We start from the raw sequence: 57,531 nt of genomic DNA, 5'->3' as shown, positions 1-57,531 counted from the left end.
GCCTCGGACCGAACGGCTTCTCGACGAAGCGGTGCAGCAGCCAGGCCAGCACCAGCATCGAGGCGATCGTCAGGATGAACGTCAGCCCCGCAGAGACGTACATCTCCTTGTGGAGCGCGTGAATCACCACCCAGCCGAGGTGCTCGTGGACCAGGTAGAAGGGGTACGTCAGGGCTCCGGCCACGGTCAGCCAGGGCCAGTTCGCCCAGTTTAGCCAGCCCAGCGCGATCGCCGCCACGGCCACGAAGCCGAACGTCACGATGGCCACGATCACCAGCTGGGAGCGGTTGGCGAAGGCGTCCGGGCTCGGGGCGCGCCACAGGCTCTGGACCACGATGTGCTGCCCGATCAGCCAGCTCACGCCGACGATGCCCCAGGCGTACGGGTCGCGCCGGTCGCGGTGGACGAGGTAGAGGCCGACGCCGCCGATGAACATCGGCGCGTACTCGGGCATGACGAAGATGTCGAGCAGCGGCTGATCGGCGCCCTGCGCGATCGCCGCCAGTACCGTCCAGCCCGCACAGAACATGATCACCCGCTGCCGGGTCGCACCCGGGAGTACGACAAACAGCGCGAACAGTACGTAGAAGCGAACCTCGGCCCACAGAGTCCAGCAAACACCGAGCGTACGGTCCACTCCCATCGGATACTGAAGCATCGTCAGGTTGACCAGCGTCTCGCTGGGCGACAGTGCCTTGTAGGCGACCATGGGCAGCGCGAACACGGCGGTGACGATCAGGATCGCGGCCCAGTACGCGGGCATCAGCCGGGAGACGCGGGAGGCGAAGAACGACTTCAGGGGCCGGCCCCAGCCGCTCATGCAGATCACGAACCCGCTGATGACGAAGAACACCTGGACGCCGAGACAGCCGTACGAGAACCACGCGTGAAGGGTGGGGAACTGATGTTTGGGCGAGCTGCCCCAGGCGGTGGTGACATCACCGCCCCGGCCGCCGTAGTGGTAGGCGGCCACCATCAGCGCGGCTATGAGTCGCAGTCCGTCGAGGGCGCGCAGTCGCGTTTCGCGGGGTTTCGTCCGTTCCGGCAGCGGAGCCGTCTCGGGTGCCGGTCGGACGGTCATGCTGGTCACGAAAATCCCCTCGACGGGTTAGCTCCTGTGGGTGACCACAGCACATTAGTCCGAATCACAGGTATGACTTGGTTGACGGGCCAGGGATTACCCCCCTGGTTGCCGGGAGTTCACCTTGCGGTAGTTTTCACTTTCTAATTTTTTCCTCCATCCCCTCACGGATGCGCAAACAGTTTCAAGATCCCCCCAACAGCCGATACGCGGCAGCAAACACAAAGCATTGGCTTGGCAACACAACAGGAGTGCCATGACGAGGGTCCAGAACAGAAGATCACGTGCGCGTGGGGGGGAGCTGGACGACTGCTTGCGTGCGTGCGCTGTACACAGCGGCAAACTCGTCGGAAGCATCGACCGGCGCCGCATCGATCTCTCGGAGCAGCTGCGGAAGCTGTTGGTCGTGTGGGGAACCACACCCGCCGCTGCCGCGCCCGCCCCGGCCGGCGGGGCCACCGCGCTGCTCAAGCGTGCGGTCAAGGGCACCACGGCCCCGGCCTCCGGGCTCGGCCAGGAACTGCTCGACGCCCTGCTCGCCGTGGCCAACCAGGCGCTGAAGTGCGGCTACGACGACGAGCTGAACCTCGCTCTGGTGATCAGCGACACCGTCCTCGCCCACCGCAAGAACTCCCGCGCCGGCTGGCGACTGCGCGCCCGTCTCCTGGAGGCCCTCGGCGAGGAGGCCGAGGCGGTGGAGGCGTACGAGAAGTACCTCACCCTCACCGACGAGGACGGCTTCGGCGTCACCGCGAAGATCGCCGGACTGCGGGTGGCCGGCGACCGCGAGCGCGAGTTGCTGGAGCTGCTGAAGCGTCAGGTCCCGCGCGCCGGGGAGTTCGCCCCCGGCAACGCGACCGACGTCTGGGCCGAGGGCCTCGCCCTGCACGCCGCCGGTGACTGGGCCGAAGCCGAACCCCGGATGGTCGGTGCGCTGGTCGCGCTGGCCGCCGACGACGCCCCCGTCGCCGACCGGCAGGATCTGCTGAGCCAGTACCTGGACCTGCGCATCGGCCTCGACACCGATGTCACCGCCCTCACCGAGGCCCTCGCCCTCTACGCCGAGCAGCGCCGCAGCCGTATGCGCGGTCCTGTGGCCGACCCCACCATCGGCGGGGTGAAGTGGATCAGCCTCGGCGAGTTCCGCAACCGGATCGCCGGCAAGTCCATCTGCCTGATCGCCAACTCCGGCCGGGTCGGCGCCAGTTCGATGGGCGCCGAGATCGACGCGTACGACCTGGTGGTGCGCTTCAACTCGTACCGGATCGACCCGAAGCACACCGGCAGCCGTACGGACATCCACGCCACGATCCACAAGCACGGCTTCAACTGGGAGAAGCGGGTCGACACCCGGCTCGTCTTCGGCGGTATCTCCGGCGACTGGAAGTGGTCGCTGCGCAACCGGCTGGTGCCCGGCGGCCAGGAGTTCCTCGGCGACGAGTCGCTGCGCTGGCCGGTGCGCAACATCGGCAGACTCGGCAGCGACGTCTGGCCGGGCATCCCGACCACCGGCTTCAACATGCTGTACCTGCTGGACTTCCTGGACGTCAGCCCCACGCTCGACCTGATCGGCTTCGACTTCTACGAGAGCGGCGCCTACCGCGTCCAGGAAGCGATGAAGCTCGCCATCACGTCCGTGCACGAGTACACCAGCGAGAAGGATTGGGTCATGCAGCGGGCCCAGAGCGTGACCGACATGAGGATATCCCTGCGATGACGACGACTTCCCTGACCGGGGCCCCCGCACAGGCCACGCACTCCGCGACCGACATCACCGGCAAGCGGCGCATCGCCTTCGCGTCCTACGTCGACGAGAACTACCTGCCCGGCTTTCTCGTCCTGCTGCGCAGCCTCGCGCTGACCAACCCGAGCGTGTGTGAGGACTTCGTCGTCCTCTACGACGATCTGCGGCCCGGCTCGATCGCCAAGATCCGCGCCCTGCACCCGCGCATCGTGCTGCGCCGCGTCAACGACACGCACTACGACTCGTACCAGAAGGGCGACCAGGACAACTACCTGGTCCGCAAGGCGTACTTCATCCTCGACGTCTTCCGGATGCGTGAGTACGACACCGTCATCACGCTCGACACGGACATGGTCGTCCTCGGTGACCTGGGCGAGCTGCTGAAGCTGCGCGAGGGCCTGGCGGCCGTGTCGCAGTTCTTCTACGGGCAGCACAAGCTCAACTCGGGTCTGCTGGTCATCCAGCGCGAGTACCTGAGCGACGCGTTCTGCGCCAGGCTCGACGCGACCGGACGCAGCGGCGACTACGAACTCGACAAGCACGACCAGGGCATCCTGAACGCCGTGCTCGACGGCGACTTCATCCGCCTCGACGCCCGCTACAACTTCGTCAAGCGGCGGCTCTCCGGCGACCTGCCGGTGCCCGAGGACACGGCGATCCTGCACTTCACCGGCCGCCACAAGCCGTGGCAGGGCGGCGAGGCCGGGTACAGCCTCGCCGAGGAGAAGTGGCGCGAGTTCGAGCTGGGCGACGCCGACTTCCACGCTGCCTACCTCGCCTCCTCGGGCGGCCTCCACCACGACCTGGTCGTGCACTACGGCACCCCGCACGTCGCCCGCACCGGCGATGTCGAGACCGCCCGCAAGGTGGCCGCCGCGCATGTCGCGAACGGCAACTACCAGGACGCCGTCGACCTGCTCAGCAGCGTCCGCATCCCCCTCGACGAGGCCTGGCCGCACGAGGTGCTCGGCCACGCCCTGATGAGCGTCTCCCGGTACGACGAGGCCAAGGCACAGCTGCTGATGGCGACGGCCGCCCCCAACCGGGCCGCCACCGCCTACTCACGGCTCGCCCAGATGGCCTGGGTGCACGGCGACAACGCCTCGGCCCTGAAGTACGCGACGAGCGGCATGTCCGTCGACATCACCCACCGCCCCAGCCGTCTGTGGGCGCAGCGCGCGGCGGCCGTCCCGGCGCAGGAGCAGGGCACCGCCGAGGACCAGCTCGCGCACGTCGCCTTCTACATGGACCGGCAGGGCAACGCGGGCGACAAGCTGCTCCCGGAGAGCGTCCGCAGCGCCTTCGGGCCGGACACCACCTCCCGCCGCTGGCACTCGGTGCACGCCCACCGGCTGTTCGACGAGTCCGCGCTGGAGCGCGTCAACGCCCGCCGCGGCCTGGTCATCGGCGGCGGCGGCCTGTTCATCCCGGACACCATGCCGAACGGCAACAGTGCCTGGCAGTGGAACGTCCCGGACGACCTGATGCGCCGTATCGACGTTCCGATCGCGGTCTACGCCGTGGGCTTCAACGCCTTCGACGGCCAGTCCTATCGGGCGGGCCGCTTCCGGGACTCGCTGCGCCTCCTCGTCGAGAAGTCGTCCTTCTTCGGGCTGCGCAACCACGGCTCGATCGAGAAGGTGCGCGGCATGCTGCCGTCCCACCTGCACGACAAGGTGCGCTTCCAGCCGTGCCCGACCACGGTGACGCGCCAGCTCGTCCCGGGCTGGCAGGACCCGGTGAAGCGCGACGACACCATCCTGATCAACGCCGCCTACGACCGTGCGGGTCTGCGCTTCGGCCACGACTACAGCTACTTCCTGGCCCAGATGGCCCAGGCGGTACGGGACTTGGGCGAGCAGGGCGACGTGCAGTGCGTGGCGCACTCGCTCGACGACGAGAAGATCGTCTTCGATCTGCGGCGCGAGCACGGCATCTCGATGCCCGTCATTCCGATGTACGACTTCGAGAACGACGAGATCAGGGACCTCTACGCCCGCACCAAGCTGGTGATCGGTATGCGCGGCCACGCGGGCATGATCCCGTTCGGCTGTGGCACGCCCATCATCAGCCTGATCTCGCACCCGAAGATGGCGTACTTCCTGCGCGACATCGAGCGGCCCGAGTGGGGCGTGTCCGTGCACGACCGCCATCTCGCCGCCCGTCTGGTGGAACGCTCCAAGGACCTGCTCCGCGACCATGCGGCCACCGTCGCCGACGTACACGGCCGGCAGCAGGAACTGTGGAAGGTCACCGAGGCGAACGCGGCGGATCTGCGCGCGATCCTCGGCGGTTGAGCCACGCCGAAACCGGTCGCCGCTGTTCCTGAACCCGGTGGGCCTGGAAGGGAATTCCCTTCCGGGCCCACCCGTTCTGTCTCAGTCGTTCGGCGTGAACAGCAGATTCCGCGTCTTGGCCGGCCGAGGCGCGTACCAGGGCACGAGCTTTCCGTCGGCCTCGGTGACCCAGTTGCAGTCGTAGCCCAGGGGGTTGAACTCGGAGAGGAGCCCGTCCATCTCGGCGTCCCGCAGCGCTTCCAGCATCACGGTCGGCCGGTCGCGCTTGAGCACCTGCCGGGCTCCCTCGAGGACCGACATCTCATGGCCCTCGACGTCGATCTTGATGAGGTCCAGCTTGGTATCGGCGAACACCTCGTCCAGGGGCAGCAGCCGGATCCGCTTCAGCTCGGCGTCCGAGGCGGCCGCCTCCAGGGTCGAGCCCGTGGACAGCAGGTTTCCCGAGAAGCGGACGCTGATCTCGGCCCATCCCGCCTGGCTGGAGACGCCCGCCTGATAGAGCTTGACGTTCTGGACGCCGTTCGAGCGGACGTTCACCGAGAGGCGGGCGTGGATCTGGTCCACCGGCTCGAAGGCATGGATCTTCGCCTTCGGACTGGCGAGGGCGGCGATCATCGAGAAATAGCCGACATGCGCTCCGACGTCGGCGATCGTCGTGCTCTTGGCGGCCAGCCGGGACCAGGTGGCGAGGCTGCCGGGCTCGTAGCCGAACTTTCCGTTCCACAAGGTGTCGAGGGCGACCGCGTCGTCGTTCACGCAGAACATGACGAATGGTGGGCAATAAGGAGAGTTGATCTCTGCGTAGCCCCTATAGGGGTGCTTCTTGCGGTGGTTGACGATGATGTCGCTCGTGGAGACCGGCCGAACAGATGGTGCGTGGGCCAGCATGCGGGCATTCGCTTCATCGAGCTGGGATATACGCATTCCGCGATCGTAGGGCGGTCCTCAGGGTCTGTGGCAGGCTTCCCGAACATATGTAGTGGGCGCGGCCGCTACTTGACTTTGCAGTCACGTAGCGGCCGCGCCCACTTGCGCAGAGGCACCGGACCTCAGCGGCGTACCGCCTTCTTCAGCGCCCGTGCCCGGCGCACCACGCGCCGTGCCGTCGAGTTGCGCGGCAGGAAGGACAGCCGCTCGGGGATGCCGCCGGGCAGCCCGAGCGAGGTGAGCCGCTTGCGCTTGAAGTAGCGCTGGGTGCGCGGGCCGAAGTGTGCGGAGAGGTAGCGCTCCGCGGCCGGGCGCAGGCTCGGGTAGATCTGCGGCTGCATCGTGAACCCTATGGCGGTGACCAGGGCGCCCAGCGTGTCGGACGCGACGGTGTCCTCGCCCTTGCGGCCCTCCAGGTCCGGCAGCACCGCGTCCGCCAGCACGGCCGGCACGCGGTTGCTGTTCTGGTACGGCGTGAGCCGGTCGAGGAGCGGCTCGGTGCCGATGCGGGCGACCGGGAGGTCGTAGAACGCGGAGGCGGTGAACAGCGCCGTCGAGAAGCAGCCGACGACCAGTCCGGGCCGGGCCTTCTCGAACAGCACCTCGGCGAGGACGGGCGTGTCCAGGACGGTGAGGTCGACGCCGAGCTTCTCGGCCTCGGTCTCCAGGATCCGGCTGTAGCGGGCCGGGGCCGTGGGGTGCGGCTTGAACACGATCGAGCGGTGCCCGCGCTCCACGGCTCCGCGCATCATCCGCACGTGCAGCTCCTCTTCCTCCTTGGGGGAGAGGATGTTCAGCGCGGACAGGTACTGGCCGAGCAGCAGCGCCGCGTTGTCCGGCAGGACCGGCAACTCCGGTACGGCGCCGCCGAGTCCGCTGAGCACCTTCAGGAACGCGGGCGTCGGCACGATGTGTGCCGGGACGTCGAACTCGGTCAGCAACATCGGCGTCAGACCGGGCACCAGGTCCAGGTGCAGCAGTCGCCGTACCCGGGTGCCGACCAGCGGGTCCAGCTTGTTGCGGGTGGGGCCGTAGCTCATCAGGCCGTCGGCGTAGACGTCGATCGGGGCGCCGGTGAACAGCTGGGCCAGCGTGAGCGCCGGGCTGACCTGGATGGACTCCAGGACCAGTTCCACCCGGTCGTCGCCCAGGTCCCACAGCAGCCGCAGGTACCGCTCGAACAACGGGATGTCGTCCGGGCGCGGCACCCAGGCGCCGGGGTGGAAGGGCTTGATGGCCTCGTTGAAGGTCAGCACGCCGTCGAAGTGGTCGCGCAGCGACTCGAAGCCCGGCATCTCGTCGACCGCGGGTGTGGTCTCCGGCGTCGTGGAGTTGTTGAACACCAGCAGCAGCCGGCGGTCCGCCTCGGCGAAGCAGTCCGAGTCGATCGCGGCGGCGAGGGTGGCCGCTCCGTACAGCGTCGAGGCGCAGAAGATCTGGGTCGTACGGGACATCAGGCGGCCGCCTTCGCAGTGGAGACCCGGCGCCGCAACCGCCGCAGCTTGCTGGCCCGGCGCAGGTCCATGGTGTCGAGCACATCGACGAGCTGGTCCTGCGGCATGCGCTTGATCGCCGCCGCGGACCGGATCCGCAGCTGCTTGGCCACCTCCGGCTCGAACTTGTCGATCTCGGAGAGGTGGTGGGCGATGATCGCGCAGTACGTCCGAACCGCCTTCGGCAGCAGCAGCTCGGCGTCCCGGTCGGTCGCCGTCTCTTCAACCACCTGGTCGAAGGCGCGGATGAAGTCGAGTTGACGGACATCCCCAATTTGAGTGAGAGAGGAAGCGACCCCGCGCCGGTAGAAGACGCCGAGCAGACCGACGACGGCGAACGACTCCGCCTCGCGGTGCAGCTTCCAGATCCACGGCCGGTCCTCGGCGGTGCGCAGACCGTCCGTGAAGTGCAGCAACCCCTTGTCCAGCAGACGGCGGTGGTACGCGCCGGCCCAGGCGTAGGCGTAGTCCACGGAGGTCGAGCGGTCGACGGGGAGGATCGCGTCGCGGGGGTTGAGTACCTCGTTACGGCGGCCGTACGGGTGTCTGTGGACGGTACGGGCGCGGGCGGTGGCCTGGACGTGGTCGGTGCGGATGAAGTCGCAGCCCAGCTGCTCGATGGCGGCCACCAGGTCGGAGAGGTAGCCCGGCGCGAGCCAGTCGTCGCCGTCGAGGAAGGTCAGGTACTCGCCGGTCGCCGCGTCGAGGCCCGTGTTTCGCGCGGTGGCCAGCCCCCCGTTCTCCTCGTGGCGGAGGTAGCGCACCTGAGCGACATCCGAGAGCTCCTCGGCCGCTCGTTCGAGAATCGCGGGGGTTTCGTCTTTGGATTTGTCGTCAACAAGGATGAACTCGAAGTCGCGCCTGGCGTTCACGCGAAGGCTTCTGAGCATGTCGGGGGCGTATTGCTGCACGTTGTAGAACGGCACGATCACGGAAAGCTTTGGCACGTGCGGAAGCCTAGGGGGCCCTCCGGCGGCAGAACTTTCTGGTGATCGTACTACAGGTGAACTCAGTGTGTCGGAACGGTGCATGCCGAGTACTTCCGCAGGTTTGACGGGCCAGTTCGGTTGTCGTGGTGTTGTTGTTAACCTTCTGTTGAGTCGCGGTTGGGCTATACCTAGGAAATGCTTCCTAGCGTCTTGGATGTGCCAGCAAGTACAAGCAGACTCCCGCGGATCGCCGTACTCGCGGACTCCGACACCCGCTGGAAGTGGGGTGCCCTGACCGCGGGTCGCATCGCTCCGGGCCCGTCAATGGAAACCGGAGCACAAGGCGACACGCAAGTTGCCCCTGCCCTGAGCGGATTTCTGCTACGCGGCCGGGCCACTCCAACCGCCCGCCAGCTGGCGGAGGTCGGTGTCACGGTCGACTCCCTGCGGGAGGTGACAGCCGTCGAATTCCTGCGCGCCATGGCGCAGGAGGAGTACGACATCGTCGTGCTCTCCCTCGTCGGCGGCGGTGTCCAGGCGATGCTGCACGGCCTGGCGCGGGTCTGGGAGGGCCGCCCGAAGCGTCCCGTCGTCGTCACCGGCTATGTCGGCGTCGTCTACGAGAAGCTCGCCGACGGCCTGCTGCTGCGGCACGGCGCGGACCTCGTCCTCGCCAACTCCCGCCAGGACGCGGACCGTTTCCGGGGTGTGTACGACGGTGTGGGCGCCGACTCCTCGTCGGTCACCGAAGTCGCCCTGCCGTTCCTGGGCGGAGCCGCCTACACCGGTGAACACGAGCCGTACACCGTGGTGTTCGCGGCCCAGCCCTCGGTCCCCGAGAGCCGCAAGGACCGTACGTACCTGCTGGACCGGCTGATTCAGCACGCCCGCAAGCACCCCGAGCGCGAGGTGCTGCTCAAGCTGCGCTCCAAGCCGGGCGAGCACACCACACACATCGAGGAACTGCCCTACCAGAAGCTGGCGCAGAAGAGCGATCTGCCCGCCAACTTCCGCCTGGTGTACGGGCACATGGGCGAGGTCCTGGACCGCACCGACCTGATGGTCACGATCAGCTCCACGGCGGCGCTGGAGGCCCTGCACCGACGCATCCCCACGGTGATCCTCTCCGACCTGGGTGTGCGCGAGATGCTCGGCAACCACCACTTCGTGGGCTCCGGCTGCCTCGCCTCCTGGGACCAGCTCGACGAGGGACACCGGCCCACGCCCGACGAGGAGTGGGTGTCCCGGCAGGGCGTCGCGGCGGACGGCACGTACGAGAACGCGTTCGACGCCGGCCGCGAGCGGATCGCCAAGCTGCTCGCCTCGCCCGAACTGCCGCCCCTCACCCCGTACTACACACCGGCGACCGCGCCCGGCTATCTGCCCGGCATCCTCGCCCGCCACCACCTCGGCCCGGACGGCAGCGTGCTGCCTGGGGCACCCTCGGTCGACAAGGAGCCGGGCCCTGTTCGGCAGGTCGTCCGCCGGGCCGCCCGCGGTGCCTACCGGCACGGGGTGCAGCGGGTAGCGCCTGTTATTCGGCGGATGGGAGAGCTGTGAGCGACCCGATTCAGAGCCAAGGAGTTCAGCCCATGTCCAACCCGGAAGCGGGTCAAGGCGCCCCGGTGCGCCGTGTGCTCGCGGTGATCCCCGCGCGCGGCGGCTCCAAGGGCGTGCCCGCGAAGAACCTCGCCCCCGTCGGGGGCGTGCCGCTGGTGGCCCGTGCGGTGCGCGAGTGCCGTGCCGCGCGGCTGGTGACGGACGTCGTGGTCTCGACGGACGACCAGGCGATCGCGGCCGCGGCCCGGCAGGCGGGCGCGGAGGTCGTGCTGCGCCCGGCCGCCATCGCCGGCGACCTGGCGACCTCCGAGGCCGCCGTCCTGCACGCCATGGACGCCCACGAGGCGCTGCACGGCGCCACGGTGGACGTGGTGATGCTGGTGCAGTGCACCAGCCCGTTCATCGCCCGGGAGGACGTGGACGGGGTCGCGGCGGCGATCGTCGAGAACGGCGCGGACACCGCGGTGACCGTGGCGGCGTTCCACGGGTTCGTCTGGCGCGACGGCGACGAGGACGCCGCGGACGGCGGCCACGGCGTCAACCACGACAAGTCGTTCCGCCCGCGTCGCCAGGACCGCCCCCAGGACTTCCTGGAGACCGGCGCCGCCTACGCGATGGACTCGGCCGGCTTCCGCAAGCACCAGCACCGCTTCTTCGGCCGCACCGAGCTGGTCCGCACGGACCCCGCCCGCGTGCTGGAGATCGACGACCACCACGAGCTGGCCCGCGCCCGCGCGCTGGCGCCGCTCTTCGACGCGAACCGCCCCGGTTCGCTGCCGACCGCCGCCGACATCGACGCGGTCGTCCTGGACTTCGACGGCACCCAGACGGACGACAGGGTGCTGATCGACTCCGACGGAAAGGAGGTCGTCTCCGTGCACCGCGGAGACGGCCTCGGTATCGCGGCCCTGCGCAAGTCGGGCCTGAAGATGCTGATCCTGTCCACGGAGCAGAACCCGGTCGTCGCCGCCCGCGCACGGAAGCTGCAGATTCCCGTGCTGCACGGCATCGACCGGAAAGACCTCGCACTGAAGCAGTGGTGCGAGGAGCAGGGCATCGCGCCTGAGCGCGTGCTCTACGTCGGCAACGACGTCAACGACCTCCCGTGCTTCGCCCTCGTGGGCTGGCCCGTGGCGGTCGCGAGCGCCCACGACGTCGTGCGCGGCGCCGCACGCGCGGTTACCACCGTCCCCGGTGGCGACGGCGCGATCCGAGAGATCGCCAGCTGGATCCTCGGCCCCTCTCTCGACTCCCTCACCAAGTAAGGAAAGCCATGAGCACCAACACCCGCATCCGTTCGTTCGGTTCGCGTGAAGTCGGCCCCGGTAAGCCCGTCTACGTCTGCGGCGAGATCGGCATCAACCACAACGGTGAGCTGGAGAACGCCTTCAAGCTGATCGACGTGGCCGCCGAGGCCGGCTGTGACGCGGTCAAGTTCCAGAAGCGCACGCCGGAGATCTGCACCCCGCGCGACCAGTGGGACATCGAGCGCGACACCCCCTGGGGCCGGATGACCTACATCGACTACCGCCACCGCGTGGAGTTCGGTGAGGACGAGTACCGCCAGATCGACGACTACTGCAAGTCCAAGAACATCGCCTGGTTCGCCTCCCCGTGGGACACCGAGGCCGTCGCCTTCCTGGAGAAGTTCGACATCCCCGCCCACAAGGTCGCCTCCGCGTCCCTCACCGACGACGAGCTGCTGAAGGCGCTGCGTGCCACCGGCCGCGCGGTGATCCTCTCCACCGGCATGTCGACCCCGAAGCAGATCCGCCACGCGGTCGAGGTGCTCGGCTCGGACAACATCCTGATGTGCCACGCCACGTCGACCTACCCGGCGAAGGCCGAGGAGCTCAACCTCCGCGTGATCAACACGCTGGAGAAGGAGTTCCCGAACGTCCCGATCGGCTACTCCGGCCACGAGACCGGCCTCCAGACCACCCTCGCCGCGGTCGCCCTGGGCGCCACCTTCGTCGAGCGTCACATCACCCTCGACCGCGCCATGTGGGGCTCCGACCAGGCCGCCTCCGTCGAGCCGCAGGGCCTGGTCCGCCTGGTCCGCGACATCCGTACCATCGAGGCCTCCCTCGGTGACGGTGTCAAGAAGGTCTACGAGTCCGAACTCGGCCCGATGAAGAAGCTGCGCCGCATCAGCGGCGTCGTCGCCGAGGCCGAGATCGCCGCCGCCGCGGGCGAGCCGGTCCAGGTCTGATCCACAGCAGACAGCGGTTCGGGGCGGACGCCGGCGGGCGTCCGCCCCTTCCGCCCCGAAACGCTTTTTTGAGTTCCCAGCGCGCAGACAGCGCCTTACGACGGGACGGTCGTACGCCGATGAGCCCCCGTGCCGGGTCAGCCGGCCTGAAGACTCTCGCTTTCGTGGAGAGTCCGGTACAGCTCCTGAACGTGCTGGAGTGGGCGCACGCCCAGAGCCCGCACACCCAGGAAGCCTCCGGCGGGGGGCTCACCCTCGTGGTGCTGTCCCCGATCGATCCGATGACCCGCGGCCAGCTGCGCCGGATGGCCGAGCTGGCCCGCCAGGAGGGCCACGAAGTGCGATGGGAGGAGGCACGGGGCGGCGCTATGGCGCCATTCCAGACCATCGGCGGCCTGACGGGCATGCTCCGCCGGGCCGACCGGGTCGTCCTCGGCGACCCCTTCTCCCGGTACGTACAGCTGCTGCTGACCATCACCAAGGCACGTGACCTGGTGGTCGTCGACGACGGCACGGCGACGATGGAGTTCGTCGCCCAACTGGCCCGCGGTGAGCGCCTGGTGCGCTGGCACCGCAAGGGCGGCCGGCCCGGGCCCCGGGACCTGGTCTTCGCCCCGGTGTCGTCCTCGGCCCGCCGCCGGCTCACGCCCAGCGAGAAGCGCCGGGTGCAGATCTTCTCCTCCATGCCGATGGAGGAGACCCCGGCCGGAGTGACGGTCACCGCCAACACCTTCGCCTGGACCCGCTTCCGCTTCGGCCCGCCCCGTATCACCAGGGGCTCGGACATGGTCGGCACCTCGCTGGTGGAGACCGGCGTGGTGGACGGCGACCGCTATCTGGAGGCCGTCCGCTCGCTCGCCAAGGCCCACGGCGCCACCCGTTACTTCGCCCACCGTCGGGAGAGCACCGAGAAGCTCCACCGGCTGGCGGTCGAGACGGGCCTGGAGATCGTCCGCCCGGATCTTCCCCTGGAGCTCATCGCCCGCCGGGGTCCGATCGGACGGACCATCCTCAGCTTCCCGTCGACGGTCGTGCACACGCTGCCGCTCGCCCTGTCCGGCACGGAGGTCCGGGTCGCCGTGTGCGACATCGACCCCGCATGGCTGACGGAGACCGCCTCGCCGCGTGCGCAGGGGTTCCTGTCGGGGGTGACGGGGACGGCACGGGACGTGCACCGGCTGTCGGCGGTCACGGCTGTGTGAGCTACGCCGGCCTGCGGGCCAGCAGGAACGCGCGGGGGCGGGTTTCGTCCTCGTGCGGTTCGCGTACGACCCGTGCGCGGATGTCGAGGCCCGCCTTGGCCAGCTGGTCGGACACCGTGTCCGGGGTGCGCCAGTAGTAGTCGAGCGCGATCTCCTGCCCGAAGCGTTCGGTGAGGCGTTCGTGGCCGTCGTCGTCGCCGGTCTGGAAGGCGAGCAGCACATGCCCGCCGGGGATCAGGACGCGGTGGAACTCCGCGAACGTCGTCGGCAGGTGATCGTCGGGGATGTGGATGACCGAGTAGAGCGCGGCGATACCGCCCAGCGTCTCGTCCGGAAGGTCGAGCGACGTCATCGAACCGACGTGGAAACGGAGTTCGGGGTACGTGCGGGTGGCCAGGCTCACCATCCGCGGTGAGATGTCGATGCCGAACACCGGCAGGCCGAGGGCGTGCAGGCGCGCGGTCACGGCACCGGGACCGCTGCCGAGGTCGGCGACGGGGTGCGGCGCGGTGGCCTGCACCAGCTCCGCGAAGCCGGTGAGCAGGGACCGGTCCAGGGGGAGGTCGGCCAGATGGTCGGCATGGCGGTCGCTGTACGGGCCGACTATGGCGTCGTACGAGGTCCGGGTCGCGTGCAGGAAGTCGGGGGTTTCGGGGTTCACGGGGCGCACGCTAGTGGGGGCGGGTGGGGTCGGGGGCTCGGTTTGGCTGACCGCTGCTTGAGCGGTGCCGGCTGTTTCCCGGCCGCCCGCTTCTTGGTCGGGGGCGTGGCTGGTGGGGCGGGGTCGGGGCGCGGTCGTGGGGCGGCCGTACGTCGGTCGAATGGCGGTCGCGGCGGTGTGGGGTCGTGGTCGGGGGAGCGTGGGGTGGTGGCCGATGCCCCAGGTCATGCGGCGCCTGTGATTCCGGGGGCCGCCGTTCCGACAGGTGAACAGAACCGACGGGGCCGCGGCAGGCGTGGTATCCGTTGAGAGTGGGTACGTGCTCATTTCATGATCCACTCGATCAGAAGTTTGGCGAGTTTACCCATCTCAGTAGTCAGCCATGCGTCTGGCGGCCAGATTTTCTTCCCCTAACGGGTTGAACTTTTGTTGATCGTGGGTCAGTTGGCCACCCGGGCGTTCTACCCTTCAGAGGGTGAAGCAACTGATGTCACTGGAGTCCGAGGCCGATCTCCCCGGGGAAGCCGTGCTTCCCGGCACGCTGCCCGAGGCGCTGCGTGCCGAACTCGTCGCCTTCCGGCGCGACTTGCACATGCACCCGGAGCTCGGCAACCAGGAGTTCCGCACCACCGCGGCCATCAAGGCACGGCTCGAGAAGGCCGGCCTCGCCCCGCGTGTGCTGGCCATCGGGACCGGGCTCGTCTGTGACATCGGGGACTGGGACGGCGTACGGCCCATGCTCGCGCTGCGCGCCGACATCGATGCGCTGCCCATTCCGGACACGAAGAGTGAGTGCTCGTACCGGTCGACCGTGCCGGATCGGGCGCATGCGTGCGGGCACGACGTGCATACGACCGTCGTGCTGGGCGCGGGGCTCGTGCTCGCCGAGCTGCACCGGGAGGGGAAGCTGCCGCGGCCCGTGCGGCTGCTCTTCCAGCCCGCCGAGGAGGTGCTGCCCGGTGGTGCCGCCGATGCCATCGAGTGCGGTGTGCTGGACGGAGTGGGGCGGATCATCGCCGTGCACTGCGATCCGCGGGTGGATGCCGGGAAGATCGGGGTGCGGGCCGGGGCCATCACGTCGGCCTGCGATCGGCTGGAGATCGCCCTGGACGGGCCGGGTGGGCATACCGCTCGGCCTCATCTGACGACGGATTTGGTGACTGCTGCGGCTCGGGTCGTCACTGACGTGCCTGCTCTTGTCTCGCGACGGGTCGACTCGCGCAGTGGGCTCGCCGTGACCTGGGGGCGGGTCGAGGCCGGGCATGCTCCGAACGTCATTCCGCAGCATGCCGAACTGTCCGGGACCGTGCGGTGCCTGGACATCGAGGCCTGGCGGCAGGCCCCGGACATCGTGCATGCCGCGATCGACGAGATCGCCAATCTGTACCGGGCCAAGTCCGAGATCAACTACGTGCGTGGTGTTCCGCCGGTCGTCAATGATTCGGCTGTTGCCGAGTTGCTGCGGGACGCCATGGTCGCGCGGCGTGGTGTCGAGGCCGTCGAGGACACCGAGCAGAGTCTCGGGGGCGAGGACTTCTCCTGGTACCTGGAGCATGTAGCGGGCGCCATGGCCCGGCTCGGGGTGCGGACGCCCGGGGAGCGGACCGTGCGGGATCTGCATCAGGGGGACTTCGACGCCGACGAGTCGGCGATCACGGTGGGGGTGGAGCTGTTCACCGCTGCCGCGCTCATCGACGGTGGCGTCTAGGCCGGTCAGGTGCTGTCTACTGCGGTTCGGCAGCGCCCCGAAGGGGCGCGGGGAACTGCGCGATCAGCCACGATGGCGCCGCAGCGGACCGACGACATATCGCGGCACGTCCAGCGGAGCGCTTCGCTGCGGATACCGCTTCGCTCCGGTTGCGGCCCGGGCGGAGCGGGGGCAGCCTGAGCGCATGGCGTTCACGTCCGGGCGTCATCACGCTGGAGGCATCCCCGGTACACGGAGCGTGCGGACCAATGGGGTGCGGTGTCCCAAGAACACCTTTCGATCCGGTGGTTCACAAGGACGTAACCGGCCATCGGCACGAATGGATAACGGCCACGCGAAACCCCGTTCCCAGGAGTGTCTACGCGCGTTACTGTGCGCCGAACTCAGCACCCACTGCGGGGCTTGGAGAATGGGGAACTTCACGATGCGTCGGATATCCAAACTGACCCGCGTCGCGGTGGGGGTCGCGTCGCTCGCACTCGCCGCGACTGCCTGCGGTGGCACCAGCAGTGACAGCGGTGACGAGGCCAAGGAGGACCTGGGCCTTGCCATCGCGTACGACATCGGCGGCAAGGGCGACCAGTCCTTCAACGACGCCGCGTACGCCGGTCTTCAGAAGGCCCAGAAGGAGTTCGGCTACAAGACCGACGACGTCGAGCCCACCGAGGGTGAGACGGATGCCGACAAGGAGCAGCGGCTGGCCTCGCTGGCCAAGCAGGGCTACAACCCGGTGATCGGGATTGGCTTCGCCTACGGTCCCGCGATGGAGGCCGTCGCCTCGAAGTACCCGGACACCACCTTCGGCATCGTCGACTCGGTCGTCGAGGGCGACAACGTCGCCTCCCTCGTCTTCGCCGAGGAGCAGGCCTCCTACCTCGCCGGTGTCGCCGCCGCGAAGGCTACGAAGACCAACACGGTCGGCTTTGTGGGTGGAGTTGATATTCCGCTGATCCACAAGTTCGAGGCCGGCTACAAGCAGGGCGTCGCGGAGACCAACCCGAAGGTCAAGGTCGTCTCGCAGTATCTGACCCAGACCGCGGAGGAGGGTGGCTTCTCCAGCCCCGACAAGGGCAAGGCCGCTGCTGAGGGCCAGATCGAGAAGAACGCCGACGTCGTCTACCAGGCGGCCGGTCTGTCCGGGCAGGGTGTGATCGAGGCCGCCGCGAAGGCCAAGGTCTGGGCGATCGGTGTTGACTCCGATCAGTACAAGCAGGCTGCGCTGGCCACGTACAAGAACTACATCCTGACCTCCGCTCTGAAGGACGTCGGCGGTGCGGTGTACGCCCTGGCCAAGTCCGTCGAGGACGACAAGCCGCTGAGCGGCACCCAGACCTTCGACCTGAAGGTGAACGGCGTCGGCCTCGCCGAGAGCAACCCGGAGTTCGCCAAGATCGCGGGTCTGTCGGATGCTGTGGCCAAGGCCAAGGCGGGGATCATCGACGGGTCCATCAAGGTCAAGACCGAGTAGTTGCGCGGTTGCGTTCGTGGGAAGCGGGTGGCTGCCGTCGGGGCGGCCGCCCGCTTCTTTTTGTGCCGGGTGCCTCCCGGTGGGGGTGCGCGTTGCGCCTTTCGGTTTGTGGGGGGTCGGGGACGTGGTGGGGGTGTCCGTCCTCGGAACGGCGCGGAATCGGTCTCTCACCAACTCGCCCGTGTTGACGCGCCAACCACTGCGGGCGGACACCCCCACCACGTCCCCTTCTCGCCGCGGACGACTGCGGGCGGACATCCCCACCACGTCCCCTTCTCGCCGTGGACGACTGCGGGCCGTCGCGCCCTGCCGCCCAGCTGTGGGTAGTCGTGGCGCAGGGCGGCGCCCACCCAGCAGGCGGTCGGCTGGCTTCGCCCGGCAGGTGGTCGGCTTGCTTCGCCCAGTTGTGGGCCGCCTGCCCTGCCGCCCAGCTGCGGGCATGCGTGCCGCCTGGGGCGGCACGGGTGGGCGCAGGCGGCAACCCGTTAGCGCCGGGCTGCGCGACCCACCCCCGGCCGGCACCGATCCGCGGCACCCGATCAGCGCCGGGCTCCGCTACCCCCGCCGCGCCGCACGGCTTGGGCACGGGCGGATAACAAGGTGGACAGAAGGGGTTTTCAGGCTGGTCTACGCGCGTTAATCTGCGGCGAAGCCAGCGCCGAAGCCGATCCGTGCGGCGCTTTGTACGACAGGAGCACCACACATGCGCCGGGTTTCCCGCCTCGCGGTCGCAGGCGCAGCGACCGCCTCCCTCGCCCTTGCTCTCTCCGCCTGTGGCGGCACGTCTACGTCTGCCTCGTCCGAGTCGGACGGTGACAAGGGCCTCGCCATTGCCTACGACGTCGGCGGCAAGGGCGATCAGTCCTTCAACGACGCCGCGTTCGCCGGGCTGGAGCAGGCGAAGAAGGAGTTCGGGTACGAGACGGACGACGTTGAGCCGACGGATGGTGAGACGGACGCCGACAAGGCGCAGCGGCTGGCCTCGCTGGCGAAGCAGGGCTACAACCCCGTGATCGGTGTCGGCTACGCGTACGCGCCGGCCGTCAAGGAGGTCGCGGAGAAGTACCCGGACACCACCTTCGGCATCGTCGACGACTCCCAGGTGGAGGCCGACAACGTGGCCGATCTGGTCTTCTCTGAGGAAGAGGCCTCGTATCTCGCCGGTGTCGCGGCCGCGAAGACTACGAAGACCAACACCGTGGGCTTTGTGGGTGGTGTGGATATTCCGCTGATCCACAAGTTCCAGGCCGGCTTCGAGCAGGGGGTCAAGGACACCGACTCGAAGGTCAAGGTGCTGTCGCAGTATCTGACGCAGACCGCGGAGGAGGGTGGCTTCTCCAGTCCCGACAAGGGCAAGTCGGCCGCCGAGGGGCAGATCGAGAAGAAGGCCGATGTCGTTTATGCGGCTGCCGGTCTTTCGGGTCAGGGTGTCATCGAGGCCGCCGCCGCCAACAAGGTGTGGGCGATCGGTGTCGACTCCGATCAGTACAAGCAGGCTGCGCTGGCCACGTACAAGGACTCCATCCTCACCTCGGCCACGAAGGACGTCGCCAAGGCGGTCTACAACCTGGCGAAGTCGGTCGAGGACGGTAAGCCCGAGACCGGTATCGTTCGTGGCGATCTGAAGAGCGGCGAGGTCGGTCTGGCGAACTCCAACCCGAAGTTCGCTGACGACGCGGCCCTCCAGGAAGCCATCGAGACGGCCAAGGAGAAGATCATCAGCGGCGAGATCAAGGTCAGGTCCAGCTGAATATCGAGACCCTGAGCAGCGTGTAACCGCGGGGTTACGTCCGCTCAACGGGGTACGGGGAGGCTTCTCCTCGTACCCCGTTGTCAGCGATGCGTCGCCCCTTTGTATGCCGTAGGGGCGCTACGCGCGTAGACGACCCCCGTCCCCAGGAGTGTGCGCCATCAACGCGTCCAGCAGCCCTCCGGCCGGAGCGGCGGTCCACGGTCAGGTGACCGCCGTCGAGCTCGCCGGGATCACTAAGCGTTTCCCGGGCGTCGTGGCCAACCACGACATCCACCTCACTGTCCGCAAGGGCACCGTTCACGCACTGGTCGGTGAGAACGGTGCCGGCAAGTCGACCTTGATGAAGATCCTCTACGGCATGCAGAAGCCGGACGAGGGCACCATCGCCGTCGCCGGCGAGCAGGTCAGCTTCGGCAGCCCTGCCGACGCCATCGTGCGTGGCATCGGCATGGTCCATCAGCACTTCATGCTCGCCGACAATCTGACGGTCCTCGAGAACGTGGTGCTGGGCAGCGAGAAGCTGTACGGCATCGGGGGGCGGGCTCGGAAGAAGATCAAGGAGATTTCCGAGCGGTACGGGCTGGGGGTGCGGCCCGATGTGCTTGTTGAGGAGCTTGGTGTTGCCTCTCGGCAGCGGGTGGAGATTCTCAAGGTTCTCTATCGGGGTGCGACCACTCTGATTCTGGATGAGCCGACTGCTGTGCTTGTGCCGCAGGAAGTCGACGCTCTCTTCGACAACCTGCGCGAGCTGCGGGCCGAGGGGCTGTCCGTCATCTTCATCTCGCACAAGCTTGGCGAGGTGCTGTCGGTCGCTGACGAGATCACCGTCATTCGGCGGGGTACGACCGTGGGGACCGCTGTGCCTGCCGAGACCACCTTGCGCCAGCTCGCCGAGATGATGGTCGGCAGTGAGCTGCCCACGCCGGAGACCGCCGAGTCGACCGTTACCGATCGTCCGGTCATCGGCGTCGAGAAGCTGCGGCTGGAGGCGTTCGGGGGCAAGGCTCTGCTCGATGACATCACCTTCACCATTCATGCCGGTGAGGTGCTCGGTATCGCCGGTGTCGAGGGGAACGGGCAGACCGAGCTGGTCGATGCCCTGATCGGGCTCAAGGCCGCCGACTCGGGCACCATCACGCTGGCCGAGGAGGAGATCACCTCCTGGACCACCCGTAAGCGCCGTGAGCAGGGGATCGGTTATATCCCCGAGGACCGCCATCGCCATGGACTGCTGCTTGAGGCTCCCCTTTGGGAGAACCGCATCCTCGGGCACGTGACTGAGAAGCCCAACGCCAAGGGCGTCTGGCTCGATCCGAAGTCTGCGCAGGACGATACGCGGAAGATCGTGGAGGCGTACGACGTCCGCACCCCCGGCATCGACGTCACCGCCGCCTCCCTGTCCGGCGGTAACCAGCAGAAGCTGATCGTCGGCCGCGAGATGACCCACAAGCCGCGCTTTCTCATCGCCGCCCACCCCACTCGGGGTGTGGACGTCGGCGCGCAGGCCGCCATCTGGGACCACATCCGCGAGGCGCGGCGGGAGGGGCTTGCCGTGCTGTTGATCTCCGCCGATCTGGATGAGCTGATCGGCCTGTCCGACACCCTTCGTGTGATCTACAACGGCAAGCTCGTTGCTGACGCCGACCCCGCCACCATCACCCCGGAGGAGCTCGGCTCGGCCATGACCGGTGCGGCCACCGGTCATCTGGAGCACGAGGAAACCCCCGAAGACAGCCCTGAGCCCGGCGAAGACGAGGCCCGCTGAAATGAAGAAGTTCGATAGGGAGCGTGTGCTCCTCGCGGTGGCCGGGCCGGTCATCGCGCTCGCCGTGGCCTTCGCCCTGAGCTCGATCGTGCTGATTGCGTCGGGCAAGAATCCGGTCGAGCCGTTCTCGATCATGTTCGAGCAGCTCGGGTTCTCCGACATCCAGGTGTTGATCATCAACCAGGCCTCGATGTACTACATCGCGGCGCTCGCGGTGGCCATCGGCTTCCGGATGAACCTGTTCAACATCGGCGTCGACGGCCAGTACCAGCTCGCCGCCATGATGGCCGCCGTCGTCGGCGCCCACGCCAATCTGCCGGCCGTACTCCAGGTTCCGCTGCTGCTCCTGACGGCTGTGTGTACCGGCGCCTTCTGGTCCGGCATCGCCGGTGTCCTCAAGGTCACCCGGGGTGTGAGTGAAGTCGTCGCGACGATCATGCTCAATGCGATCGCCACGTCGGTTATCGCCTATCTGTGGCTGCCGAACGTCTTCGGCGTCAAGGTCGGCAACAACAACACCACCGGCGAGATGCACGAGTCCGGCTGGGTGCCGGGCATCGACATGGGCGACGCGGGCGAGATCTACGGCCTGGTGTTCCTCGCCGTGATCCTCGGCATCGGCTTCTGGATCACCCTCAACCGCACCCGGTTCGGCTTCGACCTGCGCGCCTCCGGCGCCTCGGAGAGCGCCGCCGCGGCCAGCGGTGTCGACCCCAAGCGCATGGTGCTCACCGCCATGCTGCTCTCCGGCGGCCTCGCCGGACTCGCGGGTCTGCCGATCCTGATGGGCGACGCACATACGTACAACCTGAACTTCCCGACCGGCATTGGCTTCCTCGGGATCGGCATCGCCCTGCTCGGCCGCAACAGCCCGGTCGGGATCGCGTTCGCCGCCCTGCTGTGGGCCTGGCTCGACAAGGCATCGCCCGAGCTGGACTTCCACGACTACGACAAGGAGATCGCGGTCATCATGCAGGGTCTGATCGTGCTCTCTGTCGTCGTTTCGTATGAGGCCGTGCGTGAGTGGGGTCTGCGTCGTCAGCAGCGTCGCGTCGGCGCGGAACTGGCCGCCGGTCATGTCCTCGGCGCCGACACCAACACCACGAAGGAGGTGGCTGGCCGATGACCACCGCGACCGACGTCAACCAGCCCACGCTGCAGCCCGCGGCGCCGACCGGCCGCCGCCTGTCGCTGCCCGTCCTGCTGCTGGTCATCGCCGGAGCCCTGGCGCTGACCTCGATCGTCCGCATCATCACCGGCGCCGACGGCATCACCAACGTCAGCCAGATGTCCACCGCGCTCCAGCTCGCCGTGCCGATCGGCCTGGCCGGTCTGGGAGGTCTGTGGGCCGAGCGGGCAGGTGTGGTGAACATCGGCCTTGAAGGCATGATGATTCTCGGCACCTGGTTCGGTGCCTGGGCCGGATTCCAGTGGGGCCCCTGGACCGGCGTTCTCGTCGGCATCATCGGTGGCTGTGTCGGCGGTCTGCTGCACGCCGTCGTCACCGTCACCTTCAACGTCAACCACATCGTCTCCGGTGTGGCCATCAACATCCTGGCCCTCGGCGCCACCCGCTATCTCGCACCCCTCGCCTTCGAGGGGCACGAGGGCGGCTCGGCCAAGCAGTCCCCTGCGGTGGACTCGCTCGGCCACTTCACGGTGCCCGGACTGTCGGACTGGCTCAGGGATCTCAACGGTCATGGCTGGTTCTTCATTTCGGACATCGCGGGCCTGCTCGGCGGTCTGATCACCAACGTCTCCTGGCTGACCCTGATCGCCGTCGCCCTGATCCCCGCCACCTGGTGGATCCTGTGGCGTACGGCCTTCGGGCTTCGGCTGCGGTCCTGCGGTGAGAACCCGGTTGCGGCGGAGTCGCTGGGCGTGAATGTGTACAAGTACAAGTACATCGCCGTGATCATCTCGGGTGGTCTGGCGGGGCTCGGCGGTGTCTTCCTGTCGATCGTCGCCAATCCCTTCTATCTGGAGGGGCAGGTCAGCGGCCGCGGTTACATCGGTCTCGCCGCGATGATCTTCGGCAACTGGATGCCGGGCGGACTCGCCATCGGCGCGGGCCTGTTCGGCTACACCGACAGCCTCAACCTGCGCGGCGGCTCCGAGAACGTCCACGCGCTGCTGCTGCTCGGCGCGCTGCTGCTGGCCATCGGTGCCATCTGGCTGGCGTTCCGGAAGAAGTACACGTCGTCCGCGATCACCCTGCTCATCGGCGCCCTGGTGTTCACCTGGTACGCCGGCACCAACGAGGTCCCCAACCAGGTCGTCTCCGCCACGCCGTACGTCATCACGCTGATCGTCCTCGCCCTGTCGGCCCAGCGCCTGCGGATGCCGAAGGCGGACGGCATGCCGTACCGGAAGGGACAAGGCAAGTGACCGTCGACTGGGGTGCCTTGCGGGCGGTGGCGAGGGACGCCATGTCCCATGCCTACGCCCCCTACTCGCGCTACCCGGTCGGGGTCGCGGCCCTGGTCGACGACGGTCGCACGGTCTCCGGCTGCAACGTCGAGAACGCCTCGTACGGGGTCGGGCTGTGCGCCGAGTGCGGCCTGGTCTCGGAGTTGCAGCGCACCGGCGGCGGCCGGCTGACGCACTTCACCTGCGTCGACGGCAAGGGCGACATCCTCGTCCCGTGCGGCCGCTGCCGACAGCTGCTGTACGAGTTCGGCGGACCGGATCTGCTGCTGGAGACCCCGGCGGGAATCCTGCCGCTGTCGGAGATGCTGCCGCAGGCCTTCGGGCCGGGGCACCTCAGGAAGTAACTCCCGTGCGGCCCCTCTGAATCGCCTCGGAGGGGCCGCGCACTTTTTCAGTACGCCGGAAGGAAAGCCATGGCTGTTTTGTTGTCGGACGCCATCTCCGTCATCCGCACCAAGCGGGACCGCGGTGAACTCAGCGACGCACAGATCGACTGGGTCATCGACGCGTACACCCGCGGGGAGGTCGCCGACGAGCAGATGTCCGCGCTGGCGATGGCCATCCTGCTCAACGGCATGAACCGCCGGGAGATCGCCCGCTGGACGGCCGCGATGATCGCCTCCGGCGAGCGCATGGAGTTCTCGTCCCTGTCCCGCCCGACGGCCGACAAGCACTCGACGGGCGGGGTGGGTGACAAGATCACGCTGCCGCTCGCTCCGCTGGTGGCGGCGTGTGGTGCGGCTGTCCCGCAGTTGTCGGGGCGGGGGCTCGGTCACACGGGTGGCACGCTGGACAAGCTGGAGTCGATTCCCGGCTGGCGGGCTCTGCTGTCGAACGACGAGATGCTGTCCGTACTGGACGGTGTCGGCGCGGTGATCTGCGCGGCGGGCGACGGTCTGGCCCCCGCGGACAAGAAGCTGTACGCCCTGCGGGATGTGACGGGGACGGTCGAGGCCATCCCGCTGATCGCCTCCTCGATCATGTCGAAGAAGATCGCGGAGGGCACCGGCTCGCTGGTCCTGGACGTCAAGGTCGGCACGGGCGCCTTCATGAAGACCATCGAGGACGCGCGGGAGTTGGCGTCGACGATGGTGGGCCTCGGCACCGACCACGGTGTGAAGACGGTCGCGCTGCTGACCGACATGTCGACACCGCTGGGTCTTACGGCGGGCAACGCCCTGGAAGTCCGGGAGTCGGTGGAGGTGCTGGCGGGTGGCGGCCCTTCTGACGTGGTGGAACTGACCATCTCCCTGGCCAGGGAGATGCTGGACGCGGCTGGTGTGAAGGACGCCGACCCGGCCAAGGCCCTGGCCGACGGTTCCGCGATGGACGTCTGGCGCCGCATGATCGCGGCCCAGGGCGGCGACCCGGACGCGGAGCTGCCCACCTCGAAGGAACAGCATGTGATCAAGGCCCCGTCGGCGGGCGTCCTCACCCGCCTCGACGCCTACGACATCGGCGTCGCCGCCTGGCGCCTGGGCGCCGGGCGTGCCCGCAAGGAGGACCCGGTGCAGGCGGGCGCGGGCGTGGAGATGCACGCGAAGCCGGGGGACACGGTGACCGCGGGCCAGCCGCTGCTGACCCTGCACACGGACACGCCGGAGCGGTTCGCGTATGCGCTGGAGGCGGTCGAGGGGGCGTACGACATCGGGGCGGCGGGGACGGACTTCAAGGCGTCGCCGGTGGTGCTGGAACGTATTGCCTGACGCGTCTGACGTGCCCGAAAGGGGCCGGGCCCTCGCGCTCCGGCCCCTTCTCGCATACCAGAGGGCTTAGCCGAGCAGGGCCGCGATCACCACCAGCACCGGCACCGAGAGCACCGTCGACACCAGGATCGAGTCGCGTGCCAGCCGCTCGCCCACCCGGTATCTCGACGCGTAGGTGAAGAGGTTCTGCGCGGCCGGGAGCGCCGACGTCACCACCACGTCGAGGAGTTGGGCGCCCTGGAGGCCGAAGACACCGGCCGCCAGGGCCCAGGCCGCTGCGGGCTGGCCCACCGACTTCAACGCCACCGACAGCAGGACCAACTGCCGGTCCGGGCCCCGGCCGGGCATCGTGCTGCCGCACAGGGAGATGCCGAAGGCGAGCAGGACGGCGGGGACCGACATGTTGCCGATCAGAGTCACCGGATCCATGACGGGTGCCGGGACATGGAGGCCCGTCGCCGAGACCGCGACACCGGCCAGTGAGCCCAGGGCGATCGGGTTGCGCAGCGGTGTCAGGAGCCTCATCCACAGGGGATCCTTGCCTTCCCGGGCCGAGAGGTCCAGGACCGTCAGCGCGACCGGCGTCAGCAGCAGGAGCTGGAACAGCAGCACCGGCGCCACCAGCGAGGCGTCGCCCAGGACGTACACCGCGATCGGAATGCCGAGGTTGCCCGAGTTGACGTAGCTGGAGCACAGGGCGCCGATCGTCGTACGGCCCAGATCCCAGCCACGTACGGCGCCCACCACGATGAAGACGCCCGCTGCCGCTGCCGTGCTCAGCGCGGTCACCAGCAGGCGGCTGGAGAAGATCACCGACAGGTCGGCCTGCGCGAGGGTGGTGAACAGCAGGGCCGGGGACGCCACATGGAACGCGAGCTTGGTCAGGACCTCGCGGCCCTGGTCGCCCAGGTATCCGCGCAGGCCGATGACGTACCCCACGCCGATGACCGCCGCGATGACCGCGAAGCCGGTCAGTACTCCCTGCACGGGTCCTCCTCAAAGGTGAGAAGGACGTGCCGTATCCAGGGCGGTGCTGATGCGTGGGGCATACAGCAAACCCTCCTGGGCAGAAGGGCCGCAGGTCAATGTGATCCCGGTCGGTGGACTCCGGCCGGGACTCCGCCGCGATGAGTTCTGCCCGCCCGTCCGGTCTACCGCTCGTGGACGCCATGACACCCGCTGTACTCGTGCTGGCCGGCCCCGTCACCCGGGATGAGGTGACAGGGCTGGGCGACGACGTGCGGGCGCTGCTCCAGACCACGGGGGCGGGAGTCGTGGTCTGCGATGTCGGGGGGCTCGGGCCGCCGGGGCTCGGCGCCATCGACCTGCTCGCACGGCTCGAGCTTGCCGCCCGGCGGGCCGGGGGCCGGATCCGGCTCCGCGATCCCGACCCCGCGCTACACGCCCTCCTCGACCTGGTCGGTCTCCGCTTCGAGATGGAGGGGCAGCCCGAACAGCGGGAACCAGCGCTCGGTGTCCAGGAAGCAGTGGAACCCGGTGATCCGGCCGTCTGAGATCTCCAGGACCTGCACCGCCCAGGGAGTGAAGCCGCCCGCCTCCGGGTCCGGCTTGTACTGGGCGAAGCCCGGCAGGCCGTTGACCTGGACCGGCACCAGGTGCGAGCCGGCGCAGGGCGCGCCGAGCGTCGTCATGAAGCCGGTGATGTCCTCGTGCCCGGTCAGCCACAGGTCGAACGGCGGCATCGTCATGATCGCGTCCTCGTGCAGCAACGCCGTCAGGGCCGTCATGTCATAGCCCTCGAACGCCGCGACATAGCGCTCCAGGAGCTTCTGCTGCTCCTCGTCCAGCGGGTCGGACACCACTGCCTCGGTGGCCTTGCTGTGGTCCTGCTCGGCGAGGGTGGCGCGGGCGCGCTGGAGGGCGCTGTTCACCGACGCGACCGTGGTGCCGAGCAGTTCGGCGGTCTCGCTCGCCTTCCAGGCCAGGACCTCGCGCAGGATCAGCACCGCGCGCTGCTTGGGCGGGAGCTGTTGGAGGGCGGCCATGAAGGCGAGCCGTACGGATTCCTTGGCGACCGCAGCCTCTGCCGGGTCGGCGGTGGTGGGGAGCACGCGGGCGTCCGGCATCGGCTCCAGCCAGGTGTTGTCCGGGCGGGGGGAGAGGGCGGCCTGGGCGAGGGGGGTGGAGTCGGTGAGGTCCATCGGCCTGGCGCGTTTGTTGCCTGCCGTGAGCATGTCCAGGCAGACGTTCGTCGCGATCCGGTAGAGCCAGGAGCGGAGGCTGGATCGGCCTTCGAACTTTTCGTAGCTGCGCCAGGCTCGGACGAGGGTGTCCTGGACCGCGTCCTCCGCCTCGAAGCTGGAGCCGAGCATGCGGTAGCAGTACCCGGTCAGTTCGACTCGGTGTGCTTCGAGCTTGTCGTCGAGGTCTGTTGTCGTTGCCGTGCTGTCGGTCATCGATCGTCCACCCACCCCTGTGGCCGTTCCCTGTGTCGTACGCCTCATTGCGTCCAGCACTTGGAAGCTACCGCAGCCCACTGACAATGGCGTGCGGAGTGGGGGAACGTGCAGGTCAGGGGTTTCCTCGCCCCCGCCGCCCCTACCCGTCCCGTCCTCAGGGGGCTCCGCCCCCTGGACCCCCGCTCCTCAAACGCCGGAGGGGCTGACTTACTCAGCCCGTCCGGCGTTTGAGGACGAGGCCGTTCAGGCCGAAGCGGGGTCTGGGGGCGCAGCCCCCAGGGACGGGACGGAAACCCCTCGCCGCACCCGCGCCTCAGTGCACCGCCACCGGCCCCCGCCGCGCAGCGACCCGCGCCGCCCTCGACCCGAACACCGTGATCGTCACGACGCCCAGCACCGCCAGGAGCCCGACGCCCACCGTCCCGGCCCAGCCGCCCGTGTGGAAGGCGACCGCGCCGGCGGTGCTGCCCGCGCTGGAGCCGACGTAGTAGGCCGACTGGTACAGGGCCGAGGCCTGCGCCCGCCCCGTCGTCGCCGTCTTGCTGACCGCCGACGACGCGACCGCGTGGCCCGCGAAGAAGCCGGCCGTGATGAGGACCAGGCCGAGGAGGACCAGGGGGAGTGAGTCGGCGATGGACAGGAGCAGGCCCGTTGCCGTCGTGCCGCCGGCCAGGTACAGCGCGCCCCTGCGGCCCAGGCGGCCGACCAGCCGGCCCGCCGTGGACGCCGACACCGTGCCGACCAGGTAGACCAGGAAGATCGAGCCGATGATGCCCTGGGGCAGGCTGAACGGCTCCTCCGTCAGGCGGTAGCCGATCACCGTGTACACGCCGCCGAAGATGGTCATGAACAGGGCGCCGATCGCGTACAGGCGGCGCAGCAGCGGGTTGGAGAGGTGGTCGCGGACCGTGCGGACCAGGACGCCGGGGCGCAGCGAGCCCGGCCTGAAGTGGGTCGGGGACGGAAGCAGCAGACGGAACGCCACCGCACAGGTCACCGCGATCATGCCGATGACCCCCACCGCGACCCGCCAGCCCCACTCCTGCGCGACCCAGCCGGTGATGACCCGGCCGCTCATCCCGCCGACGCTGTTGCCCGCGACGAACAGGCCGATGGCGGTCACCAGCGCCTTGGGGCGGACCTCCTCCGCCAGGTACGCCGTCGCGGAGGCCGGAAGCCCTGCCAAGGCCGCGCCCTGCAACGCCCGCAGCGCGACCAGCGCGGGCAGCGACGGGGCGAACGGGACCAGCATCCCGACGGTCACCGCCACCGCCAGCGACGCCGTCATCACCGTACGACGGCCGTAACGCTCGGACAGCGCGCTCATCGGAAGGACGAACAGCGCCAGGCCACCCGTCGCCGCCGCCACCGTCCAGCTCGCGTCGCTCGCGCTCACGCCGAACTCGCCGGAGATCAGGGGGAGGAGCGCCTGGGTGGAGTAGAGGAGGGCGAAGGTCGCCACGCCTGCGAGGAACAGGGCGAAGCTCATCCGGCGGTAGCCGGGACCGCCCGGGGCCATACGGGAATCGGTGAGGAAGGGAACGGCGGAGTCGGCGCCCACGGTGGTGGACGCCTCGGTACTGGCAGGCATGCTTCGAAGGTAAAGAGCCTGCCTTCATCCGTCCAATGCATGGAATCGGCATAATCGTTCCCATGGTGCATCAGCAGAGGTCGCAGGCTCGCCTGTCACCGTCCAGTGACACAGAAGACATGACAGGCATGGTGATGTCACTCGCCCCCCGCCTCGCCTATTTCGCCGGCGTCGCGCGGACCGAGCATGTGACACGGGCCGCACAGGAGATGAACGTCCCGCAGTCCACCCTCTCCCGTGCCATGGTCCGGCTCGAACAGGATCTGGGCGTCGATCTGTTCGCCCGCCGCGGCCGGACGGTGTCGCTGACTCCCGCCGGGCGCACCTTCCTCACCTCCGTCGAGCGTGCCCTCGCCGAGATCGAGCGCGCCGCCGACGAGGTGCGCGCCGACGCCGATCCGGCAGCGGGCAAGGTCGCCTTCGGGTTTCTGCACACCATGGGGTGGGAGACGGTTCCCGGCCTCATCAGCGCCTTCCGCGCCGATCATCCGCGGGTCCGCTTCAGCCTCGTCCAGAACTACGGCGAGGCGATGATCGAGCGGCTGCGGGCGGGGGAGTTGGACCTCTGTCTGACCTCGCCCGTCCCGGACGCGCCCGACCTCGTCGCCCGCCGCCTCGACGAGCAGAGGCTGCGCCTCGTCGTCCCGGCCGACCACCGCCTCGCCGCCCGCAAGCGCATCCGCCTCGCCGAGGCCGCCGACGAGGTCTTCGTGACCCTCGAACCCGGCTACGGGCTCCGCCGTATCACCGACGACGTGTGCAAGGAGGCCGGGTTCAAGCCGCGCATCGCCTTCGAGGGGGAGGAGGCGGAGACCCTGCGGGGTCTGGTCGCGGCCGGGCTGGGAGTGGCACTCCTTCCACCGCCTGGCGTGGCCCGGCCGGGCGTCGTCGAACTGACGGTCACCGCCCCGCGCGCGGTACGCGAGATCGGCGTCGCATGGCTCGACGGCCACCCCGACACTCCCCCGGTGGCCGCCTTCAAGAAGTTCCTACTCTCAAAGCGGGGCAACCTACTCCCAACCTAGGGATTCCCACCTAGGGGCGCGGGGAACTGCGCGACAAGCCACCCACGGCCCGCAGTCCGAAGACAACACGCACCCCCGCGGCGCTACCGCCGCAAAGACCGCCCAAAGCCGGAGGCAAGCGGCATACGCAACCCCAGCGGCGGCGGAGCAGCAAACGCGTCCTCCACCGGCCGGGAAAACGCATGCCCGAACAGCGCCCCCATGACGAAGTCCTCCGCGAGGGAGAGGACTTCGTCGCGGTGCTGCTGCAACCCGTGGCGGTCGGAGTGGACTTCGAAGCGGCAGACGTTCCGGTTGGACTTCTTCGCGCGCGACGCGAGCCGGAAGGACAGCTCGGGGTCGGTGCGCTCGTCGTTCGTGCCGTGCACGATCATCACCCGGCGCCCGGTGAGCTGCTTCACGGGTTCGGGTGGCGCGGCCACGTCCTCCTCGGGCAGCCACGGGCCCAGCGCCAGCACGGAGTTGACGGCGTCGTGCCCGCCCGCGCGCAGCGCCGCCCGGCCGCCCATGTCGACGCCGGCGAGGCAGACGGGGACGTCTCCGTAGCGTCGTACGACCTCACTGGCCGCCCAGGACGCGTCACGGGCGAGATGGGCCTCGCTGCCGTTCCAGCCGCGGTAGCGGTAGTGCACGACGTGTGTCACCAGCCCCTGGACGCGGCCCGCGCGGGTCAGACGGCGGCCCAACGCCCGTACGGACGCGGCCGCCAGCATCGGGGACGGCCTGCGGCCGGAGATCTCGTCGCCGCCGGGGAGCAGCAGCACCGCTCCGCTGACCGCCGTCTGCTCCGGGCCGAGCGCCCTCCCCAGCCGGGCCGTGCGAACCGGCGTCGCTTGCTGTGCCATGACAGAACAGTGTCAGAAGTACCGGTGTACGCCACCCTTCGGCACGGTCACCGTTGCGTATCGACGGATTCCTACAACAGGCGCTCTACGCGCGTAGGAGTTAGAGTGCGTAAATGACGAGCGAGACTGCCCCGATGGGAAACACTCCGAGCTCGGACCAGATCCGCCGGGCACCCAAGGTTCTGCTGCACGACCACCTCGACGGCGGGCTGCGCCCCGGCACGATCGTCGACCTCGCCCGTGAGTCGGGCTATTCCCAGCTCCCCGAGACCGACCCCGGCAAGCTCGGCGACTGGTTCCGGGAGGCGGCCGACTCCGGGTCGCTGGAGCGGTACTTGGAGACCTTCTCCCACACCGTCGGCGTCATGCAGACCCGCGAGGCGCTCGTCCGGGTCGCCGCCGAGTGCGCGGAGGACTTGGCCGAGGACGGCGTCGTCTACGCGGAGGTGCGGTACGCGCCCGAGCAGCACCTCGAAGGCGGGCTCACCCTCGAAGAGGTCGTCGAGGCCGTCAACGAGGGCTTCCGGGAAGGTGAGCGGATCGCCCGTGCGAACGGGCAGCGCATCCGTGTGGGTGCCCTGCTCACCGCCATGCGGCACGCCGCCCGTGCCCTGGAGATCGCCGAACTCGCCAACCGGTACCGGGACTTGGGCGTCGTCGGCTTTGACATCGCGGGCGCCGAGGCCGGCTTCCCGCCCACCCGGCACCTCGACGCCTTCGAGTACCTCAAGCGCGAGAACAACCACTTCACCATCCATGCCGGCGAGGCCTTCGGACTGCCGTCCATCTGGCAGGCGCTCCAGTGGTGCGGCGCCGACCGGCTCGGGCACGGGGTGCGCATCATCGACGACATCCAGGTGCAGGCCGACGGCTCGGTGAAACTCGGGCGGCTCGCCTCGTACGTACGCGACAAGCGCATCCCGCTCGAGCTGTGCCCCAGCTCCAACCTCCAGACGGGCGCGGCCGCCTCGTACGCCGAGCACCCGATCGGGCTGCTTCGGCGCCTGCACTTCCGGGCCACCGTGAATACCGACAATCGGTTGATGTCCCACACCAGTATGAGCCGGGAATTCGAGCACCTTGTCGAGGCGTTCGGTTACACGCTCGACGACATGCAGTGGTTCTCGGTCAATGCTATGAAGTCAGCATTCATTCCTTTCGATGAACGACTGGCGATGATCAATGACGTCGTGAAACCCGGATATGCCGAGCTGAAGTCCGAATGGCTGTTTCGGCAGACCGCTTCCACCAGCGGTTCCACGGCATCCGAGGACTGATCGGCTCCATCGGGGCACGCGAAATTCGGACGGCATTCACAACCTGTCCGCATTTCGGTATTTGCAGTTGGCGGCATGGAATGTTTACGGTCGTGAACATATCCCCGTCGACCCATTCAAGGACGCATTCACGATGAAGCAGTCTGCTGCCAAGACCCTCGGTGTCGCCGCCCTCGGTGCCGCCTTCGCCGCGGCCGGTGCCGGCTCCGCGAACGCCGCCCCGGCCGTCGTCCCGGACGCCGGCTCGGTGCTGGAGACCGCCCGCATGGCCGGCACGGCGCTCCCGGCGGAGCAGGTCACCCAGGCGCTGCCGGCCGGCGAGAAGGAGAAGCCCGCGAACGAGACGGCCATGCTCATGCCCGTCCCCTCTCCCGCCTTCGCCGGGTGGGCCGTGGCCACCGGCCTCACTGCCCCCGTCACCGGGCTGCTCGGCGGGCTGCCGGTCCAGGCCGTGCCCGTCATGGCCGTGCCGGTCGGCTGAACGACGCCCTCGCAGCGCGCCGATGGGGCGCACCCCTTGTTTCGGGGTGTGCCCCATCGGCGTTGTCGCGCACGGGACTTACCAGGACGTGCGCGCCTTGTCCTCCGAGGGCAGGAAGATCCACAGGCCTATGTAGAGCAGGAACTGCGGGCCCGGCAGCAGGCAGGAGAGCAGGAAGATCACACGCATCGTGGTCGCGGAGGTGCCGAAGCGCCGTGCCAGCGCGGCACACACTCCGCCGATCATGCGGCCGTTGGTGGGGCGGGCAAGGGCGGTCATTACGGCTCCTTCGTGAGCGTCGGTGCGAGGCCCCGGTCTCCGGCGGCCTCATCTGACGTCAACGCTACGGAGACGAAGAGGGCAAAGCGTCGCTCTACGGTGCGATCCCGACCCTGGGAATCGTCGGGGTCCGACCCTGAGCCGACTCCTCCTGGCGGACGGTCGTACGCCACTTGCGCTCGGTCCTGCGGCGGAGCGCGTAGCGGCCGGCGGGGACCAGCGCCAGATGCGCGAGGGCCACGCCCACCGTGTTCAGCAGCAGCGAGTCGATGTCCACGACCTGACCCGGCACACCCGTCTGCAACAGCTCGATGCCGAGCGAGATCAGGGCGCCCGCGGCGACCGTACGGACCAGGGAGCCGAGCGGGGAGGCGAGGATCCTGCCATGGGCCAGCGGCAGCAGTACGCCCAGCGGAGCGAGCAGCCCCAGCCCCTCGCCGATGCGCCGGGCCGCCTCCGGCCAGCCGAGCGCCAGGTCGGCCCTGATACCGGCGAACGGACGCAGGTTGGCGGGCATCACCCAGGGCACGTCCAGGGGACGCAACGTGAGCCAGGCGACGAACGCGAGATGTGCGACAAGGAGGACACCTCCTGCCACACGGATGCGAATCGCGGCGCCGCCGCCGATGGAGCCTTCACGCTGCACGCCCCCCTAGACGCGGCCCTCGGCACGATCGGTTCCGGAATGTCGAAACACAGGGGGGTGAGGCATACGCCACAGTGCTCCGACCGGCCTCAGCCGTCCGTGACCCCCGCCGACGGCGGTGCCTCCGTGCCCGGCCTGGAGCGGACCTCGTCCGTGCATTCGTAGCGCTGCGGGGACTCGGCGTCCGGGCCGCCGAGGATCACCGAGCCGTCGCCCTCGGCCGCGGCCGAGTCGGAGAACGTGCAGACGATCTGGGCGAGGGCGTAGGAGGTGAGGTCCTCGGGACGGGTGCTCAGGCGCAGTGCGTCGTCGGGGTCGCCGGAGCGCGGGGCGTCGACGGTCATGCCGCCGCGTACGTCCGTGGTGTACCCGGCCTCCTTCTCGGCGGCCGACGGCGTCGCCGCCAGCTCGTCCAGGAGTCCCTGCGCCACCAGCACCCGCCGCTCGGAGCCCGCCGCGCCGTCCGGCACGGGCACCTCCCGGTCGACCGTCACCAGCGACGACCGGCACAGCAGGAAGACCTGCACCGGCAGCCCGCGCGCGGCCTGCTTCGAGACGTCCGGCTCGGCCAGCGAACACTGCACACGCGAGGGCGCGGGCCCGAAGTCGGTCGGCACCTCGGTGGCCCGGATCCCGCACCCGGCCAGCAGCACGGCGAGCACGGGAACGGCCGCCCATCGGCGTACGGTCATCAGGCGTCCCCCTCAGCACGCTTGCTGCTCTTCTCGTCGCTCTCCGGCGCCGTCAGCTCCGACCCGTCCCGCGGCAGCGACAGCGTGAACACCGCGCCGCCCTTGGGGGAGTTGGCGGCGGTGATCTCGCCGCCGTGGATGTGCGCGTTCTCCAGGGCGATGGACAGGCCGAGCCCGCTGCCCTCGGAGCGCGGCCGGGACGCGCTCGCCTTGTAGAAGCGGTCGAAGACGTGCGGCAGGACGTCCTCGGGGATGCCGGGCCCGTGGTCGTGCACCTCGATGACGATGTCCTCGACCGCCTCGCGCACCGACACCCGCACCGGCGACCCGCCGTGCTTGAGCGCGTTGCCGATGAGATTCGCCAGGATGACGTCCAGGCGGCGCGGGTCGATCCGGGCGTGGATGCCGCGCTCGGCGTTCAGCTCCACCGCGTCCAGCCAGGCCCGCGCGTCGACGCAGGCGGTGATCTGGTCCGCGAGGTCGACGTCGTCCAGGACCAGCCGCGCGGTGCCCGCGTCGAAGCGGGTGACCTCCATCAGATTCTCGACCAGGTCGTTCAGCCGCCGGGTCTCGCTGACGACGAGCCGTACGGCGGGCTCGATCATCGGGTCCATGGACCCGGTCTCCGCCTCCAGCTCCTCCTCCAGGATCTCCGTCACGGCGGTGATCGCGGTCAGTGGCGTACGGAGTTCATGGCTCATGTCCGCGACGAACCGCCGGGACGAGTCCTCCCGCGCGGCCATGTCGTCGACCCGCTTCTCCAGCGCCGCGGCCGCGTCGTTGAACGTCCTCGACAGATCCGCCAGTTCATCGGTCCCGGACACCCTGAGCCGGGTGTCCAGCTTGCCCTCGCCGAGCCGCCGGGCGGCGACACCGAGCCGGTGCACGGGCTTGAGTACGGTCGTGGCGGCGGCCTGCGCGAGCAGCGCGGAGCCGATCAGCGCCAGCCCGGTGGCGATCCCCAGCGACCAGGCAAGGGAGTTGAGGTCCTTCGCCTCCGGCTCCAGCGACTTGAGCATGTAGCCGGTCGGCCCGCCGCCGATCACCTTCGTGCCGGCCACCAGATACGGGGTGTCGTGGTCGACTATGCGTTGCCAGTACAGGTGGTACGCGTACTGGTTGTTCGCGTTGACCTCCTGCTCCTTGTTCACCGCCGTACGGAGCGACTTCGGTACGTCCTGAAGCGCGAAGCCGTCCAGCGCGCCGGAGTTGCCGTACACCGTCCGGCCGCTGTCGTCCTGGGCGACGAGCAGCACGCTGAAGCGCTGGCTGCTGCCCGCCATCTGGCCCGCGATGTGCTGGAGTTCGTCCTGGGAGGGGTGCTCGGGCAGGGCGCCGGCGCGGTTCTGCATCTCCTGCTGGAAGTCGGCCAGCACGGCGTCCTGTGTGCGGGTGAGCACGGCCTCGCGGTTGAGCCAGTACGCGATCGCGGAAGCGGACACGGCAGCGGTGAGCGCGACCAGACCGAAGACGACGACCAGCCGCAGCCGCAGACTGGTGAAGCGCAGCCGCGCCATCTGTCCCACCCGAGCCGCGGCCCAGCCGCGGAAGCCACCTTGCGCTGGTGTCACTGAGGAGAGTCCAGCCGGTATCCGACCCCGCGCACCGTCCGGATCAGCGTCGGGGACGACGGCACGTCCTCGACCTTGGCGCGCAGCCGCTGCACACAGGCGTCCACCAGCCGCGAGTCGCCGAGGTAGTCGTGCTCCCACACCAGCCGCAGCAGCTGCTGCCGCGACAGTGCCTGGCCGGGCCGTCGGCTCAGCTCCAGCAGCAGCCGCAGCTCGGTCGGGGTGAGCTGGAGATCCTCGCCGTTCTTCGTCACGGTCATCGCCGCGCGGTCGATGACGAGGCTGCCGAACGTCGCCGCGTCGTTCGCCTCCCGTTCCCCGCGCCGCAGCACGGCCCGGATCCGGGCGTCGAGCACCCGACCCTGCACGGGCTTGACGACATAGTCATCCGCACCGGACTCGAGACCGACCACCACATCGATGTCGTCGCTGCGCGCGGTCAGCAGAATGATCGGCAGCTGGTCCGTGCGCCGGATGCGCCGGCACACCTCGAACCCGTCGATGCCGGGCAGCATCACGTCCAGCACGATCAGGTCCGGCCGTTGCTCGCGCAAGAGCTTCAGACCGTCCTCACCGGTGGCAGCGGTGGCAACCCGATGTCCCTGGCGCGTCAGTGACAGCTCCAGGGCCGTACGGATGGCGTCGTCGTCCTCGATCAGCAACAGGGAAGGCACGGGCTCATTCTGGCCCATGCCGGGGCGGGGTTTCGACACTTGTACGGCTCCGTGCACGTAGCGCTGTTTTCCGTGATCGGACTGTGAGGTGACTGAGGGGGACCCCTGTGACAGGTCTGTGACAGTCGACGGACACGGCCATGAAGTCGGCTCGGCAAGCTTTTGGGCACAGGCAAGGAAGCGAGGCCGAACCAGGCCGAGCGAGACCGAACACCGGGAAGTCCACGACGGGGGGCGCGAGATGAACACGCTGCACAGCACGAGCGCAAGCGCAGTTGTCACGCGTCTGCACGACGTCACCCGGGGTTCCGAGAAGTCCGGTGCCGTGAACGGGCGGGGGTGCGTTCGCGGCACCGGGCGTCAGCACACCGGCTATATGACGGTGGTTGACGGTTTCACGGGGGAACCGCACGGGGGAACCGCGTACAGGGAGGACACGGGGGAGCGTCGCTCGCTGTCGGAGGTGGAGTTCACCGCCTACGTCCAGGAGCGCCGCGCCTCCCTGTACGCAACCGCCTACCACCTCACCGGCGACCGCTTCGAGGCCGAGGACCTGCTCCAGAGCGCGCTGTTCTCGACGTACAAGGCATGGGACCGGATCAGTGACAAGGCGGCGGTCGGCGGATACCTCCGCCGCACCATGACCAACCTGCACATCAGCGCCTGGCGGCGCCGCAAGCTGAACGAGTACCCGACCGAGGAGCTGCCGGAGACGCCCAGCGACACGGACGCGATGCGCGGCACCGAACTGCGCGCGGTCCTGTGGCAGGCGCTGGCCCGGCTGCCCGAACTCCAGCGGACGATGCTGGTCCTCCGTTACTACGAGGGCCGCACCGACCCGGAGATCGCGGAGATCCTCGACATCAGTGTCGGCACGGTGAAGTCCAGCATCTGGCGGTCACTCCGCCGGCTGCGCGAGGACGACGTCCTCAGCTTCGGCCGTGACGAGGAGGAGTCCTTCGGGGAGCTTGTCGCCTGAAGGTCTGGGGGGACGCACGGGGGGAAGTACGGGGGAGCAGTTCGGGGGGAGCTGCACCGGGGGGACCAACGGGGTCACGGGGGACAACGGGGGTTGTACCACGGGGGAAGCACAAAGGGAGCGGGACTGGAGGGCCGGGGGGTCCGTCCAGTCCCGTTCTTGTGTGTGTACGACGCCTAGGCCGCCGTACGCGCCCCGGCGCATCGCCCGGCCGCCGCTGCGGCCAGTCGCCCCATCGCCTCGTCACGATCACAGGCATAGGCGCCCAGCGCGGTCTGCCGGGCCACGATGGACCGCTCGGCGCGCATCAGCCGCCAGCCGCGCCGCAGCAGGAACGGCACGGACTTGCGCCCCTCCTTCAGGTCCCGAAGGAAACGGCGGCGGAAGGTCCTCACCGGTCCGCGGCTCAGACACAGCGCGTCGGCCAGGACGCCCAGCTCACGGCAGCGCGTGACGATCTCGGCGGCGAAGATGCCCTCCGCGATGAACAGCGGCGTGCGCCCGATGTCGACGCTCTCCTCGCCGGCGCGGGCGCTGAGGGAGATGTCGTACAGCGGGACGTTCGTACGGCCCGTGCGGCACAGCTCCACGATGGCGGCAACGGCCGAGTCCGCGTCCCACGAGTCGGGATGGTCCCAGTCGATGTCGGAGCTCCCGAGAACCTGCGGCAGCGTCGGGTCGTCGCCCTCCTTGTAGAAGTCGTCGAGCCGCAGCACCGGAAGACCGGAGCGGGCGGCGAGGAGGGACTTGCCGGAGCCGGAGGGGCCGCAGAGCAGCACGACTCGCGTCGGTATGGGTGGGTGGGAGCTCACGGGAGACCAGTGTGCGGCATTCACCTGGTGTTCATCGACCCCGCGGACCGGCTTTGCAGTGTGCGTCACACTTCGACCACCCTTTGCGCCGATGTAGTTGCTCCGCGCCACGTTGGGGTGGTCGGGGTCGACCAGGAGTACGCCCAGGGCCTCCGTCCGGTTGTCCAGCGCCCCCGTATGCAGCCGCTCGGCCGGGCCCGCTCGCCGTGAGTGCTGCGCGTGCCACTCGGCGGAGCCGTCTTCCGGGAACGCCGCCACAGCGGGCGCCGGCGGAGTCCAGCCGTGCCTTCTGCGGGACGACCTCCGCATGGACATCCGGCCCATGCTGGCTGGTCCGGACGCGATCCCCGCGGCCGTCGCCCGGCACATCTCCGCCTTCACCGAGGGCGCTCTGTGAGCCCCTTGCGCGCCGCTTACAAGCCCGGGACAGACGACCGCCAGGGGCCGCTCGTGGTCCTGGAGGGTGTCTCAGGGGTCGGGAAGTCGACGCTAGCCTGCCTGCTGGCGAATTCCGCAGTTCGCGTTCTACCTCTCCGGCCTCTTGCACGCCTCCGACGCCGTACGGCAGCACCTCGGTACGGGGTCGGTGGTCGCGGACCGGTACGCCTCCTCGGTGATGGCCTGCCACGCTGCCGTCAAACGCATCGCATTGGACCAGGTCCGCGAGTTGATCGCCCCGTTCCGGCCCTACCTTGTGGCGCCGGACGCCACCTTCTATCTCGTCAGCTCCGACAACTCGTTGAAGGAGCGGATGGGCATCAAGACGGACGTGAAGCAGGACGACACCGACCTGTTCGACGTCCCCGGCCGCCTTGACCGGCTCAGGGAGAACTTCCTGTCCGTCGCCGAGACCGACCCGAGCGCGGTCGTGCTCCCCACCGACGGCCGCAGCCCGGACGACCTGGCCGACATCATCGTCACGAACCTGGAGGGCAGGCGTGCTCAACCCGATCGACACCGACACCGACACCGTCATCCGTGACGGCCGCGTCGCCGGCGCGTTCCCCGGCGAGATCCACGAGGGTGTGGCCTGGTGGGTCGCGGCCTGCTTCGTCGTTGTGAGCCGGTCCCAGGAGATGGCCGTGGCCCACGACGGCCACCCCGCAACGGCCGAGTTCCACCGGCGCTTCTGCCTCGGGGCCATCAACGCCGAGCACTTCGGCTGCCAGGTCTCCAGCCTCGGAACGGCCGACGAAACCCAGCTCCTGGACGCGATGAAGCACCTTGGGGGCGTCCCTGGAGCCCTGCTGACCACGACCGACGAGGCCTACCGGCAGACCGTTACCATCCGCCTTTACGACTGCGGCGGCCAGCCGGTCACCGAGGGCACTGGTCTGTCCAGGCTGCGGGAGATGATCGCCTCCGACCGGGTTCCCATCCCGGTGAACGACCAGGCCAAGGGCCACGTCGCCGAGCGCCGCGATCTGGTGGAGTCGCCGTGATCGACGCGGCCGAGGTCATCCGAAGCGGTACCAGCATCCTGTTCGTCACCCTGGATTCCCTGCGCTACGACGTCGCCCGCGCGACCCTGCACGCCGGTCAGACCCCGCACCTGGCGAAGATCCTGCCGAGCGGGGTGTGGGAGGAACGCCGCACTCCCGGCACCTTCACCCTCCCCGCGCATATCGCGTTCTTCTCCGGCTTCCTGCCCAAGTTGCCGCAGCCCGTGCAGCCGCCGCGGCGGTGGGAGTGCCGCCCGCCCGCGTTCAAGATCGTCGATGCGGGCACGTTCGTCTTCGATGCGCCGAACCTCCTCACCGGGCTCGCCCAGCACGGCTACCGCACCGCGTGCGTCGGCGGCGTGACCTACTTCTCACGGGAGACACAGCTCGGATCGGTGCTGCCCGATATGTTCTACGAGGACCACTGGCGGCCCGAGTTCTGCTCCCCGGAGCCCGACTCCACCCGCCACCAGGCCGACCATGCCCTGACCGTCGCCGAGCAGTACGCCGACCGGCCGCTGTTCCTGTTCGTCAATGTCTCTGCCACCCATGTCCCCCACGGCCACTATGTGGGGGACAGCAACGACACGTGGCAATCCCAGGCCGCCGCCCTCGCGTACGCGGACGAACACCTCGGCCGCCTGGTCGACGGGCTCACCGCCAAGAAGAGATGGCTGATCATCATGTGCGCCGACCACGGCGACGCCTTTGGCGAGGACGGCTACCACGGCCGTGGCATCGCTCACCCCACCGTGCTCAACGTGCCGTTCGCGGCGTCGTTGTCAGAGTAGGCGGCTACGCTCCCGGGCCATGACCGACACATCCCAGCGGGGGGCGATGTGCGACGCCTCCGTCATCGTGGCCCGAGACGCGGACGGCATGGTCGCTGTCCTGACCGCTGAATTCCCCCGGCACGGCGGCGAGTACGTGTTCCTGCCCGGGGGGCGCCAGGAGGATGGCGAGACACCGGAAGAGTGCGCGCGGCGCGAGCTGCGCGAGGAAGCCGGCGTCACCGCCCAGACCTGGCGCCACCTCGGCTCGTACGCCATCACCCTGAACTCCGCCGCCCGCATCCATCTTTTCCTTGCCGAAGCTCTCACCTTGGGTCCGCAGCAACTCACGCCCAGCGAAGCGGACTTCAAGCTGATGTGGTGGCCGATGCCTGACGCGATCCGGGCCGCCACCGAGGGACGCTTCCTGCTGCCGGGAGGCCCGCTGGCGCTGTTGCTGGCCGAGCAGGTCACCGTAGGAGGAAGACGAGCGCCAAGTGAGGGACCCGCGACCGACGGCTGAGCCGGCAGGCACCACCCGCCTTCTGAGGCCGCGACGCAGCCTGCGACCAGCGACAAACAGACGACGGGCCTGCGTCCTCCCTGCGTCCGGGGCCGCTGGGAGGCTGAGCGCGGGCTCACGGCAGAGAGCCGCGCTCTCCCTGGACGGAGGGGAAGCGCGGCTCTCCGGTTTCGGAGGCCCGTCGTCAGTACGACGAGCCGGACGCCCCCAGCGACCCCGTCGGGTGCCAGACCGTCTTCGTCTCCAGGAACGCTGTCAGACGGTCCGTGCCCGGCGTCTCCGTGTAATCCACAGGCTGTGGACGCAGGACGCGCTTGAGGTTGTCGGCGGCCGCGATCTCCAGTTCCTTCGCCAGGATGTCGTCGGCGCCCGCGAGGTCGATCGCGTTGACGTCCTGGTGCGCGGCCAGGGGCGTCGCGATCTCCGCCGTACGGCCGGTGAGGACGTTGACGACACCGCCCGGCAGGTCCGAGGTGGCCAGCACCTCGCCCAGCGACAGCGCCGGCAGCGGGGAGTTCTCGCTCGCCACCACGACCGCCGTGTTGCCGGTGGCGATCACCGGGGCGACCACCGAGACCAGGCCAAGGAAGGAGGAATCCTGCGGGGCCAGGACCGCGACCACGCCCGTCGGCTCGGGAGAGGACAGGTTGAAGAAGGGGCCCGCGACCGGGTTGCCGCCGCCGACCACCTGGGCGATCTTGTCGGTCCAGCCCGCGTACCAGACCCAGCGGTCGATCGTCGCGTCGACGACCACGGCCGCCTTGGACTTCGACAGGCCCTCGGCGTCGGCCACTTCACGCGTGAACTGGTCGCGGCGGCCCTCCAGCATCTCGGCGATGCGGTAGAGGACCTGGCCGCGGTTGTAGGCCGTGGCGCCGGACCAGGCGCCGAACGCCTTGCGGGCCGCGACCACCGCGTCACGGGCGTCCTTGCGGGAGGAGAGCGGTGCGTTGGCGAGCCACTTGCCCTTCGAGTCCGTCACCTCGTACACCCGGCCGCTCTCGGAACGCGGGAACTTCCCGCCGACGTACAGCTTGTAGGTCTTGAGCACGTTGAGTCGGTCAGACATCGAGGTACGCCTCCAGGCCGTGGCGACCGCCCTCGCGGCCGAAGCCCGACTCCTTGTAGCCGCCGAAGGGCGAGGTCGGGTCGAACTTGTTGAACGTGTTGGACCAGATCACGCCCGCGCGCAGCTTGCCCGCCACGGCGAGGATCCGCGACCCCTTCTCGGTCCAGATGCCCGCCGACAGGCCGTACGGAGTGTTGTTGGCCTTGGCGACCGCCTCGTCCGGGGTGCGGAAGGTGAGGACGGACAGCACCGGGCCGAAGATCTCGTCCCGGGCGACGGTGTGGGCCTGGGTGACGTTCGTGAAGAGCGTCGGCGCGAACCAGTAGCCGGAGGAGGGGATGTCGCACGGCGCGGACCAGCGCTCGGCGCCCTCGGCCTCGCCCTGCTCGACGAGCGAGGTGATGCGCGAGAGCTGTTCGGCGGAGTTGATGGCGCCGATGTCCGTGTTCTTGTCCAGCGGGTCGCCGAGACGCAGCGTCGACAGCCGGCGCTTCAGCGAGTCCAGCAGCTCGTCCTGGATCGACTCCTGCACCAGCAGCCGGCTGCCCGCGCAGCACACCTGGCCCTGGTTGAAGAAGATCCCGTTGACGATCCCTTCCACGGCCTGGTCGATCGGGGCGTCGTCGAAGACGATGTTCGCGCCCTTGCCGCCGAGTTCGAGGGTGAGCTTCTTCGTCGAGCCGGCGACCGTGCGGGCGATCTCCTTGCCGACGGCGGTGGAGCCGGTGAACGCCACCTTGTTCACGTCCGGGTGGGCCACCAGGGACGCGCCCGTGTCGCCGTACCCCGGAAGGATGTTGACGACGCCCTTGGGCAGGCCGGCCTGGCGGCAGATGTCCGCGAAGAACAGGGCGGAGAGGGGGGTGGTCTCGGCGGGCTTCAACACCACCGTGTTGCCCGTCGCGAGCGCCGGGGCGATCTTCCAGGCCAGCATCAGAAGCGGGAAGTTCCAGGGGATGACCTGGCCGGCGACGCCCAGCGGCCGCGGGTCCGTGCCGAAGCCGGCGTGACCGAGCTTGTCCGCCCAGCCCGCGTAGTAGAAGAAGTGCGCCGCTACGAGGGGCAGGTCGGCGTCCCTCGTCTCCTTGATGGGCTTGCCGTTGTCCAGGGTTTCGAGGACGGCGAGCTCGCGGGCGCGCTCCTGGATGATGCGGGCGATGCGGAAGAGATACTTCGCCCGCTCGGAGCCGGGCAGCGCCGACCACTTCTCGAAGGCCTTGCGGGCGGCCTTCACCGCGCGGTCGACGTCCTCGGCACCGGCCTGGGCGATCTCGGAGAGGACTTCCTCGGTGGACGGCGAGACCGTCTTGAAGACCTTGCCGTCGGCCGCCTCCACGAACTCGCCGTCGATGAACAGGCCGTAGGACGGGGCGATGTCGACGATCGAGCGGGACTCGGGCGCCGGCGCGTATTCAAATGCGGATGCGGATGTGGATGCCATGGTGATCAGTCCACCGTCACGTAGTCGGGACCGGAGTAGCGGCCGGTGGCCAGCTTCTGACGCTGCATCAGCAGGTCGTTCAGGAGCGAGGACGCGCCGAAGCGGAACCAGTGGTTGTCCAGCCAGTCCTCGCCGGCGGTCTCGTTGACCACAACGAGGAACTTGATCGCGTCCTTGGACGTCCGGATGCCGCCGGCCGGCTTCACGCCCACCTGCACGCCGGTCTGGGCACGGAAGTCGCGCACGGCCTCCAGCATGAGGAGCGTGTTCGCGGGAGTGGCGTTGACGGCGACCTTGCCGGTCGAGGTCTTGATGAAGTCGGCGCCGGCAAGCATGCCGAGCCAGCTCGCGCGGCGGATGTTGTCGTACGTCGACAGCTCGCCGGTCTCGAAGATGACCTTCAGTCGGGCGCTCGCCCCGCAGGCCTCCTTCACAGCGACGATCTCCTCGTACACCTTCATGTAGTTGCCCGCGAGGAAGGCCCCGCGGTCGATGACCATGTCGATCTCGTCGGCGCCGGCGGCGACGGCCTCGCGCACGTCGGCCAGCTTGACGCTCAGCGCCGCACGGCCGGCCGGGAAGGCGGTGGCGACCGAGGCGACCTTGACCGAGGAGCCGGCGACGGCCTCCTTCGCGGTGGCCACCATGTCCGGGTAGACACAGACCGCGGCCGTGGCGGGGGTCGTACGGTCGGTCGGGTCGGGGCGGACCGCCTTGGCGCCGAGCGCCCGGACCTTGCCCGGGGTGTCCGCGCCTTCCAGCGTCGTCAGGTCGACCATCGAGATGGCGAGGTCGATGGCGTACGCCTTCGCGGTCGTCTTGATGGAACGGGTGCCGAGCGAGGCGGCACGCGCCTCCAGGCCGACCGCGTCGACGCCGGGCAGCCCGTGGAGGAACCGGCGCAGCGTGCTCTCGGAGGCCGCCACGTCCGTGAGGGTGTGTGCAGTGGTGGGCATGGTCACCAGACGAGCATATCTACGCGCGTAGCGGCTGTACAGCCCGAGTGGACGGTTCTTGATGGCGCCGGGCGGTGATCCCACCTAAGGGGCGCGGGGAACTGCGCGACAAGCCACAACGAACCCGCACCCGCGTACGGACAGATCTCCCACGGCGCCTGGGCGCATAGAACCCCCAGCACCACGCTGAGGCAGAATCAGGGGTATGACGACCCCGGACCCCCAGCCAACCGCCGCAGACTCCAAGGACCGCGTCTTCCGGTCCTCCGGCGGCATCGCCGGCGGCGTACTCCTGCTGGCCCTCGTCGCCTGGCTCGGCATCGACGCCCTGGTCCAGGGCAACGGCCGCACCCCCTGGCTGGCGCTCGCGACGATGATCCTCGTCGTGCCGCTGATCGTCGCCTTCACCGTGCGCCCCGCCGTGTACGTGAACGAGGACCGGCTGCGCATCCGCAACCCCTTCCGCGTGATCGTGCTGCCCTGGGGGCAGATCGCCTCGCTGCGCTCCGGCTACTCGAACGAGGTCGTCGACCGGTCCGGCACCAAGTTCCAGCTCTGGGCCATCCCGGTCTCACTGCGCGCCCGCAAGAGGGCGGCCCGGCACGAGGCCCGGGCGATGGCACGCGGCGAGGACTCCACCCGAGGCATCGCGCGGAGCGGTTCCGCGCCGGACGGCCCGACCCGTGCGGCGAGCGACCAGGCCATGGACGACCTGCGCGAGCTGCTGGAGGCACGGGAGACGGCGGAGAGCGCACAGGGCGAGGCCGCCGTGCGCTGGGCGTACGAGATCGTGGGTCCCGCGGCGGCCGGGGCCGTGCTGCTGGCGATTCTGCTGGCGGTGGGCTGACCTCTCGGCCTCGGGTTCACAGGTTTGTTCGACATGCTCTGCGTCCACGTGGTCCGAGCGTCTGGGTGATCCGAGTGTCTGGGAGACGATGAGCACGACGAGTCACGGGCAGCCGCTCCCGCTGCCCGCCGCCGCCCTGCCCGATGGCTGTCCCGACTGGGACGGTGAGCAGGCGCGCCGCTGGACGCAGGCGTTTCCGCCGCGCTGGGTTCCCGTGCGGCCGGGGGAGCGGTCGGTTCCGGCGACGGTTGTGGCCGGTGTGCTGGTCGCCGGCTCGCCGGCCGTGTGGGCGGACCTGCGTTCGTGGGTCGCCGCGCTGGTGGCGCTGCATCTCGTCTGGGTGCTGGTGCGGCCCGAGGTCGTACGGTTCTCCGCGCCCGTTCTGATCGTGCTCGTCCTCGTCCCGCAGTCGGGACTGCCGTACGGCGTGGCTGTGCCGGTCGTCCTGGCCGTCGTACTGACCTGGCCGGCCGCGCTGCTGCGGATGGCCCGGCGGACGCGGCAGCGGCAGGCGGCCCGCGCCGCGGCCGGGGGAGTCACGGCAGTGCTGCCGGATACCGGCGGGCGGCTGAAGCGGGGGCGGTTCCTCGCCGGGGCCGGGCTCGTGCTGCTCGTCCTCGGTGCCGTACCGGCCGGTCTCGGCGGGCTCATCGACCTGGCCGACGACCGGCAGGCCGTCCCCGCCCTCGGCTGGTACGTGGCCGGGCTCGGCGCCACCGTGCTGCTCTCCGGAGTGCTGGGCCGGAGACGGGCCGCTCGTCTGCGCGGAGGGCCGGTGCCGGTGCTGCGGGTGCTGGTGCGGGAGAACGCGGAGGTGGACGCGGAGGTCTTCGCGGCCGACGACGTGATGGCACTGCGGCCGCTGTTCACCGTCGCCGTATCGGAAATGGACGACGATTCCGACGATGACGATGACGATGACGATGACGATGACGACGAGGAAGACCTGGAGGAAATCCTCGAACGGCTCGGGAGCGACCAGCCCGGCCCCCTCCGCGAAGCCGTCCTCCACGGCCTGCCCTACGACGGCGCCGAAGTCGCCCTCGTCAGCGCCGCCGAGGAGCCCGGTGAGCCGCCCGTGACGGAGTGGTCCACCGGGCCCGTGCGGCTCGTGACGCACGGTGCGATACGGCGCCGGCTCGCAAAGGAGAAGCGCACGGAGGCGTACGCCGAGCGGGGGCGGGCCGCCGCCGCGGCCGTCGGTGCGGGCACGGGGACCGGGGCCGTACGGCGATGGCGCGCGGGCAGCCTCGATGTACTGGTCGTCTCCATGGTCGTGATGTGGGGTTACTACGGCATCCACGGTGAGAGTGGTGCGTTCCGGTACGTCATCGGCGGCGTTCTCGGCCTCATCGGCGCCCTCCTGCTGCCGCCCATGCTCGCCTGGCGTATCACCGCCGACGCCGAGGGGCTGTGGATCAACGGACTCAGGAGGACGCACCACATCGGCTGGGACCACATCCGGGTCGTCCGGTGCAAGGGCACCGAGCTGACCGTGGACAGCTACCGGACCGCCTTCCCGCAGTGGACCGTGCGCACGCCCCGTTGGCCGTGGCTGGAGCGGAGGATCGGGCTGGTCCATCCGTACGAACGGACGGCCGCCGAGATCACCGCCATGTGGCAGGACCCCGCGCTGCGGCCGACCGGCGTGAGCGGGGCACGGCAGCGGGGGCTGCCGCTGTGGCCGCTCGCCGCGGTGCTGGGCGCGGGGTGGGCGGCGGCGTTGGTGCTGCTGCCCTGAACGGCCGTTGAAGAGTGCCCACTTGGCCCCCCAAGTGACCCTATGGGAGCGGTTCCGACCGGTATTGGCAACGTTGTCCTGCCCGCTCAGCGAGCGCTTTCTCTGTGTCTGTCCTAGGGGTTACCTAGGGGATACTTCAACATGAAGCGTGCGACCGGCAGTTGCTTTTGTCCGTTCGCGTTCACAGCCGTCTCAGTAGATTTGCTACTGCCGTCCATAGCGCCGTACCTGCGGATTTTCACGTCTCGTGACAGAGCGCCGCAGGTTTCACTTTTCGACGGGCGGTGGGGGTGGGGAGATGGATCGGTCCGGCGGGGCGGCAAGACCTGCCGTCGCGATCGTGGGAATGAGATGTCAGATCGACATCAATGGAGAGGGTGGTTTCGGCTGGCGGCTTGTGGCGCCCAACGGGCGCTCGGTCGCGGTGTCATTGACCTCGCATGATTCGCACGCGCGGTGCAGGGACGCGTTCGTCCGGCTGTGCGCGCGGCACGCCGAGACGGGCGGTGGAATCCAGCACAGCACGGAGGGTGGCTGGGTGTGGGTGATCTGGGACCGGGCCGGCAAACATCTGGCCGGCTCCGCGCGCACCTACGAACGCCACGCCACCTGCCGGTCCTCCTACGACCGGTTTCGCGCGATGCTGCCCGAACTGGGCCACGCGGGACCGGAGTTATGGGGCGAGACGTGAGCAGCCGGATGTAACGGAAGTTGCCCCCAGGGAACCTCTCGTTCACCCATCGGGATGGGCATGTCAATCGATGGCACGGAGTGTCTGAAACGTGCCTTCGCTGAGAAGAACCAGACAGCCGCAGCCCGTGACCGTGACGGCGGGCGTCGGCGACACCGACGTACCGAGACGGCTGTACGCCGATCCCGCGCTGCCCGACCGCGTGTTCCGTACGGTGCTGCGGTCCGGCGGCGGCTTTGTGCTGGCCGTGATGCTGCTGGTGGGCGGCTTTCTGCTGTACCGGGCGTGGCTGGCGCTGGAGGACGCCGGCTGGTCGTTCCTGACGACCTCCGAATGGGCGCCGGGCGGCGGGAAGTTCGGTATCGCGGCCGTGCTCGTCGGCACCGTTCTGATCGCGGCCATCGCGGTCCTCGTGGCCGTGCCGCTGGCCACGGGCGCGGCGCTGTACATCTCCGAGTACGCCTCGCCGCGCCTGCGGCAGACGCTGATCAGTGTGGTCGACCTGATGGCCGCCGTGCCGTCCGTCGTCTACGGCCTGTGGGGGGTGTTCTTCCTCCAGGACAAGGTGCTGCCCACCGCCCGCTGGATCTCCGCCTACTTCGGCTGGATCCCGGTCTTCGACGTGCGGGGCGCCGACCCGAACGACCCGCTCGCCCCCGAGAGCATCTACACGTCCTCGACGTTCATCGCGGGACTGGTCGTCGGCATGATGATCGCGCCGATCATCTGCTCGATCATGCGCGAGGTCTTCTCCCAGGCCCCCGCCGGTGAACGCGAGGGCGCCTATGCGCTCGGCGCGACCCGCTGGGGCATGATCCGCAGCGTCGTCATCCCGTTCGGCAAGGGCGGCATGATCGGCGGCACGATGCTCGGCCTCGGCCGTGCGCTCGGCGAGACCATCGCGATCTTCATGATCATTTCGCTGACCTTCGACATCCAGTGGCATGTCCTCCAGTCCGGCACCAGCTCGGTCTCCTCGCTGATCGCCCTGCGCTACGGCGAGGCCACCCAGTTCGGCATGTCCGCGCTGATGGCCGCGGGCTTCGCGCTGTTCCTCATGACGCTGGTCGTCAACTTCGCCGCCTCGTCCATCGTGGCCCGCTCCCGCTCGGGTGCGGCGAGCGACGCGTGACGTACGGCCTCCTCGGCCGTCCCTCTCTTCCGCTTTCGCGGCCGACCCCCACGCGGCCCGCATCCCTTACGCACACAGGAATGAGCGACCATGACCGTTGCCCCTGAAGCGCCCGGCGCGCGTCAGGCGACCGGCCGTCCGCGCACCACGCTGCCGGGTACACCACGCGGCACCGAACCGGGCGGAGAACGCCGCCGCGCCCTCGTCCAGCTGCGCGGCACCGACGTGTACGCCATGCTCGGCGCCGCCGCCTCCGCGCTGTCGCTGACCTGGCTGCTGTTCGGCTGGTTCCTGCCCTTCAACGGCGCGGTCGGCTTCGTCGTGATGGCGTACGGGATCTTCCTGCTGATCTACGCCCTGCTGGTCTCCTTCGACGAGGACGGACCCGCGATCGTCGACCGCATCGCGGCGGCCGTGGTGCGGTCGATGGGCGTGCTGCTCGTGGTGATCCTCGCGTTCGTGGTGTTCTACGCGCTGGTCGAGGGCCGCAAGGCGCTGGTCCACCTCAACTTCTTCACCGAGGACATGGAGCTGGCGGGCCCGCTGGAGCCGCTCAGTGTGGGCGGAGCGCTGCATGCCGCGGCCGGCACTCTGATCATGATCGTGATCGCGTTGGTGATCACCGTGCCCGCCGGGCTCATCTGCGCGGTGTTCCTCACCGAAGTGCCGGGTCCCTTCGCCCGGTTCGTACGCACCATCGTCGAGGCGATGACAGCGTTGCCGTCGATCGTCGCGGGCCTGTTCATCTACGCGACCGCGATCGTGGGCCTGGGCCTGGACCAGTCAGGCCTCGCCGCGTCCCTCGCCCTCTCGGTGATGATGCTGCCGATCATCATCCGGGCCGCCGACGTCGTCATCCGGCTGGTGCCCGGCACACTGCGCGAGGCGGCGTACGCGATGGGGACGAGCCGCTGGCGCACGGTCTGGCACGTCGTCCTGCCGACCTGCCGCTCCGGCCTCACCACCTCCGTCATCCTCGGCACCGCGCGCGGTATCGGCGAGACCTCGCCGGTGCTGCTGACCGCGGGCTTCACCAACGAGCTCAACCTCGACCCACTGCACGGCCCGATGGTCTCCCTGCCGCTCGCCACCTTCGAGTTCGTCAAGTCGCCCGAGCCCACGATGATCTCCCGCGGCTTCGGTACGGCGGCTCTGCTCATGGCGCTGGTGCTGATGCTGTTCATCGCCGCCCGCATCCTCGGCGGTCGCGGCCCGGGCCAGTTGACGCGCCGTCAGGAGCACCGCCGTGTGCTCGCCTCGAAGCGTGACGCGCGTCGCTTCGCCGAACGCTCGGCTCCTTCTCTTCCCGCCCCGCACCCCACCATCCGTACGCAACCCGGGAGTTCGCAGTGAAACCCGCCACTCGTTTCCGTCTGGCGGCCATCGTGCTGTCATTGCTGTGCGCCTTGTCGGCCGTCCAGACACCCCCTGCCGCAGCTGCCTCCTACGCCAAGATCACCGGCTCGGGCTCGACCTGGAGCGCCAACGCCGTCCAACAGTGGGTCCGTAACGTCAAGGCCAACTACGGCATGACGGTCAACTTCACGGCCAACGGCTCCTCGCAGGGCCGTGAGCAGTTCAAGAACAACACCGTCGACTTCGCGGTCTCCGAGATCCCCTACGGCCTCAAGGAGCAGGGCATCACGGACCAGCCGCCGCGGCGCGGCTACGCCTACATGCCGATCGTGGCCGGTGGTACGGCGTTCATGTACAACCTCAAGATCAACGGCAAGATGGTCACCAACCTGCGCCTCTCCGGTGCCACCATCGCCAAGATCTTCACCGGGAAGATTACCCGCTGGAACGACGCCGCGATCGCCGGCGACAACCCGGGCCTGACCATGCCGGCCCGGGCCATCGTCCCCGTGGTCCGCTCCGACGGCTCCGGCACCAGCGCCCAGTTCACCACCTGGATGTCCAAGGAGCAGGGCGGCATCTGGAGCGACTACTGCGGCCGCACCGGGCGCGGCAGCGGCAACTGCGGACAGACCTCCAACTACCCGCTGCTCAGCGGCTCCGCGATGGTCTCCAAGTCCGGCTCGCTCGGCGTCTCCGGCCATGTGCGCCAGCCCTCCGGCGAGGGCGCGATCACCTACGTCGAGTACTCCTACGCCAAGAACACCGGCTTCCCCGTCGCCAAGGTGCTCAACAAGGACAACTACTACGTCGAGCCCACCGCGGCCAGCGTGGCGGTGGCCCTCACCAAGGCCGGGATCAACCAGAACAAGCGGTCCGTCAACTACCTGACGCAGATCCTCGACGGGGTCTACAGGAATGCCGACTCCCGCACCTACCCGCTGTCCAGCTACAGCTACATGATCCTGCCGACGAAGGAGGAGTCCGGCTTCACCAAGGCCAAGGGCAACTCGCTCGGCACGTTCGCCCGTTACTTCCTCTGCGACGGCCAGCAGCAGGCGGACCGGCTGGGCTACTCGCCGCTGCCGAAGAACCTCGTCCAGGCGGGCTTCGACCAGATCCGCAAGGTGCCGGGCGCACCCACGGGTTCCATCAACATCAACGACTGCCGCAACCCCACCTTCTCGGGCGGCACCAACACGCTCGTCAAGAACGCGCCGTTCCCCAAGGACTGCGACAAGAAGGGGCCGACGCAGTGCGGCGACGGCACGGGCGGCGCCAAGGATCCCACCACGGTGAAGCCGGGCGCGAACGGCGGCTCCAGCTCCGGCGGGGCCGGCTCCGGCGGCACCGGCGGGTCCGGGGGCTCCGGCGGTACGGGCGGCGGCACCGGCGGAACCGACACCGACGGCGACGGCAAGCCCGACTCCACGGAGAGCGCCGCCGCGACCGACGGTTCCACCGGGGGCGTCATCGACCCGGACACCGGTGAGCTGATCAGCGACGGGGCGGGCACGGGCGACACGTCCGTTGCCGCGAATCCCGTGAGCCTCGCCTCCGACAGTGCGCTCGGGATGCGCAGCGCCCTGATGGCCCTGTCGGCCGTACTGCTCGTCGCGGTGGTCATCGGACCGCCGCTCACCGCGCGGGTGCTGGCGGCACGTACGCGCCGTAAAGGGGAGTTGTGATGAGAGGGCTGACGATACGGATGCCCCGCGGGCGCCGGGGTCGGGTGACCGCGGGCGTCGGATGTCTGCTCACCGCCGTGCTGATCGCGTTGCTGCCGCTGCCGGCGGGGGCGGACCAGGCGCAGGCCGCCGCGGCCGACGACTCCTCGGTGACCAAGAGCGGCGCCAAGGGGAAGTACGACGACTTCTCCGGCCTGAAGGTCACCGTCCATCAGACGGAGGGGCTGCGGGGGCAGGGTGTTCGGGTCACTTGGACGGGCGGGAAGCCCGCACCGGAAAAGGCCCAGAACTTCCTTCAGATTATGCAGTGCTGGGGTGACGATGCGCAGGCCGGGCCGTCGCGGACTCAGTGCGAGTACGGCGCGGACGCCAACGCGCAACCGGGCGGCCTGCGGTCGGTCGATCCCACGACGGACCCCCTGGAGACGGACCACGCGACAGTACCCGGCGTCGGCCCGTATGTGCCGTTCCGGCCGGTGGAAGGGCCCGAGACCACGTCGTCCCGTGACTTCACCTACTTCACTCCGGGAGACACCAACGCCCTTCCGTGGCTGCCCAATGACGGCAACGGCGGCGGCGAGGCGGTCTTCGAGGTGAAGTCCTCGCTGGAGTCTCCTCACCTGGGCTGTGGGGCGCGCACCACGTCGGCGAAGGAGATCCGGCCCTGCTGGCTGGTCGTCGTGCCGAGGGGCGAGCACGAGACCAATGGCAACTCGGGCAGCAACCTCCCGTTGACCACCTCGGCGCTGAGCCAGACCAACTGGAACCAGCGCATCGTCTTCCGCCTCGGCTTCGAGCCGGTCACCGACAGCTGCGACCCGGACAAGCCGGAGCGTGGGATCGAAGGCTCCGAGCTGGCCACCGACGCGATCACGTCGTGGCAGTCCGAGCTGTGCAGGACCGGAACGCACCGGTTCACGTTCACTCAGTCCAGTGAGCTGCACGGCCGGGAGGTTGCTACGGCTCCGAGCGACACGACGGGGCTGGGACTCACGGTGGATCCCGTTCCGGCGGCCGCGGGGGGCGCGAACGTGGTGCAGGCACCTGTCGCGGTCAGCGGACTCACTGTCGGCTTTGTCTGGATGTACGACCATCTGGAGGGTGGGGCGTATCAGAAGCTGCCGCTGAAGGAGGTCAAGCTCAATCAACGGCTGCTCGCCAAGGTGCTCACCCAGTCGTACCCCTACAGCCTGGCCCAGCCGGTCGATGGTATTCCCGAGTACCTCACGGGAAATCCGTGGTCGATCGGAATGGACCCTGAATTCCAGCGGATCAACCCCGGCCTGGAAGACCTTGCGAGGGTGCTCAATCTGTCGCCGTTGGGTCTGGTCGTGCCTTCGGACAACTCCGACTCCGCTCGCTTGATGTGGGAATACATTCTCGCCGACCGTGATGCTCGGGAGTTCGTTGAAGGTAAAAAGGACCCCTGGGGTATGACGGTCAACCCCGAGTACAAGGACGGGGTGATCTCGGATTCCCTGGATTTCTTCCCCAAGGCAGACCTCACGCCCACGACTTTGAAGTGCAACGGGGACGGAGGCACGTTCGACCGCACCGGGCAGGACGTGGTCCCCTATGCGACCGATTTCCACGAAGGGGCTCTGAAGATCCGTCGCGGTGACATCGGAGCCGCCGTCGAGTGCAATACGACCAACCGCGTGACGAAAATGACGCTCCTCGGTCGACCGGCTTCGACAGAGCAACGCGCGTTCGGCGTCGTGGACAACGCGTCCGCCGTGCGTTACCGGCTGGGTACCGCTGCCCTGCCGAACGCCGACGGCGAGTACATCAAGCCGAACGACGCGTCCCTGCTCAAGGCGGTCGCCCAGATGCCCGGCTCGGACGTGGCCGGCGTCAAGGCGACCGACCCCGCCAAGATGAAGGACGGCGCCTATCCGCTGGCCGCCGTGGTGTACGCGGCGGCCTCGGTCGACCAGGCCAAGGACGTACGGCAGGACTACGCCGACGTGATCCGCTACGCGGCCGGCAAGGGCCAGACACCGGGCACGGCCAAGGGCCAACTCCCTTACGGGTACGCCCCGCTGCCCACCGCGATGCGTCAGCAGGCACAGCAGGCCGCCGACCGGCTGGAGAAGGGCGTGCCGAATTCCCCGGAGTCCCCGGACGCCGACGCGCCGGGACCGGGCGACGACCTGGACGGCGGTGGCGGCGGTACGACGGGCGGCCTCGACGGCGGTACCGACAGCGGTGGCCTGACCGGCGGCGACTCGGCCGGAGCGGCCGCCGGCGGGACCGACGCGGGCGCGGGCGGGGCGGGCACTTCCCCGCCCGGCGCGTCCGAGACGGACCCGGCGAAGCAGAACGTGGCCCAGTCCGGCGGCCTCACGCCCTCGGAGGTGCTCGGACTGATCCGCTGGGTGCTGCTCGGCGTGCTCATCGCGGGCGGGGTCGCCGCGTTGGCCGGTCCGGTCATGTTGCGGCTCTCCGCCCGCCGGGCGGCCGGTGGCGGCTGACCGATCCGCGTCAGCGGGATTCCCCGGGACATAAATGGTTCCGGGGATTCCGCACACCGTTTCGTGAATTCCCTTGGAGTCACTTAGGAAACGGATTCGTAACCTGATCAGCGGCCGGAATTAGTGGCCACCCGAGTGAGTCTGGGGAATTGTTCTCGGCGACCGGCCGACGGGTCGGTGGCGAAAGAGAATCCGGATTTGCTTGTACGTCCTTTCCTCGATCCGTTCCCACGGAGGAGAACCGAAGTGAACGTCAAGTCCCGCATGCGTATTGGTGCCGGTATCGGTGCTGTTGCCCTCGGCCTGGGTGCCCTGGCCGCTCCCGCCGCCTACGCGGACCCCACCCCGGTCACCGATCTCCGTCAGCTGGCCGGTGGCGGTTCCGACACCACCCAGGACGTGGTGAACGGTCTCGGCGAGGTCGTCACGAACGCCAACGGCAAGATCGTCGCTTCCTGGAACGCCACGGGCTCTTCCACGATCACGACCAAGTCGACGGCCGCCTGCACCAACATCGCGCGGCCCAACGGCTCTTCGGCCGGCATCGACGCCTTGCGTGCCGCCGTGGACAACACCACCGGCTGCTTCGATTTCGCCCGCTCCTCGCGCGGCCCGGTGGACACGTCCACCACGGACCTGACCTGGATCAAGTACGCCAAGGACGCGGTCACCTGGGGGAAGCCGTCCACCAGCGGCCTGCGCGACAACCTCACCACGGCTGAGCTCAAGTCGATCTACGAGTGCAACACGACGTCGCTCGACGGCGTCGCGCTCACCCCGATCCTGCCGCAGGCCAACTCCGGCACCCGGCAGTTCTTCCTCCAGTCCATCAACGTCACGACCCCCGGCTCCTGCGTCCAGCAGGGTGTCCAGGAGAACGACGGCACCGTGCTGGACAGCGCGGGCGACATCGTTCCCTTCTCCGTGGCCCAGTACATCGCCCAGGAGAACCTCGTCGTCGAGCCCCGTCTGGGTGACGCCGTCCTCGGCAGCATCAACGGTGTCGCCCCGCGCACGGGCGGCGCGCTGAACGTCTCGTTCCCGCTGGCCCGTGACGTCTACAACGTCGTCCCGACCAGCAAGCTGACCGACGCCACGGTCTCGCAGACCTTCGTGGGCTCCGGCTCGAAGGTCTGCGCGGCGGAGGACGTCATCACCACCTACGGCTTCGGCAGCCTCGAGACCGAGTGCGGCGCCCAGGCCTTCCAGGCCGAGCGCTGATCACCACGCGGTAACCGCACAACGGCCGGGCACCCATCGGGTGCCCGGCTCCACGGCATGTTCCGGCATTCCCTTGGCCGAACGCTGACGACCCGTCCACAACCGAACCCCTCGGGGGGACCACCACATGAACCACCGTCTGGCACAACTCAGATCACCGGTGTCGCTGTTGACATGCTGTGCACTGCTCTGCGCCGCCCTGGCCGGGATCCTCGCCTTCTCGGGCAAGGCCAACGCGGCCACGGATCTGGGCAAGTTCACGCTCACACCGGCCACGGGAAAGATCTCGGACTCCCCCATGGCCACGTCGGTCACGTCGAGCGCCGGTTGCCCGGACCCGGCTAGCCCGAGCAGTCCGCACACGGCCGTTCTGAGACTGGTCAAGCCGAGCGTCCCCGCAGGGCTTGCGCTGGCCACGTCCGTGGCAAAGGTTCCGGTCGGTACGGCTCCGTTCACAGTGGACCTCAAGGCGCAGCCGGCCTACCCGAGCCTTCAGGCCGCGATCGGCGGCACCGGCCCCTACGACGGCACATACACCCTGACCCTGAACTGCGGTACCAGTGCGACCGCTGACCGGTTCCTCGCCAAGGTCGGTGTCACGGGCGACACCTGGACCCTGCTCCAGCAGCAGGCCACGAGCCTCTCCGTGACCGCGGCCTCCGGAGTCGCCGTGGGCGGGGACCTCAAGCTCAGCGCCACGGTGAACCCCGCCGGAGCGGCAGGCTCCGTCGAGTTCACGACCGGTGGCGCGTCGCTCGGCAAGGCCGACGTCACCGGCGGCAAGGCCGAGCTGACGGTCAAGGCGCCCGCGATCGGCGGAACTCACCAGTACCAGGCCGTCTTCACGCCCACGGACGCCGACGCCTACAGCACGGCAGAGGGCAGTGCGTCCCCGAGAATCGAGTACGTGGTCACCGCCAAGGACGCCGATGGAAAGGCCCTCGGGGCCAAGCCCACCCTCGCCATCGGCCAGTCGGTGAGGATCACGATCCAGGGCTTCGCGCCGGGGGCCACCGCCAAGGTGACTCAGTCCCCGGGGACCAGCACGCAGCTCCCGGACGCGACCGTGAACGCCGAGGGCAAGGTCGTGGACTACGCGTACACGGTCCCGGACCAGTCCATCAGCGGTGACACGGCCCTGAATTTCGCGGAGAGCGGCACGAACAACACCCGTTACACGCAATTCCTCTTCATCAGCACCGACGAGGCGGACCCCGACCCCACCGACCCCGCCGACCTCGAAGTCACCGACGAGGACGGCAACCCCCTCGACGAGAACCCCGACCTCGAACCCGGCCAGAAGGTGAACATCACCGCCCGCGGTTACACCAAGGACTCCGCGGTCAAGGTCACCCTCGCCGACAGCGAGGAGACGTTCAAGGGCGCCAAGGCGAACGCCGAGGGCACCGTCGAGGAGTACAAGTTCACCGTCCCGAAGAAGATCGCGGACGGCGACCACGTACTGACCCTCGCCGAGGACAAGGAAGACGGCCAGTCCGTCGACTTCGCGTTCACGACCGGTGACGTGCCCACCGAGAGCCCCGAGCCCTCCGCGACCGACTCGGCCGGCAACGACGACGGCGGCACGGACACGGGTGGCGCCGCGGGCGGTGACACCGGTGGTGACACCGGCGGCTCGGGTACCGGCGGCGGCTCCATGGCCTCCACCGGCGCCCAGGTCGGCGCGATCGGCCTGACCGCCCTCGCGCTGCTCTGCGCGGGTTCGGCCCTGGTCCTCCACATGCGTCGCAAGGGTCTGCTGACCTTCGGCGGCGACACCCCGCAGCACCACTGACCGGCCGGGCGGCCCGGGGGCGCACGCCGACGCGCCCCCGGGCCCGCCCCCCCCCCCTCCCCCCCCCCCCCCCCCCCGGCCCCCCCCCCCCCCCCCCCCCCCCCCCCCCCCCCCCCCCCCCCCCCCCCCCCCCCCGGCCCCCCCCCCCCCCCCCCCC

General features: G+C 69.2%; 50 protein-coding genes (1 of these 50 only partly in view). 32 read left to right on the top strand and 18 right to left on the bottom strand.

All coding sequences use genetic code 11. The annotated features are described in order from the left end of the window. Positions 1 to 1,081: the 5' portion of an acyltransferase gene (locus KCH87_RS45975; protein WP_210593939.1), read on the bottom strand. Its footprint begins 29 nt before the window's first position; the window shows 1,081 of its 1,110 coding nt (coding positions 1-1,081); the start codon lies at positions 1,079 to 1,081; its stop codon lies off the left edge, out of view. Between the two features lie 313 nt (positions 1,082 to 1,394). Between KCH87_RS45975 and KCH87_RS45970 the strand changes: the two genes are divergently transcribed. Together KCH87_RS45970 and KCH87_RS45965 are read left to right on the top strand one after the other, a co-directional pair. Then, complete coding sequence (locus tag KCH87_RS45970; RefSeq protein WP_247197824.1) at positions 1,395 to 2,798, top strand: glycosyltransferase family 29 protein; 1,404 nt, start codon at positions 1,395 to 1,397, stop codon at positions 2,796 to 2,798. Continuing rightward, entirely contained in the window at positions 2,795 to 5,122 is a 2,328-nt protein-coding gene (locus KCH87_RS45965; protein WP_210593937.1) for a glycosyltransferase, read from the top strand. Before KCH87_RS45970 ends, KCH87_RS45965 begins: the two co-directional genes overlap by 4 nt. Positions 5,123 to 5,203: 81 nt before the next feature. On the opposite strand, the gene KCH87_RS45960 is transcribed toward KCH87_RS45965, so the two are convergent. The 3 genes from KCH87_RS45960 to KCH87_RS45950 form a co-directional block, all read right to left on the bottom strand. Then, positions 5,204 to 6,046 (bottom strand): FkbM family methyltransferase, encoded by an 843-nt coding sequence (locus KCH87_RS45960; RefSeq protein ID WP_210593936.1) that lies wholly within the window; start codon positions 6,044 to 6,046, stop codon positions 5,204 to 5,206. Between the two features lie 125 nt (positions 6,047 to 6,171). Beyond that, entirely contained in the window at positions 6,172 to 7,503 is a 1,332-nt protein-coding gene (locus tag KCH87_RS45955; protein WP_210593935.1) for an alpha-2,8-polysialyltransferase family protein, read from the bottom strand. Then, positions 7,503 to 8,489, bottom strand: a complete 987-nt coding sequence (locus KCH87_RS45950) for a glycosyltransferase family 2 protein (protein ID WP_210593934.1) — start codon at positions 8,487 to 8,489, stop codon at positions 7,503 to 7,505. Before KCH87_RS45950 ends, KCH87_RS45955 begins: the two co-directional genes overlap by 1 nt. Positions 8,490 to 8,666: 177 nt before the next feature. Here KCH87_RS45950 and KCH87_RS45945 point away from each other — a divergent pair, with 177 nt between their 5' ends. The 4 genes from KCH87_RS45945 to KCH87_RS45930 all read left to right on the top strand — a co-directional run bounded on the left by KCH87_RS45945 (position 8,667) and on the right by KCH87_RS45930 (position 13,445). Further along, the gene (locus KCH87_RS45945) at positions 8,667 to 10,031 is read left to right on the top strand and encodes a DUF6716 putative glycosyltransferase (protein ID WP_247197823.1); all 1,365 of its coding nucleotides are present in this window, start codon (positions 8,667 to 8,669) and stop codon (positions 10,029 to 10,031) included. Between the two features lie 32 nt (positions 10,032 to 10,063). Further along, positions 10,064 to 11,296: an N-acylneuraminate cytidylyltransferase gene (locus KCH87_RS45940; RefSeq protein WP_210593932.1), complete on the top strand. Its 1,233-nt coding sequence runs from the start codon at positions 10,064 to 10,066 to the stop codon at positions 11,294 to 11,296. Between the two features lie 8 nt (positions 11,297 to 11,304). Further along, complete coding sequence (locus KCH87_RS45935; RefSeq protein WP_210593931.1) at positions 11,305 to 12,243, top strand: N-acetylneuraminate synthase family protein; 939 nt, start codon at positions 11,305 to 11,307, stop codon at positions 12,241 to 12,243. 119 nt (positions 12,244 to 12,362) lie between these two features. Then, entirely contained in the window at positions 12,363 to 13,445 is a 1,083-nt protein-coding gene (locus tag KCH87_RS45930) for a hypothetical protein (protein ID WP_210593930.1), read from the top strand. A 1-nt stretch (position 13,446) separates the two neighbouring features. Here KCH87_RS45930 and KCH87_RS45925 read toward each other — a convergent pair whose 3' ends face one another. Next, the gene (locus tag KCH87_RS45925) at positions 13,447 to 14,106 is read right to left on the bottom strand and encodes a class I SAM-dependent methyltransferase (RefSeq protein ID WP_210593929.1); all 660 of its coding nucleotides are present in this window, start codon (positions 14,104 to 14,106) and stop codon (positions 13,447 to 13,449) included. A 487-nt stretch (positions 14,107 to 14,593) separates the two neighbouring features. On the opposite strand from KCH87_RS45925, the gene KCH87_RS45920 reads away from it, so the two are divergent. The 8 genes from KCH87_RS45920 (at position 14,594) to KCH87_RS45885 (ending at position 24,936) form a co-directional block, all read left to right on the top strand. Then, complete coding sequence (locus KCH87_RS45920; RefSeq protein ID WP_210593949.1) at positions 14,594 to 15,814, top strand: M20 family metallopeptidase; 1,221 nt, start codon at positions 14,594 to 14,596, stop codon at positions 15,812 to 15,814. Positions 15,815 to 16,238: 424 nt separating this feature from the next. Further along, a complete protein-coding gene (locus KCH87_RS45915) occupies positions 16,239 to 17,282 on the top strand; it encodes a BMP family protein (protein WP_210593928.1) in 1,044 nt (347 codons plus the stop codon). 703 nt (positions 17,283 to 17,985) lie between these two features. Continuing rightward, entirely contained in the window at positions 17,986 to 19,032 is a 1,047-nt protein-coding gene (locus KCH87_RS45910) for a BMP family protein (protein WP_210593927.1), read from the top strand. Between the two features lie 208 nt (positions 19,033 to 19,240). After that, positions 19,241 to 20,800 carry an ABC transporter ATP-binding protein gene (locus KCH87_RS45905; RefSeq protein ID WP_210593926.1) on the top strand — a complete coding sequence of 520 codons (1,560 nt, stop codon included), beginning with the start codon at positions 19,241 to 19,243 and terminating at the stop codon, positions 20,798 to 20,800. Position 20,801: 1 nt separating this feature from the next. Then, entirely contained in the window at positions 20,802 to 21,926 is a 1,125-nt protein-coding gene (locus KCH87_RS45900) for an ABC transporter permease (RefSeq protein WP_210593925.1), read from the top strand. Next, positions 21,923 to 23,188, top strand: coding sequence for an ABC transporter permease (locus KCH87_RS45895; protein WP_210593924.1), 1,266 nt, complete (start codon positions 21,923 to 21,925; stop codon positions 23,186 to 23,188). Before KCH87_RS45900 ends, KCH87_RS45895 begins: the two co-directional genes overlap by 4 nt. Next, positions 23,185 to 23,574, top strand: a complete 390-nt coding sequence (locus KCH87_RS45890) for a cytidine deaminase (RefSeq protein ID WP_210593923.1) — start codon at positions 23,185 to 23,187, stop codon at positions 23,572 to 23,574. The genes KCH87_RS45895 and KCH87_RS45890 overlap by 4 nt, the downstream gene beginning before the upstream one ends. Before the next feature lie 78 nt (positions 23,575 to 23,652). Further along, positions 23,653 to 24,936: a thymidine phosphorylase gene (locus tag KCH87_RS45885; RefSeq protein ID WP_210593948.1), complete on the top strand. Its 1,284-nt coding sequence runs from the start codon at positions 23,653 to 23,655 to the stop codon at positions 24,934 to 24,936. 66 nt (positions 24,937 to 25,002) lie between these two features. On the opposite strand, the gene KCH87_RS45880 is transcribed toward KCH87_RS45885, so the two are convergent. Next, positions 25,003 to 25,923 carry an AEC family transporter gene (locus KCH87_RS45880; protein ID WP_210593922.1) on the bottom strand — a complete coding sequence of 307 codons (921 nt, stop codon included), beginning with the start codon at positions 25,921 to 25,923 and terminating at the stop codon, positions 25,003 to 25,005. A gap of 140 nt (positions 25,924 to 26,063) precedes the next feature. Here KCH87_RS45880 and KCH87_RS45875 point away from each other — a divergent pair, with 140 nt between their 5' ends. Then, positions 26,064 to 26,450, top strand: coding sequence for an STAS domain-containing protein (locus tag KCH87_RS45875; protein WP_210593921.1), 387 nt, complete (start codon positions 26,064 to 26,066; stop codon positions 26,448 to 26,450). Here the strand turns inward: KCH87_RS45875 and KCH87_RS45870 are convergent. Next, positions 26,334 to 27,353, bottom strand: a complete 1,020-nt coding sequence (locus KCH87_RS45870) for a sigma-70 family RNA polymerase sigma factor (RefSeq protein ID WP_210593920.1) — start codon at positions 27,351 to 27,353, stop codon at positions 26,334 to 26,336. The genes KCH87_RS45875 and KCH87_RS45870 overlap by 117 nt on opposite strands. A 316-nt stretch (positions 27,354 to 27,669) precedes the next feature. Next, entirely contained in the window at positions 27,670 to 28,947 is a 1,278-nt protein-coding gene (locus KCH87_RS45865) for an MFS transporter (protein WP_210593919.1), read from the bottom strand. A gap of 62 nt (positions 28,948 to 29,009) precedes the next feature. Here KCH87_RS45865 and KCH87_RS45860 point away from each other — a divergent pair, with 62 nt between their 5' ends. Further along, entirely contained in the window at positions 29,010 to 29,972 is a 963-nt protein-coding gene (locus tag KCH87_RS45860; RefSeq protein WP_210593918.1) for a LysR family transcriptional regulator, read from the top strand. Positions 29,973 to 30,055: 83 nt separating this feature from the next. Here KCH87_RS45860 and KCH87_RS45855 read toward each other — a convergent pair whose 3' ends face one another. After that, a complete protein-coding gene (locus KCH87_RS45855; RefSeq protein WP_210593917.1) occupies positions 30,056 to 30,817 on the bottom strand; it encodes an alpha/beta hydrolase in 762 nt (253 codons plus the stop codon). A 113-nt stretch (positions 30,818 to 30,930) separates the two neighbouring features. Here KCH87_RS45855 and KCH87_RS45850 point away from each other — a divergent pair, with 113 nt between their 5' ends. Both KCH87_RS45850 and KCH87_RS45845 read left to right on the top strand, forming a co-directional pair. Next, positions 30,931 to 32,094: an adenosine deaminase gene (locus KCH87_RS45850; protein WP_210593916.1), complete on the top strand. Its 1,164-nt coding sequence runs from the start codon at positions 30,931 to 30,933 to the stop codon at positions 32,092 to 32,094. Positions 32,095 to 32,227: 133 nt separating this feature from the next. Further along, complete coding sequence (locus KCH87_RS45845; RefSeq protein WP_210593915.1) at positions 32,228 to 32,575, top strand: ATP-binding protein; 348 nt, start codon at positions 32,228 to 32,230, stop codon at positions 32,573 to 32,575. Between the two features lie 78 nt (positions 32,576 to 32,653). Here KCH87_RS45845 and KCH87_RS45840 read toward each other — a convergent pair whose 3' ends face one another. The 5 genes from KCH87_RS45840 to afsQ1 all read right to left on the bottom strand — a co-directional run bounded on the left by KCH87_RS45840 (position 32,654) and on the right by afsQ1 (position 36,437). Beyond that, on the bottom strand, positions 32,654 to 32,854 hold the full coding sequence (locus KCH87_RS45840; RefSeq protein ID WP_210593914.1) for a PspC domain-containing protein: 201 nt from the start codon (positions 32,852 to 32,854) through the stop codon (positions 32,654 to 32,656). Positions 32,855 to 32,948: 94 nt separating this feature from the next. Further along, positions 32,949 to 33,500 carry a VanZ family protein gene (locus tag KCH87_RS45835; RefSeq protein ID WP_210593913.1) on the bottom strand — a complete coding sequence of 184 codons (552 nt, stop codon included), beginning with the start codon at positions 33,498 to 33,500 and terminating at the stop codon, positions 32,949 to 32,951. An 89-nt stretch (positions 33,501 to 33,589) separates the two neighbouring features. Then, entirely contained in the window at positions 33,590 to 34,192 is a 603-nt protein-coding gene (locus KCH87_RS45830; protein ID WP_210593912.1) for a hypothetical protein, read from the bottom strand. Next, complete coding sequence (locus KCH87_RS45825) at positions 34,192 to 35,709, bottom strand: HAMP domain-containing sensor histidine kinase (RefSeq protein ID WP_210593947.1); 1,518 nt, start codon at positions 35,707 to 35,709, stop codon at positions 34,192 to 34,194. Before KCH87_RS45825 ends, KCH87_RS45830 begins: the two co-directional genes overlap by 1 nt. Before the next feature lie 50 nt (positions 35,710 to 35,759). Next, complete coding sequence (afsQ1, locus tag KCH87_RS45820) at positions 35,760 to 36,437, bottom strand: two-component system response regulator AfsQ1 (RefSeq protein WP_055611283.1); 678 nt, start codon at positions 36,435 to 36,437, stop codon at positions 35,760 to 35,762. A gap of 241 nt (positions 36,438 to 36,678) precedes the next feature. Between afsQ1 and KCH87_RS45815 the strand changes: the two genes are divergently transcribed. Beyond that, complete coding sequence (locus KCH87_RS45815; RefSeq protein WP_210593911.1) at positions 36,679 to 37,416, top strand: SigE family RNA polymerase sigma factor; 738 nt, start codon at positions 36,679 to 36,681, stop codon at positions 37,414 to 37,416. Between the two features lie 176 nt (positions 37,417 to 37,592). On the opposite strand, the gene KCH87_RS45810 is transcribed toward KCH87_RS45815, so the two are convergent. After that, entirely contained in the window at positions 37,593 to 38,252 is a 660-nt protein-coding gene (locus tag KCH87_RS45810; RefSeq protein ID WP_210593946.1) for a uridine kinase, read from the bottom strand. A 517-nt stretch (positions 38,253 to 38,769) separates the two neighbouring features. Between KCH87_RS45810 and KCH87_RS45800 the strand changes: the two genes are divergently transcribed. The 4 genes from KCH87_RS45800 to KCH87_RS45785 are packed head-to-tail and all read left to right on the top strand — an operon-like array spanning position 38,770 to position 40,963. Further along, a complete protein-coding gene (locus KCH87_RS45800; protein WP_247197822.1) occupies positions 38,770 to 39,210 on the top strand; it encodes a hypothetical protein in 441 nt (146 codons plus the stop codon). Next, positions 39,167 to 39,670 (top strand): hypothetical protein, encoded by a 504-nt coding sequence (locus KCH87_RS50615; protein WP_210593910.1) that lies wholly within the window; start codon positions 39,167 to 39,169, stop codon positions 39,668 to 39,670. The genes KCH87_RS45800 and KCH87_RS50615 overlap by 44 nt, the downstream gene beginning before the upstream one ends. Beyond that, positions 39,667 to 40,461 carry an STM4013/SEN3800 family hydrolase gene (locus KCH87_RS45790; protein WP_210593909.1) on the top strand — a complete coding sequence of 265 codons (795 nt, stop codon included), beginning with the start codon at positions 39,667 to 39,669 and terminating at the stop codon, positions 40,459 to 40,461. Before KCH87_RS50615 ends, KCH87_RS45790 begins: the two co-directional genes overlap by 4 nt. 19 nt (positions 40,462 to 40,480) lie before the next feature. Then, positions 40,481 to 40,963 (top strand): NUDIX hydrolase, encoded by a 483-nt coding sequence (locus tag KCH87_RS45785; protein WP_247197821.1) that lies wholly within the window; start codon positions 40,481 to 40,483, stop codon positions 40,961 to 40,963. Positions 40,964 to 41,147: 184 nt separating this feature from the next. Here KCH87_RS45785 and KCH87_RS45780 read toward each other — a convergent pair whose 3' ends face one another. Genes KCH87_RS45780 through deoC form a run of 3 tightly spaced genes read right to left on the bottom strand, consistent with a single transcriptional unit; the run spans position 41,148 to position 44,429 of the window. Continuing rightward, positions 41,148 to 42,032, bottom strand: a complete 885-nt coding sequence (locus tag KCH87_RS45780; RefSeq protein ID WP_210593908.1) for an aldehyde dehydrogenase family protein — start codon at positions 42,030 to 42,032, stop codon at positions 41,148 to 41,150. After that, the gene (locus KCH87_RS45775) at positions 42,025 to 43,473 is read right to left on the bottom strand and encodes an aldehyde dehydrogenase family protein (RefSeq protein ID WP_210593907.1); all 1,449 of its coding nucleotides are present in this window, start codon (positions 43,471 to 43,473) and stop codon (positions 42,025 to 42,027) included. Before KCH87_RS45775 ends, KCH87_RS45780 begins: the two co-directional genes overlap by 8 nt. A 5-nt stretch (positions 43,474 to 43,478) precedes the next feature. Then, complete coding sequence (gene deoC, locus KCH87_RS45770) at positions 43,479 to 44,429, bottom strand: deoxyribose-phosphate aldolase (RefSeq protein ID WP_210593906.1); 951 nt, start codon at positions 44,427 to 44,429, stop codon at positions 43,479 to 43,481. Positions 44,430 to 44,634: 205 nt separating this feature from the next. Here deoC and KCH87_RS45765 point away from each other — a divergent pair, with 205 nt between their 5' ends. The 9 genes from KCH87_RS45765 (at position 44,635) to KCH87_RS45725 (ending at position 57,374) form a co-directional block, all read left to right on the top strand. After that, positions 44,635 to 45,276 carry a PH domain-containing protein gene (locus KCH87_RS45765; RefSeq protein ID WP_210593905.1) on the top strand — a complete coding sequence of 214 codons (642 nt, stop codon included), beginning with the start codon at positions 44,635 to 44,637 and terminating at the stop codon, positions 45,274 to 45,276. An 88-nt stretch (positions 45,277 to 45,364) separates the two neighbouring features. Beyond that, entirely contained in the window at positions 45,365 to 47,017 is a 1,653-nt protein-coding gene (locus KCH87_RS45760) for a hypothetical protein (protein WP_210593904.1), read from the top strand. A 298-nt stretch (positions 47,018 to 47,315) separates the two neighbouring features. Further along, positions 47,316 to 47,708, top strand: a complete 393-nt coding sequence (locus KCH87_RS45755; RefSeq protein ID WP_210593903.1) for a hypothetical protein — start codon at positions 47,316 to 47,318, stop codon at positions 47,706 to 47,708. 127 nt (positions 47,709 to 47,835) lie between these two features. Beyond that, entirely contained in the window at positions 47,836 to 48,840 is a 1,005-nt protein-coding gene (gene pstC / locus KCH87_RS45750) for a phosphate ABC transporter permease subunit PstC (RefSeq protein WP_308299076.1), read from the top strand. Positions 48,841 to 48,930: 90 nt separating this feature from the next. Further along, on the top strand, positions 48,931 to 50,193 hold the full coding sequence (gene pstA, locus KCH87_RS45745) for a phosphate ABC transporter permease PstA (RefSeq protein WP_210593902.1): 1,263 nt from the start codon (positions 48,931 to 48,933) through the stop codon (positions 50,191 to 50,193). After that, positions 50,190 to 51,884 (top strand): phosphate ABC transporter substrate-binding protein PstS, encoded by a 1,695-nt coding sequence (gene pstS / locus KCH87_RS45740; protein WP_210593901.1) that lies wholly within the window; start codon positions 50,190 to 50,192, stop codon positions 51,882 to 51,884. Before pstA ends, pstS begins: the two co-directional genes overlap by 4 nt. After that, positions 51,884 to 54,358: a hypothetical protein gene (locus KCH87_RS45735; RefSeq protein WP_210593900.1), complete on the top strand. Its 2,475-nt coding sequence runs from the start codon at positions 51,884 to 51,886 to the stop codon at positions 54,356 to 54,358. The genes pstS and KCH87_RS45735 overlap by 1 nt, the downstream gene beginning before the upstream one ends. Positions 54,359 to 54,604: 246 nt before the next feature. Beyond that, positions 54,605 to 55,579: a hypothetical protein gene (locus KCH87_RS45730; protein ID WP_210593899.1), complete on the top strand. Its 975-nt coding sequence runs from the start codon at positions 54,605 to 54,607 to the stop codon at positions 55,577 to 55,579. Between the two features lie 127 nt (positions 55,580 to 55,706). Beyond that, positions 55,707 to 57,374 carry an Ig-like domain-containing protein gene (locus tag KCH87_RS45725; protein WP_210593898.1) on the top strand — a complete coding sequence of 556 codons (1,668 nt, stop codon included), beginning with the start codon at positions 55,707 to 55,709 and terminating at the stop codon, positions 57,372 to 57,374. The last annotated feature ends 157 nt before the right edge of the window (positions 57,375 to 57,531 follow it).

The organism is Streptomyces sp. GESEQ-35 (genome assembly GCF_017948485.1).
Taxonomy (GTDB): Bacteria; Actinomycetota; Actinomycetes; order Streptomycetales; family Streptomycetaceae; genus Streptomyces.
The sequence above is the reverse complement of the archived record's forward strand: the minus strand, read 5'-3'. Positions and strand labels throughout refer to the sequence as shown.

What these genes read in the sequence shown, in the direction of transcription:
- KCH87_RS45860 (WP_210593918.1), top strand. Translation starts at nt 29,010, where the DNA reads ATGGTGCATCAGCAGAGGTCGCAGGCTCGCCTGTCACCGTCCAGTGAC.
- KCH87_RS45830 (WP_210593912.1), bottom strand. Translation starts at nt 34,192, where the DNA reads ATGACCGTACGCCGATGGGCGGCCGTTCCCGTGCTCGCCGTGCTGCTG.
- KCH87_RS45940 (WP_210593932.1), top strand. Translation starts at nt 10,064, where the DNA reads ATGTCCAACCCGGAAGCGGGTCAAGGCGCCCCGGTGCGCCGTGTGCTC.
- deoC (WP_210593906.1), bottom strand. Translation starts at nt 44,429, where the DNA reads ATGCCCACCACTGCACACACCCTCACGGACGTGGCGGCCTCCGAGAGC.
- KCH87_RS45870 (WP_210593920.1), bottom strand. Translation starts at nt 27,353, where the DNA reads ATGACCGACAGCACGGCAACGACAACAGACCTCGACGACAAGCTCGAA.
- KCH87_RS45755 (WP_210593903.1), top strand. Translation starts at nt 47,316, where the DNA reads ATGGATCGGTCCGGCGGGGCGGCAAGACCTGCCGTCGCGATCGTGGGA.
- KCH87_RS45960 (WP_210593936.1), bottom strand. Translation starts at nt 6,046, where the DNA reads ATGCGTATATCCCAGCTCGATGAAGCGAATGCCCGCATGCTGGCCCAC.
- KCH87_RS45915 (WP_210593928.1), top strand. Translation starts at nt 16,239, where the DNA reads ATGCGTCGGATATCCAAACTGACCCGCGTCGCGGTGGGGGTCGCGTCG.
- KCH87_RS45725 (WP_210593898.1), top strand. Translation starts at nt 55,707, where the DNA reads ATGAACCACCGTCTGGCACAACTCAGATCACCGGTGTCGCTGTTGACA.
- KCH87_RS45945 (WP_247197823.1), top strand. Translation starts at nt 8,667, where the DNA reads ATGCTTCCTAGCGTCTTGGATGTGCCAGCAAGTACAAGCAGACTCCCG.
- KCH87_RS45855 (WP_210593917.1), bottom strand. Translation starts at nt 30,817, where the DNA reads ATGGCACAGCAAGCGACGCCGGTTCGCACGGCCCGGCTGGGGAGGGCG.
- KCH87_RS45785 (WP_247197821.1), top strand. Translation starts at nt 40,481, where the DNA reads ATGACCGACACATCCCAGCGGGGGGCGATGTGCGACGCCTCCGTCATC.
- KCH87_RS45935 (WP_210593931.1), top strand. Translation starts at nt 11,305, where the DNA reads ATGAGCACCAACACCCGCATCCGTTCGTTCGGTTCGCGTGAAGTCGGC.
- KCH87_RS45845 (WP_210593915.1), top strand. Translation starts at nt 32,228, where the DNA reads ATGAAGCAGTCTGCTGCCAAGACCCTCGGTGTCGCCGCCCTCGGTGCC.
- KCH87_RS45965 (WP_210593937.1), top strand. Translation starts at nt 2,795, where the DNA reads ATGACGACGACTTCCCTGACCGGGGCCCCCGCACAGGCCACGCACTCC.
- KCH87_RS45910 (WP_210593927.1), top strand. Translation starts at nt 17,986, where the DNA reads ATGCGCCGGGTTTCCCGCCTCGCGGTCGCAGGCGCAGCGACCGCCTCC.
- KCH87_RS45895 (WP_210593924.1), top strand. Translation starts at nt 21,923, where the DNA reads ATGACCACCGCGACCGACGTCAACCAGCCCACGCTGCAGCCCGCGGCG.
- KCH87_RS45815 (WP_210593911.1), top strand. Translation starts at nt 36,679, where the DNA reads ATGAACACGCTGCACAGCACGAGCGCAAGCGCAGTTGTCACGCGTCTG.
- KCH87_RS45875 (WP_210593921.1), top strand. Translation starts at nt 26,064, where the DNA reads ATGAGTTCTGCCCGCCCGTCCGGTCTACCGCTCGTGGACGCCATGACA.
- KCH87_RS45780 (WP_210593908.1), bottom strand. Translation starts at nt 42,032, where the DNA reads ATGTCTGACCGACTCAACGTGCTCAAGACCTACAAGCTGTACGTCGGC.
- KCH87_RS45840 (WP_210593914.1), bottom strand. Translation starts at nt 32,854, where the DNA reads ATGACCGCCCTTGCCCGCCCCACCAACGGCCGCATGATCGGCGGAGTG.
- KCH87_RS45900 (WP_210593925.1), top strand. Translation starts at nt 20,802, where the DNA reads ATGAAGAAGTTCGATAGGGAGCGTGTGCTCCTCGCGGTGGCCGGGCCG.
- KCH87_RS45955 (WP_210593935.1), bottom strand. Translation starts at nt 7,503, where the DNA reads ATGTCCCGTACGACCCAGATCTTCTGCGCCTCGACGCTGTACGGAGCG.
- KCH87_RS45920 (WP_210593949.1), top strand. Translation starts at nt 14,594, where the DNA reads ATGTCACTGGAGTCCGAGGCCGATCTCCCCGGGGAAGCCGTGCTTCCC.
- KCH87_RS45760 (WP_210593904.1), top strand. Translation starts at nt 45,365, where the DNA reads ATGAGCACGACGAGTCACGGGCAGCCGCTCCCGCTGCCCGCCGCCGCC.
- KCH87_RS45850 (WP_210593916.1), top strand. Translation starts at nt 30,931, where the DNA reads ATGACGAGCGAGACTGCCCCGATGGGAAACACTCCGAGCTCGGACCAG.
- pstA (WP_210593902.1), top strand. Translation starts at nt 48,931, where the DNA reads ATGACCGTTGCCCCTGAAGCGCCCGGCGCGCGTCAGGCGACCGGCCGT.
- KCH87_RS45865 (WP_210593919.1), bottom strand. Translation starts at nt 28,947, where the DNA reads ATGCCTGCCAGTACCGAGGCGTCCACCACCGTGGGCGCCGACTCCGCC.
- KCH87_RS45825 (WP_210593947.1), bottom strand. Translation starts at nt 35,709, where the DNA reads ATGGCGCGGCTGCGCTTCACCAGTCTGCGGCTGCGGCTGGTCGTCGTC.
- KCH87_RS45930 (WP_210593930.1), top strand. Translation starts at nt 12,363, where the DNA reads ATGAGCCCCCGTGCCGGGTCAGCCGGCCTGAAGACTCTCGCTTTCGTG.
- KCH87_RS45775 (WP_210593907.1), bottom strand. Translation starts at nt 43,473, where the DNA reads ATGGCATCCACATCCGCATCCGCATTTGAATACGCGCCGGCGCCCGAG.
- KCH87_RS45765 (WP_210593905.1), top strand. Translation starts at nt 44,635, where the DNA reads ATGACGACCCCGGACCCCCAGCCAACCGCCGCAGACTCCAAGGACCGC.
- KCH87_RS45735 (WP_210593900.1), top strand. Translation starts at nt 51,884, where the DNA reads ATGAGAGGGCTGACGATACGGATGCCCCGCGGGCGCCGGGGTCGGGTG.